Source organism: Rhodococcus sp. 7Tela_A2, from assembly GCF_049311045.1.
In the GTDB taxonomy this organism is placed as follows: Bacteria; Actinomycetota; Actinomycetes; order Mycobacteriales; family Mycobacteriaceae; genus Rhodococcus.
The window spans coordinates 1-45,751 of record NZ_JAXION010000022.1 but is presented as its reverse complement, the minus strand read 5'-3'; the positions used below and the strand labels follow the sequence as shown (position 1 = coordinate 45,751).

Below are 45,751 nucleotides of genomic sequence, written 5' to 3'. Positions count from 1 at the left end.
GGGGGGCGGGGCCCCGCCACCCGCCCCGCCCCGGGGGCCCCCCCCGCGGCGCGGGCCCGCGGACTACCGGCCCGCCGCCGCCGTGTGGGTCCGGTTGATTCCGGCGATCATCGCGCGAAGAGTCGATTCCACGCCGCTCTCCCCCATGCCCATCACCCACGTGCGACGTGCGCCGGACCCGCAGAGCAGGAACGTCACGTGCAGGTCGCCGAGATCGTGCCGGTGGAACGAGTGGATCTCGATGCCGAAACCGAGGTCGTAGAGCATCGCCGTCATCCCCGCGACGGGACCACACGCGAGCGCGGACGCGGAGTGGATCGTATCGCCCACCGCGATCGTCGCTTCGAACGCCGATCGGCCCGCCGGCAACGTGGTGGCCGACCAGTCACCCAATCGAAGGGGACCGCGCTCGGAGGCGTACACCGCGAGGAACTCCGGCCACGACATTCCGGCGGCTTCGGCACGCAGCGGGAGCGGAAGCGGGCGGCCGTACCGCGCAGCGAAAGGATCGAGGGGCGTAGCACTGCCGGGCGCGCACGCCGGTGCGGCACGCAGAGCGGTTCGACGAGAATCCGACGGACGCGCAAAGGCAGCATCGAAATCGGAGGAGAGGAAAGAAGTGAAGGCGTTCATTTCGGGAGGTCTTCCGCGAGAAGGAAGGACCGACGCATAGCTCAACGACCCGCAGCGAGGGGTCGGTCCGAATCAGACCCCGCTACGGCGGTGAACTACGAGTACGCGCTTCATAGGTGCCGACCTTAAAGGGTTTGTGAACGTTCCGCAACAATGAGTTGTGCACGATGTGACGGAAACGTGACCGCAGCAGGTGGAACTCCCCGAAAACACTCGGGTAGCGTGGAACGTGCCATCCCCCCCGATGGTATTGGACCCCAGCCATGACCCCCCATCCAAGGCTGGGGTTCAGCCATTTCCGGGCCCGGAACTTCCCGCCCCGACCACTCGGTGCTTCACTGGATCCATGCCCACGTCGTCGTCACTCGAAGAGTCCGTCTCCGTCGGTCCGGCAGGCATCTGGGATGCCGAAACCATCGCCGGAGTCGCCGCCACCACGTTTCCGCTCGCGTGCCCTCCAGGGGCCGGGTCCGAGGACATCGCGGCGTTCGTCGAGGAAACCCTCAGCGCAGAGAACTTCAGCGAGTACCTGACCGACCCTCGCCGCATCGTGCTGAAAGCCTGCGTCGACGACGAGATCGTCGGCTATCTGATGGCCGTAGATCCGGCGAGTGAGACCACGGTGGACCCCGCGAGTGAGAACTCGGTGGACCCCGCGAGTCAGAACTCGGTGGACCCCGCGAGTGAGAACTCGGCCGCGTACGCCGTACCCGACGTGGTCACCGCACGACCCGCCATCGAGATCAGCAAGCTGTACGTACTTCCGGGACATCACGGCGCCGGAGTATCCGCCGCGCTGATGGACGCGATCGTCGAGCGCGCCGCCGAGCGCAGGCGTGCCGGGCTGTGGCTGGGTGTGAACCAGGAGAACACGCGTGCCCGTCGCTTCTACCAGAAGCACGGCTTCGAGGTCGTCGGTACGCGAACCTTCGTTGTCGGTTCACAGACACACGACGATTTCCTCATGCAACGCGTGCTGTGACCGCCCCGCCGGTCAGCCGGCGGCAACCTCGAAACGGGACAAGGCGAGCAGACGCGACGTGGCACGCAGGTACTTCTTGCGGTACCCGCCCGACAGCATCTCGGGCGTGAAGATCTCGTCGAGCCGTGCGCCGGCGACCGTCACCGGAATGCTCGCGTCGTAGAGGCGATCCGCAAAGACCACGAGACGCAAAGCGACCGACTGATCGCGCGCGGGGTGCACCCCGTTGATGAAGACCGCGGGCACTCCTTCGACGAGCTTGCCGTACCGGGACGGGTGCAGGGTGCTCAGGTGATCGCACAATTCGTCGAAGTCGTCGAGCGTCGCGCCGGAGACCTGGTCCGCACGCTCGATGAGCTCCTCCGACTCGATGGGATCGGGGGCCGGCGGCAGGTCGCGGTGGCGATAGTCGGGTCCGTCCACGCGGATCGTCTCGAAGATCGAGGCGAGCTTCTTGATCTCGCGCAGGAAGTCCTGGGCCGCGAAGCGACCCTCGCCGAGCTGGCCCGGCAGTGTGTTCGACGTGGCCACGATCGACACTCCGCGTGCCGACAATTCGGTGAGCAGCCGGGAGATGAGCATGGTGTCGCCCGGATCGTCGAGTTCGAACTCGTCGATGCACAGGACGCTGTGACTCGACAGTTCCTCGACGGCCTTGTTGAACCCCAGCGCTCCGACGACGTGGGTGAGCTCGACGAAGGTGCCGAAGGCTTTCGGGGACGGTGCGCTGTGGAAGATCGAGGCGAGCAGGTGGGTCTTGCCCACGCCGAAACCGCCGTCGAGGTACAGCCCCGCCCCCTGGGCCGGGGCCTTACGGCCGAACAGGCCGCGCTTGCCGCCCCGGATCTTCTCGACCTTGCCGACGAACTCCTCGGCGGCCTTGACCGCCGCGGCCTGGCTCGGCTCGGCAGGATCGGGGATGTACGACGCGAAACTCACCTCGTCGAACATCGCGGGCGGCACCAGCTGGGCCACCAACTGATCTGCGGGCACCACCGGGTTGCGGTCGACGAGGCGTTCGTGCATTCATCCAGCGTAAGGCCGCAGAGTGAGTGGGTAGCACCGCCCAAGCGGAATGCGACCTACTTCACAGAACGTTCACCATGTGTTCACGAGTCGCGAGGACAATCCACTGCCCCGCGAGGCGGCGCCGATTTCACTCTTACCGGGATCATGTCCGGGCCTCGGGACGGCCGCTCACGTCCACACCTGTGCACTCCCCGATCGGTGACACCTGGCAGGCTGTCCCCATGCGCAGAACCGGTGTGCTCGCGGTGGGATGGATCGCGGTGGCCGCAGTGGCCGCCGCGTGCGGAGCGGGACCATCGGTCCGGCCCGACGTCGCCGTGGTGCGCGAAGGAGTCGATAGCAGCGAACCGACCGTCCAGGAAGACGAGGACGCGGCGCCCGAACTGCCCGTTCCTCAAACGGACCTCACGTGGCGCGACTGCACTTCCGACACCGTGGCGTCCTACTCGCTCCCGTCGGGGCCGACAGGTCTGTCGCTCGAATGCGCCGAAGTGCCGACGCCGATCGACCCCTCCGGTGCTGTTCCCGGCACCTTCCCGCTTGCCGTGCTCCGGGCGCAGCTCCCGGACACCCCGGACGATGTCGCACCTCTGGTCCTCACGACGGGCAGCGACATGCCGTCGACGCGCGCCCTCGCCGCACTCGCAACCGGCCCGCTCTCGGGCGTGCTGACGACGCGTCCGGTGGTCGCGGTGGATCGTCGTGGCATCGGGATGTCGCTGGCCATCGACTGTGTGTTCGGCGCCGACCGTCGCGCCCTCGCCGATCTGGGACAGTTCGGTCGCAGCGGGTCCGCGCCGGAGCGAGTGGCCGAACTCGGCCGCCAGGCCACGATCTCCTGCACCGACTATCTTCAGCCCCAGGAGTTGATGTTCAGCGCGTCCCACGCGGCCGGCGACATCGACCGGCTGCGGCAGGCATGGAACGTCGAGCGCGTGGGCCTCCTCGGCATCGGAAACGGCGCGGCGGTGGGTCTCGCATATGCCGCGGCCTACCCGGGTGCCGTGGGACGGCTCGTGCTGGACTCCCCCGTCGCCGCATCGGGCGACGCAGAACAGATCGCGGAGTCGCGCGCCCGCGGCGCCGAGTCCGCGGTGGACGCGTTCTCGCGGCAGTGCGCAGCGCTCGACTGTTCGCTCGGTGACGACCCCCGGCAGGCTCTCGAAGACCTCCACGCACAGGCCTCGAGCGGCGCTCTGGCACCGGTGTCCTCCAATGCCTTGCTGACGGTGATCAGCGCGTATCTCGGCACACCGCGCGGAGATCTTCCCAGCCGGATCCGCGAACTGTCCGACACGCTGGCTTCCGCGCGGGACGGCGATGTGGTGCCACTGCTCGATCTGGTGGGCACCGCCGAACAGATTCTCGCCTCCGACGGCCAGTTCGTCTCGCGGTGCAGCGACGGCCAGCGATGGCCGACGCCGACCCGCGCGGCCGATCTCCAGCGCAACTGGGCGACGCTCTACCCCCTGTTCGGTGCGGACACGGCCGCGGCTACCACCGCATGCGCGGCCTGGCCCACCCTGCCCGCTCCACCCCTGCCCGCAGCCCTCGACACCCCTGTACTCGTCACCGGCGGCGCTGCGGATCCCATTGTCGGCAGCGTGGGAGTCGAATCGGTGACCGGCGCGCTCACCGCCGGCGCGATCGCATGGTCGACCGTGTCCTGGCAGGGTGCCGGTTATTCCGCCTCGTTGCATTCGACGTGCATTCAGGGCCGCATCGAGCGGTACCTGAGTACGGGAGAGCTGCCGCCGAACGGAAGTCTCTGCCCGGCGTGAGACGCGACGCGCCGTTCCCCTGCGTGCCGGGGGACGTGCGCGGTCCCGATCCCGGACGGGGTACCGTGCCGTAGTGTTCCTCAGCAGTCTCGAACCCCGGACGGCACGAACCACCGCAGACGTGGTCAAGGCCGTGGTGTGGCCATTGGCGGTCCTGACCGTTCTTCACCGGGTGGTGATCAAAGCAGTCAACGGTTTCCGGACCGATGATTTCACCCCGGTCTACAACGCGGCGCTCGCGTTCCTCAACCGGCTTCCGGTCTATACCGCGAACTTCCAATGGGTCGACCCGCACTACCTCTATCCCCCGTCCGGGACGCTGCTGATCTCGCCGATCGCCGTGATCGACCCCGAACGATCCCGGTGGCTGTTCATCATTGCGAACGCCGTCGCCATCCTGATCGCGCTGTACCTGCTGCTGCGCATGTTCGGCTTGCGGCTCGACTCGCCCATCGCTCCCATCCTCGTGCTGGGTGCGTTCGCGTCCGAGACGGTGACCAACACGCTGGTCTTCACCAACATCAACGGACTGGTGCTGCTGGGAGAAGTCGCGTTCCTGGTGCTCCTGCTCAAACGCCGAGACCTCTGGGCGGGCGTGATGCTGGGACTCACGTTCGCGGTCAAACCGATCCTCGCGCCTCTGCTGTTCCTTCCACTCGTACGCGGCCAGTGGAAGGTGTTCCTCACCGCCGCCGGGGTGCCCATCGCACTGAACATCATCGCGTGGCCACTGTCGGTCGACGCGTGGGATTTCGTCGAACTCACGGTGCCGTACCTGCTCGAGTCCCGCGACTACTTCAACAGCGCGATCGTCGGCAACGGGATGTACTACGGGCTGCCCGGCTGGCTGGTCCTGGGCCTGCGCGGTGTGCTCGCCGTGCTCGTGGCGGTGTCGCTCTGGCTGCTCTACCGCTACTGCCGCAACGACGAGGTCTTCTTCGTGTGCACCGCCACCGGTGTGCTCCTGAGTGCGTCGTTCCTGCTGGGATCGCTCGGCCAGATGTACTACTCGATGATGCTGTTCCCGCTGCTCATGACCGTGCTGCTGCCCAATTCCGTGATGCGGAACTGGCCGGCGTGGCTGGCGGTGTACGGATTCATGAGCTACGACTCCTGGTTGTCCGGGCGCTGGGTGGAGGCGGGCCGCGCGGCGGAGTACATGAAGACGACGCTCGGGTGGTCGCTGCTCATCATCGTGATCTTCGCGGTGCTCCTCGACCGTTACCTCGCGGCGCGCCGCGAAGGGCGGCTCGACGACGGTATCGAGCCGTCACACCTGCTCCCCGCCGCGGAGGACACCGATGAGGTCGCCGCACGGGCCTGAGACGTACCGGGCACGGCAGGACGGGACGGGGTGCGTCGTGGCGGCGGTCTCGGAGCGCGACTAGCGTGGGGACATGACTTCCACTCCCCGATCCGAACCCGCTCCCAAGGTTGTGCTGAGCGAGGACGAGTGGCGCGACAAGCTCACTCCCGCCGAGTATGCGGTGCTGCGTCAGGCCGGCACGGAACGGCCCTTCACCGGTGAATACACCGACACCGAGTCCGAGGGTGTCTACGAATGCCGGGCATGTGGCGCCGAACTGTTCCGCAGCAGCGAGAAGTTCCCGTCGCACTGCGGCTGGCCGTCGTTCTTCGATCCCGCCGACTCCGACGCCGTGATCCTGCGGACCGACGATTCGCTGGGGATGCGCCGCGTGGAAGTGCTGTGCGCCTCGTGCCACAGTCACCTCGGCCATGTCTTCGAGGGCGAGGGCTACCCGACCCCCACCGACCAGCGCTACTGCATCAATTCGATTTCCTTGCGCCTGGTTCCGACAACGTAACCCCCGCGTCCTTCAAGGCGCTCCACAGCCCGTCGGGCCGCTCCGTCGTCGGGAGTGGCTCGACGAGGCGGAACGCGCACCCGATCTCTGTAGCGGCGCCGTCCGCTTCCACACTGTCGCCGATCATCAGGGTGCGTTCGGGTTCGACCCCGAGCGCTTCGACGGCATAACGGAAGATCTCGGGCTCCGGTTTGACCGCACCGATCTCGAAGGACAGCGCGAACACGGAGACCAGGTCGTCGATGCCGAGTGCGGCGAAGGCAGGCCGGATGTCGAATGCGATGTTGCTCAGGACCCCCACCGCGATGCCGTCGCCCGCGAGTGCTTCGATCACGGGCACGGTATCCGGGTACACCGTCCAGCTCGTCGGATCGACCACCTTTCCGTACAGCGTCTGAGCCTGCTGCGGGTCCTCGACACCGGATCTGCAGAGCACGGTCAGATACGCCTCCCGATGCCGGCGCGGGTCACGGTCGCGATTGATCCAGGCGTGATGCTCCTCCGCGTCCATCTCCACAGGCTGTCCGGTAGGAGCGGTCAGCCGCCGCATCAGTTCGGCCTGCCGGCTCACGTCGAAGGCCCCACCTCGTGCATCGGTGATGCCGGCCATCCAGCTCTCGTCCTCTTCGAGCCGGAACAGCGTGCCGGAAAAGTCGAACAGAACAGCATCGAACGGTCGCGCGCTCATGGTCCGAGGCTATCGACTCACCGACTGCCCCGCTGTGCGACGCGAACCCGCCGGGTGGCGCCGTCGTGGCTATGGGGCCATGATCGGACCATGGCGACAACGCGCAGCGGGCCCCGGATCGGCACAGCGAAGGTGTCCATCGTCGGCGTCGGCAGCGTCGGAGCGGCGGTGGCATACGCGTGCCTGCTCCGCGGCACCGCGAACACGATCGCGTTGTTCGACACCAACGCGGCTCGGGTGCGCGCCGAGGTTCTCGACCTCAATCACGGCACCCAGTTCACTCCGGCCTGCCGCATCGAGGGCAGCGACGATATTTCCGTGACCGCAAATTCCGACCTCGTTGTCGTGACCGCGGGCGCGAAACAGAAGCCCGGTCAGTCCCGGCTCGATCTCGCAGCGGCCAACGTCGCGATCACACAGTCGGTCACGCCCCGGTTGCTCGCGGAGTCTCCCGACGCGGTGATTCTGTTCGTCAGCAATCCCGTCGATATCGTCACGGCAGCGGCCATCGCGGTGACCGGCGTCGACGACGGCAGGATCTTCGGGTCGGGCACGGTTCTCGACTCGGGTCGTCTGCGCTATCTCATCGCCGAGCGTGCCGGAATGGCGATCGAGAACACCCACGCGTTCGTCGTCGGCGAGCACGGCGATTCCGAACTCGCGCTGTGGTCGGGAGCGTCCGTCGGTGGCATTCCCATCGACTCGTACACGGTCGACGATCGCGTCGTGTTCGATGCCCGGACCCGCGCAGACATCTTCCACGAAGTGGTGCGCAGCGCCTACGAGATCATCCAGGGCAAGGGTGCGACGAACCTCGCGATCGGGCTGTCGACGGCCCGGATCGTCGAGGCAGTGCTGCGCGACCAGCGGCGCGTGCTGCCCGTGTCCTCGTTGCAGACCGGGATCCACGGCATGCGCGACGTGTGCCTGTCGCTGCCGACCATCGTCGACGCGGGCGGCGCGGACAGAGTTCTGGAGGTGCCGCTCTCGGAAGACGAAGCGGCCGGACTGGCCGAATCCGCCGCGACCCTGCACAACGTGCAGAAATCACTCGGGTTGTAGAAATCGCTCGGGTTGTAGACCGCGCGTTTCCTCACGTCACGGTCGGCGGGGCCTGATCGTCGGCGGGTCGTACGCGCGGATGGGCGGCAACTCCCCCTCGAACCGTTCGATCTCGACGAGCACGTGCTGACCCGTGCATCCCTGCGCCAGCGACGACGTGCCCGTGTCGGGAGTGAGAACATTCGGGTTGCCGTGCACGCACATGGACTCCGGATCGGCAGGGTCGAGCGGGTCGTACCACGCTCCCGTCGCGAGTTGGACGACCCCGCGGCGCAGTCCTTCGTCGAGCAGCGCACCGGCCAGGCACGCACCCCGGTCGTTGTACACGCGCACCACGTCGCCGGGGGTGATTCCGCGCTCCGCCGCGTCCTGCGGATGGATCCGGATCGGTTCGCGGCCGTGGACCTTGCTCTTCTGACTGGTCGCACCATGGTCGAGCTGGCTGTGCAATCTGCTCTTGGGCTGGTTCGCGATCAAGTGCAGTGGGAACGTCTGTGCCCGCTCACCGCCGAGCCACTCCTCCGGTTCGTACCACGTCGGGTGGCCCGCGCAGTCGTCGTATCCGAAGCCGTCGATGTCCGCCGAGAAGATCTCGATGCGCCCGCTCGGTGTGCGGAGCGGATTGTGCTCCGGGTCGGCCCGGAACTCCTCGAACAGCGTGAGGTCGTCCTCGGTGCGCATGCGGACGTGGCCGCGACGCCAGAATTCCGCGAACGGTGGCGGGTCCTCGAGCCGGCGCTCGTCGGCGAGGACGTAGCCGCGCCACTGCCCGTACAGGTGCTCGAGCCACTGCGCCGACGTGCGCCCCTCCGTGAACCGCTCCCCGAATCCCAGTCGGTGCGCGAGGGCGGAGAAGGTGTCGTAGTCGTCGCGGGCGTCGGCGAAACGGGGTGCGGCCGCCTGCATTGCGACGAGCAGCGGATCGTTGCGCGTGCACGACAGATCGTCGCGTTCGAGCGCGGTGGTGGACGGCACGACGATGTCCGCGTGCTTGGCCATCTGCGTCCAGTACGGGTCGTGGACGACGATCGTGTCCGGCCGCGTCAATGCGCGGCGCAGGCGGGCGAGATGCTGATGGTGATGGAACGGATTGCCGCCCGCCCAGTAGACGAGACGGGTATCCGGAAATGTCAGCCGTCGGCCGTCGTAGTCGAACTGCTCCCCCGGATGCAGCAGAAGATCGGAGATCGCGGCGACGGGGATGAAGTCCTCGACGTCGTTGTTGCCCTGGAACAGGGTGGGCAGCGGGTAGGGCACGGGCGCACGGCCGGGTTCGTTCATCGATCCGTACCCGTGGCCGAATCCCCCACCGGGAACACCGATTTGACCCAGCATGGCCGCCAGAGTGATACCGGCCCACGGTGCCTGCTCACCGTGTCGTACCCGCTGCAGCGACCACGTCACCGAGATCAGCGTCCGGCCGGAGGCCATCCGGCGAGCGAGATCGACGAGAGTGGAGGCCGGCAGACCCGACAGTTCCGCAGCCCATTCCGGTGTCTTGGGAACACCGTCGGTGCGGCCGAGCAGGTACGCCTCGAACCGGTCGTATCCGGTGCAGTAGCGGTCCAGGAACTTGCGATCGGCCAGACCTTCGGACGCGAGGACGTAGGCGAGCGCCAGCATGATCGCGACATCGGTGCCCGGGCGGGGGGCCAGCCATTCGTGCTCGCCGTGGACGTCGTCGCGCAGCGGGGTGATGGACACGATGCGTCCTCCGCGGGCGCGCATCCGGTCGAGGGCGCCGCGCGTCGGATGGTCGCTGGTGCCGCCGTCGTTGACGCCGGTGTTCTTCAGCGGCACACCACCGAAGCACACGAGCAGGTCGGTCTCACGCGCGATGACGTCCCAGTTGGTGGAGCGCGCGAACAGTTTCCAGTGGGCCCCGACGACTCGCGGCATGATCACGCCGGTCGCGCCCAGCGAGTAGCTGTGCACCGAGCGGGTGTATCCACCGAACATCTTCAGGAAACGGTGCACCTGGCTCTGTGCGTGATGGAAACGTCCGGGCGACGACCATCCGTACGATCCACCGAAGATCGCGCGGTTGCCGTGACGCTCCGCTACTCGCGTCAGTTCCGCGGCGAGCAACTCGGTGAGTTCGTCCCAGGAGACGGCGACGAATTCGTCGCTGCCGCGGTCGGTGCTCGGTCCCGGCCCGTGTTCGAGCCATCCCCGCCGGATCGCGGGACCCGTGATCCGGGAGCGGTGCCGCACCGATCCCGGAATGTTCTGCAGGATCGGCGACGGATCGGCGTCCCCCGCGTAGGGGTGCGCGGCGACGACTTCGCCGTCACGCACCTCCGCGGAGTACATACCCCAGTGCGCCATCTGGGAGAAGCGTGCTCCGGGCAGCGCGGAGCCGTCCGTACCGATCGGGCCGGTCGGGCCGGTCGGGCCGGTCACGGTCAGGGCAGCGACTCGATGAGCGCTTCGACCTCGACGCGCGGACCGGTGAAGAAGGGTGTTTCCTCGCGCACGTGCATCCGGGCTTCGGTCGCACGCAGGTCGCGCATCAGATCGACGATCCGGTCGAGTTCGGGTGCCTCGAAGGCGAGGATCCACTCGTAGTCGCCGAGTGCGAACGAGGGCACGGTGTTCGCGCGGACGTCGGGGTAGCCGCGTCCTGCCTTGCCGTGATCGGCGAGCATGGTCCGGCGCTCGGCGTCGGGCAGCAGGTACCACTCGTAGGAGCGGACGAACGGGTAGACGCAGACGTATGCGCCCGGCTCCTCACCGGCGATGAACGCCGGCACGTGGCTCTTGTTGAACTCTGCGGGGCGGTGCAGCGCGACATTCGACCACACCGGCGCGCTGGCCCGGCCCAGGTCCGTGGTGCGCCGGAAATCGGCGTAGAGCTTCTGGAGGTCTTCGAGCCGCTCGGCGTGCGACCAGATCATGAAGTCGGCATCCGCGCGGGTGCCGGCGACGTTGTAGATGCCGCGGACCGTGACATCGGTGTCGTCGAACTGGGCGAAGAACTCCTTCGCGTTCTTGATCGCCGCTGCGCGGTCGTCGTCGAGAACGCCCGGCTGCACCTGGAAGACGGACCACATGGTGTAGCGGAGGGTGGAATTGAGTTTGTCGTAATCGAGACGTGCCATACCGTTCATCCTGCCATTCGTGCGGCGAGTCGTGCCGCCGCGGTGGTTCCCGACGCGACGCATGCGGGGACGCCGACACCGTGCAGCATCGCGCCGGCGATTTCGAGTCCGTCGACTTCCGCGACTGCGGCGTCGAGCGCGCCGACGACATCGTTGTGCCCGGACCGATACTGCGGAAGCCCCCCGTGCCAGCGCTGCACGTAGGAGGCCACCGGCTCGTCCTCGACTCCGGTCACGGCGGCGAGGTCGGCGCGGGCGAGGGTGACGAGTTGCTCGTCGGAGGCGGAGAGCAGCGCGTCGTCGCCGTAGCGCCCGAACGACGCCCGGGCGAGCGCGACGTCACGCTGCGCGAGATGTGGCCACTTCCGGCTCGACAGGGTGAACGCCTTCGCGGCGAGTTCTTCTCCGGTCGCCACCAGAATCCCGGAGTTCTGCGGCAACGCCGAACCGCCGGGGAGAGCGAGAGCGACGACGACCGACGACGCGAGGGGTATCTCTGCCGCAAGGTCCGCGGCCGTCGGCACCGCCTCGGCCAGAAGCGCGGCGACCTCGGTGGCGGGTACCGCCAGCACAACTCCGTCGACCTCGCCGACGGGATCGAGCGACCATCGTCCGTTGCTGCGGCGCAGCCCGCCCGCGGTGGTCTCCAGGTGGATCTCGGGCGCTGCCGCACGCTCGAGCGCTGCGAGCAGCACCCCGTAGCCGTCGCGCAGAGTGCCGAAGACGGGGCTGTGCGACGGTGCCGGGAGCGCCGCCGCGACCGCGGCGGTCAGGCTCGTCGCACCGGCGTCGAGTGCCGCGGCGAGCGCCGGGACGGTGGCGCGGACACCGGCGGTGTCGGACAGTCCCGAGTAGACCCCGCCCAGGAGCGGGTCGACACTGCGGCGGACGACCTGCTCGCCGAAACGCGAGCCGACGAGCGCGGCAACCGACATGTCGCCGGTCCGATCCCAGTTGAGCGGCACGCCCGGTTCGTCGCTGATGCGCTGCAGCGTCTCGTCGTCGACGAGTCCTTCGACGGAACGGGCGTCGGCGGGGATACCCATGAGCGTCCCGGCGGGCAACGGCCGAAGCCGGCCCCCGGCATAGAGCAGTGGCCGCGCGCCCGACGGATGGACGACCTGGTCGCTCAGGCCCAGTTCGTCGAGCAGGGCGGGAACCTCGGGCCGACGCGCGATGAAGGCTTCGGCGCCCACGTCGACGGGCCCGTTCGCCAGGTCCACGGTGTGCAGTTTGCCGCCGAGTCGCGGGGACCGTTCGAGTACGACGATTCGGGCATCGGGGCCGAGTGCGCCGCGCAAGCGGTAGGCGGCGACGAGGCCGCTGATGCCACCACCGACGACGGCGACGACAGGGTCGGTCACAACGAATGCACCAGCTCGACGACGCGGGTGAGCATGTCGGGATCGGTGTCGGGCAGCACACCGTGGCCGAGGTTGAAGATGTGGCCTGTCGCACCGGCCGCGAGTGCGCGGTCCGCTTCGGCGACCACGCGCCGGACCTCGCGTTCGATGACGTCCCAGCCGGCGAACAGGATGGCGGGATCGAGGTTGCCCTGCAGCGCCTTACCCGGCCCGACCCGCTGCGCCGCCACATCGAGCGGGATGCGCCAATCGACTCCGACGACGTCGGCTCCGGCCTCGCCCATCGCGCCGAGCAATTCGCCTGTGCCCACACCGAAATGGATCCGCGGTACCTGGGCGGCAGCGAGTTCTGCGAACACGCGCTCGGAGTGCGGGAGCACGTATTCGCGGTAGTCGGACAACGGGAGCGCCCCGGCCCACGAGTCGAACAGCTGGATCGCGTCGACGCCGGCTGCCAGCTGGGCGCGCAGGAAGGTGATGGCCATGTCGGTCAGACGCCCGAGCAGCGAGTGCCAGGTTGCCGGATCGGAGTGCATGAGCGCCTTGGTGCGCTCGTGGTTGCGGCTCGGGCCACCTTCGACCAGGTAGGACGCGAGCGTGAAGGGGGCTCCCGCGAAACCGATCAGCGGAGTGGTGCCCAGTTCCTTGGTCAGCAACGTTACGGCGCGAGCGACCGCGCCCACTTCCTCGGCTTCGAGGTGCGGAAGGGCGGCGACATCGGCAGCGGTGCGCACCGGGTCGGCGACGACCGGCCCGGTTCCGGCGACGATGTCGAGATCGATTCCCGCAGCCTTGAGCGGAACCACGATGTCGGAGAACAGAATTGCGGCATCGACCTTGTGCCGGCGTACCGGCTGCATCGTGATCTCGCAGACGAGTTCGGGGTCGAAGCACGATTCGAGCATGCCGACGCCCGCGCGGATCTCCCGGTATTCCGGCAGCGAACGCCCCGCCTGACGCATGAACCACACCGGGCGGTGCGACGGCTGCTTCCCCCGGGCCGCAGCCAGCAACGGAGCCTCCGGCAACGCTCTGCGCGACGGGTACTCCGCGGGCACCGCGGAAGCGACGTTCGTGTTTTCCAAGCCGGTCATCGATCCTCGTTCTTCGGTCTCGTCGGGTTCGGTCGGACCCCGGTTCGAAGCCCATGCTGCCACGCTCACCCGCCCCGCCGGAACCGGCGCGCCTCCCGCGTGCACTGCGTCACCGGCGCTAACGTCCGCTGTCGTGACCACCTCACCCGAGCCGGCCCGCTTCCGCGCGGCCGTCGAATCGATGAAGGCGGCCACCGTCCGCAGCGAGATCGAAGTGGCACCGATCAGACCACCGCAGCGACTGGCACCGCACAGTTTCGCGCTGGGCGCCGAGGTCCTGCACGACGAGTCCGACGGTGTCCCCGAGGAATCCGAAGGCGATGCCTTCGGCCGCCTCATCCTCCTGTACGACCCGAACGGTGACGAAGCCTGGCACGGCACCACTCGGCTCGTCGCGTACATCCAGGCCGACGTCGACGCCTCACTCGCCGCCGACTCGCTGCTTCCGGATGTGGCCTGGAGCTGGCTGGTCGATGCCCTCGAAGCGCACGGCGAGCCGTTGACCGCACTCGGCGGAACCGTGACGGCGACGAGTTCGGTGCGGTTCGGCGACATCGCCGGCCCTCCGCGAGCGCATCAGCTCGAGCTTCGCGCGTCGTGGACTCCTCGCTCCGACGTGCTCGCCCCGCACGTCGAAGCCTTCTGCGATGTCCTCGCATACGCCGCGGGTCTTCCGCCTACCGGCGTAGCGCAACTGCGGTCCTGACGGATACGCCCGATTCGGGCCTCTCGGGAGACGGTCGAGTTCTAGCCTGAGGGGCATGCAGCGCCTCAGTGGTCTCGACGCCGGCTTCCTCTACCTCGAAACCCCCAGCCAGCACCTGCACATCTGCGGGTTGCTCGTCCTCGATCCCTCCACGGTGCCGGACGGATACGACTACCGGGCCGTCCGCCGGGAGTTGGACGCACGCCTCGACGCGGTCCCCGCCTTCCGCATGAAGCTCGCCGACAGCCGCTTCAATCTCGACCATCCGGTCTGGGTCGACGACAAGGACTTCGACCTCGACCGCCATCTGCATCATGTCGCGGTACCGTCTCCGGGCTCGCGGACCGAACTCGCCGACCTGTGCGGCCACATCGCCGCGCAGCCGCTCGACCGTGCGAAGCCCCTGTGGGAGATGTGGGTGGTCGAAGGACTCGACGACGGTTCGATCGCGGTGATCCTCAAGATGCACCACGCGGGCGTGGACGGGGTGTCGGGTGCGGCGATGATCGCTCAGCTGTGCAGCCTCGACCCGGCGGCACCGCGCCCCGACACGATCGCCCCCGGCGTCGGCGGCGGAAACGAGATCTACATGGCGGTCGCCGGCGCGGTGAACGTCGCCCTGCGTCCCCTGCACCTGGCCCGGATACTTCCGTCCGCCGTGACCTCGGTGGCGTCCTGGGTGGCACGAGCGCGCCGTGGAGACGCCATGCCGGCCCCCTTCACCGCGCCGCGGACCCCGTTCAACTCGACGATCACCGGCCACCGGGCCGTGGCGTTCGCCCAACTCGACCTCGCGGATGTCAAAGCCGTGAAGAACGCGTTCGGCGTCAAGGTCAACGACGTGGTGATGACCCTCGTGGCGAGTGCGCTGCGCAGTTACCTCGCAGGCCGGGGCGAACTCCCCGACAGTCCGCTCGTCGGGATGGTGCCGGTCTCGGTCCACGAGGAGTCCGACCGGCCGGGACGTAACCAGGTGTCGGCGATGTTCGCGGGCCTGCACACCCACATCGAAGATCCGGTCGAGCGCCTGCGCGCACTCGCCGACGCGAACGAGGTGGCCAAGGACCACAACGCCGAGCTGGGCGCGAACATGCTGCAGGACTGGTCGCAGTTCATGGGAGCTGCGGTGTTCGGCGCAGCCATGCGCACGTACGCCGCATTGCGGCTCGCCGACAAACACCCCGCGATCCACAACCTGGTCATCTCCAACGTGCCCGGTCCCCCGCAGGCGCTCTACTTCCTCGGAGCGCACGTGACCGCGCTGTACCCGTTCGGCCCGCTCTTCCACGGAGCCGGACTCAACATCACGGTGATCTCGCTCGAAGACAAACTCGACGTCGGCCTCATCACCTGCCCGGAACTGGTCCCGGACCTGTGGGTACTGACCGACTGTCTGGCGCCGGCGCTCGACGAGTTGCTGGCCGCCGCGGAGCAGGCCCGGTCATCGGACGACGAGGACTCGAGCATCGACGGCGTGAGCCGATGAGCGCCCGTTCTGCGCGCGGCACAATCTCGCTTTCCCAGGACAGCCGCTAGAGTCACGCCCATGTCTGCAGGCCAGGACCACGAGACGGTAGTGCCCGAGCACAGCTCTCCCACTGGCGGTGATTCCCCGAACGAGCACCCGCCCGCGGCGACGGTGCCGCTCCTCGAGCCGCGGGAGGGCGTACCCGAGGTGGTCACCACCGCCGCGGGTGTCGCCGAGGCGGCTGCGCTGCTCGCCCGCGGGCACGGACCGCTGGCCGTCGACGCGGAACGGGCCTCCGGCTACCGCTACTCCGCCCGGGCCTATCTCGTCCAGTTGCGGCGCAACGGCGCCGGCACCGTGCTTCTCGACCCGATCCCCACGGCAGCCGACCTCGCGCCGCTCGCGGAAGTGATCAACGACCTCGAGTGGGTGCTGCATTCGGCCGACCAGGATCTTCCGGGCCTGGCAGAACTGGGCCTGCACCCCGCTGTGCTGTACGACACCGAACTGGCGGGCCGGCTCGCCGGGTTCCCGCGGGTCGGGCTCGCTGCGATCGTCGCCGACACGCTGGGGTTCGAACTGAGGAAGGGGCACGGGGCCGCGGACTGGTCGACGCGTCCGCTGCCCGACTCCTGGCTGAACTACGCGGCGCTCGACGTGGAAATCCTCGTCGAACTCCGCGACGCGATGGCCGAGGAACTCGAACGGCAGAACAAGACGGAGTGGGCCGCGCAGGAGTTCGAACACATCCGGCTGGCCGGACCACCCGCACCGAAGCCCGAACGCTGGCGGCGAACGTCGAAGATCCACACGCTCAAAGACCCGCGCCGTCTCGCGATCGTGCGCGAGTTGTGGATCACCCGGGACGAGATCGCCGCGAACCGCGATATCGCGCCGGGCCGCATCCTTCCGGATTCGGCGATCATTGCGGCGGCGGAGGCCGCGCCGGCCACCCTCACCGACCTGCGCGCCCTCCCGGTCTTCGGTGGACCTCGTCAGCGGCGGTCGTCGCGGCTGTGGTTGTCGGCGATCGATCGTGCCCGCGCCCTGCCCACGTCGGAACTGCCTCCGGTCACCCCGCCGTTCACCGGTCCTCCGCCCGTGGGCCGGTGGGCCCGGCACCATCCCGAGGCTGCCGCACGACTGACGGCCGCGCGCGCCGAACTCGCAGCGCTGAGCGAGGAGGTGTCGGTTCCCGTCGAGAATCTGGTGAGCCCCGAACTCGTTCGGCGCCTGTGCTGGGACTGGGACGTCACGCCCGGGTCGGATGCCGAGGCCTACATCGAGGAGAAGTTCGCGGCCGGAGGTGCCCGGCCGTGGCAGCGGGCGCTGACGGCACCGCGGCTGGCGAAAGCTCTCGCGCCGGCGGAGTAGCGACCGGTCAGGACGGATCTGCTCCTCGTGCGAGAGCGTCGCGCACGAAGTGTCCGAGGTGCCGGGCCGCAGCGGCCGCCTCGGGGACGAGCGGGTGGAATGCGTGCCACACGTGTACCTGTCCGGGCCAGATCTGCAGTTCGTGGGGCACGCCCGCCGCGGCGAGAGCCTCCTCGAGGGCCTGCGTGTCGCCGGTGATCGCTTCGGTTTCCCCGCCCTGAACGAAAAACGGCGGCCAGTGCGACCCGGGAGTCGCGGCGAGCAGATCGAGGCGAGGATCGGCCGGGTCACCGTCCGGGGCGTAGGCGCGCCGCGCACGGTCTGCGAACTTCACCGACAGGAACGGATCACGCCGGGCCGCTTCACGTTCCCAGCCGGTGCGGAGCCACAGGTCCAGCCACGGAGAGACGAGTGCGACCCCGGCGGGCAGATCTGCGCCTTCCCGGTCGAGTTCGACGACGAGTCCGTAGGCGAGGTGGCCGCCGGCGGAATCTCCGGCGATCACGATGTCGCGGGCAGCGTAGCCACGTATCCGGAGGTGGTCGAACCCGGCGCGGACGTCGTCGGGCGCTGCCGGGAACGGTGCTTCCGGTGCGCGACGGTAATCGGGCAGGAATGCGGGGACTCCTGCGGCACGGGCGATTCGGGCGGCGACGCCGATGTGCGACGCGGACGACCCCATCACGAAGCCTCCCCCGTGCAGGTAGTAGAGAACGTGCGGCGAGTCGCCGGTCCCGGGCGGGACCACCCATCGGCCGGGGATCGGTCCGGTGCGGTCGCGCGCGACGCGTGTGCCCCGCGCGAGGTCGAGGCGACCGGCGACCGACAATCCGAGACGCAGACCGCCGAGCGGCACCGGGCCGAGCGGGACGACGTCCGCGAGGATCCGGGCGCTCACGGCGAGGACCGCCGCGAGGGCCCGGCTACGGCGGCTCCCGCGCCCGGGAGGCACTACGGCGACGGTGGCGTGCCCCTCGTCGCCACGGCCGCTTACCGGTCCGACGGGCACACGGCTCACGCCGGCGCCCCGTCCGTCGTGGCCGAACGTGCCCCGAACCGGCGACGCGCGTCACGCAGGACGAGCGACGCGGGAAGGTGGCGCACCCGGAGCGGAAGTGCCCGGTACAGCGGCGCGGCGACCCGCATGGCGCGGTCGAACCTGCGCTGCTGAGGGTCCGTCCAGAGGAGGCCGTAGGCGTCGCGGATGCGGGCATCGAGAAGACCGACGGTGAGGAAGCGGGCGGGTGACATACCCGCGCGGATGTACCACGGCGCGTGCCCGCCGCGTAGCAGTGCGTGCGCGTAGGCACGGACGGTGTCGTCGACGACGAGATCTGCGACGACGCTGTCCCAGTAGTCCTCGAATCCCGCGAGGTCGGCCGGCCACAACTCGGCCGGAACCTGGAGCGCGGTGCCGTAGACCGCGAACTCCCGGTACATCCGCTCGGCCTCCGACCGGGCGAGAGGCCCGAAGAAGCGTTCGTAGATGTCGCGGCCACCGTGGAACATGACCGCCGCGATCCACAACTGCAACTTCGGGTCGAAGGCGTTGTATCCCTCTGCCCGGACGGGCGCATGAGCACGGTTGACGAACCGGACCACCGCGCGCCGCTCCTCGTCGCTGCCGAACGCCACAAGATAGATGTACGCGCTCGTGTTCCGGAAACGAGCAATCGGGTGCGTGAGGGCCTTGCTGTGCTCGGCTACTCCGCGCCCGACCGGGGCAAGTGCAATCTCCGTGAGGAAGCGTCGAGGGGAACTGAGCAGGAACACTGCCTCACCTACCACGCCCTGCACCGTGGGGTCGGGCCGACGTCGCATCATGGAGTGCAATGTATCCGCAGATCAAGCGGTGTCAAGAGGAACGAGCCCGATGGCGATGCCCGTGCGCCGTGTCGCCGCTTGGTGGGAATGCTCGTTAACTTGCTGAGGGGTGACGCGTGCATCCGGCGGCACCACGCCAGTCGGCGCGTACGGGCACCGCGAGGAGCGAGAACACACTGCTCACAGGCGTGCGCCGGGGTGACCCGCATGCCGGCGCGAAATCGCAGGTATTAAGTTACTCACCGGTAATGACAATGTAGGCTTGTCCGCGAGGCCGGTCGCCGTCTGGCGATCGAGCACTCCTCGCCACGGCACGTGTCGGCGAGTAATCGCTCCATCAGGAGGAATCCGCGTGGCTCCCACCACCTCAACACAACGCAACGTCGTCTTCGTCGACGGAATCCGGACTCCGTTCGGTAAGGCCGGCCCCAAGGGCATGTACGCCGAGACCCGTGCCGACGACCTCGTCGTGAAGGCGATCCGTGAACTGCTGCGCCGCAATCCGCAGCTCGACCCCTCCCGTGTCGACGAGGTCGCAGTCGCGGCCACCACACAGACCGGCGACCAGGGCCTGACCATCGGCCGGACATCCGCGATTCTCGCGGGCCTGCCGGAAACCGTGCCCGGCTTCGCCATCGACCGCATGTGCGCAGGCGCCATGACGGCCGTGACCACCACGGCATCCGGGATCGGCTTCGGTCAGTACGACGTCGTCATCGCCGGTGGTGTCGAGCACATGGGCCGCCACCCGATGGGTGAGGGCGCCGACCCCAACCCGCGTTTCCTCGCCGACAAGCTGGTCGATCCGAGCGCGCTCGTCATGGGCAACACCGCCGAGAACCTGCACGACCGGTTCCCGAGCATCACCAAGGACCGCACCGACGCCTACGCGGTCAACAGCCAGAACAAGTACGACGCCGCCAAGAAGGCCGGCTGGATCGCCGACACGCTGGTTCCCGTCGCGACCCGCTCCGCCACCGGCTGGGGCCTCGCCACCGAGGACGAGCCGCCCCGCCCGGGCACCACGATCGAAGATCTCGCAAAGCTCAAGACGCCGTTCCGCCCCGCCGGCCGTATCACCGCGGGCAACGCAGCGGGTCTCAACGACGGCGCGACCGCCGCGATTCTCGCGGGCGAGGACACCGCGCGTGAGCTCGGTCTGCCCGTCGGCATGCGCATGGTCGGCTTCTCCTTCCAGGGCGTCGATCCCGCGGTCATGGGCATCGGCCCAGTCCCGGCGACCGAGAAGCTGCTCGCCCGCACCGGCCTGAGCATCGAGGACATCGGTCTGTTCGAGATCAACGAGGCGTTCGCCGTGCAGGTGCTCGCGTTCCTCGAGCACTTCGGCATCGACGACGACGACCCGCGCGTCAACCAGTGGGGCGGTGCGATCGCGTGCGGCCACCCGCTCGCCTCGTCGGGCGTCCGCCTGATGACCCAGCTGTCGCACCAGTTCGCGCAGCATCCCGAGGTCCGCTACGGCCTGACGACCATGTGCATCGGTCTCGGCATGGGCGGCACCGTGATCTGGGAGAACCCGAACCACGCCGATTACGAATCCGGAGCCGCATAACCATGACATCGGACACCGCACACGGGGCGACCGACGCGACGGGGATCGCGTCTGCGTTCGCCGACGAGGTCGTCACCCACGCGTACACCAAGCTGCTTTCCGTCCCCGGCATCGAGGGACCGGTAGCCCTGATCACGCTGGACAACGGCTTCGACCACACCAAGCCGAACTCGTTCGGTCCCGCGGGACTGCTCGCCTTCGACAAGGCGCTGGACGAGGCGTTCGCCGCCAACCCGGCCGCGATCGCCGTCACCGGCAAGCCGTTCATCTTCGCAGCGGGCGCCGATCTCAAGGGCGTTCCCGCCGTCACGCGCCGTGAACAGGGCGTGGAGCTCGGAACCCTGGGACACAACGTGTTCCGCCGTCTGCGCGACACGACGATCCCGACCTTCGCCTTCGTCAACGGTCTGGCGCTCGGCGGCGGACTCGAGGTCGGACTGCACACGCACTACCGCACGGTCGCCGACAACGTTCCGGCGCTCGGCCTGCCCGAGACGATGCTCGGCCTGGTCCCCGGTTGGGGTGGCACACAGCTTCTCCCGAACATCGTCGGCCCCGACAACGCCGTCACCCTGATTCTCGAGAATCCGCTGAACAACGGCCGCACCATCAAGGCCAAGCAGGCCGAGGCGCTCGGTTACGCCGACGTCGTGCTGGCATCGGCCGATTTCCTCGAGCAGTCGCTCGCGTGGGCGTCGAAGGTGCTCGCGGGCGAGATCGTGCCGGCGCGTCCGGAGATCGACCGCGGGGCCGGCTGGGATGCCGCCATGGCACGCGCCAAGGCCCTCGTCGCCGGAAAGACCCGCGGCTTCTCCCCCGCCGCCGAGCGTGCGATCGAGCTCCTCGAACTCGCCCGCACCACCGACATCTCCGATCCCGAGTCGCTGAGCAAGGGCTTCGACGCCGAGACCGAGGCGCTCGCCGACCTGCTGATGTCCGACGAACTGCGTGCGGGTCTGTACGCATTCGATCTGGTCAACAAGCGCGCCAAGCGCCCCGCCGGCGCTCCGGACAAGTCCCTCGCCCGCAAGATCAGCGGCGTCGGCATCGTGGGCGCGGGCCTGATGGCCAGCCAGCTCGCGTTGCTGTTCGTCCGTCAGCTCAAGGTGCCGGTGATCCTGACCGACATCGACCAGGATCGCATCGACAAGGGTGTCGGCTACGTCCACACCGAGATCGACAAGCTGCAGGGCAAGGGCCGGTTGTCGCCCGACGCCGCGAACCGCCTCAAGGCGCTCGTCACCGGTTCGCTCGACAAGGCCGCGTTCGCGAAGACCGACTTCGTGATCGAAGCCGTGTTCGAGAACATGGACGTCAAGAAGCAGGTGTTCAGCGAGCTCGAGCAGCACGTCACGCCCGAGACGATCCTCGCCACGAACACCTCGTCGCTGTCGATCACCGAGATGGCGTCGGGCCTGCAGCATCCCGAGCGGGTCGTGGGATTCCACTTCTTCAACCCGGTCGCCGTGCTGCCGCTGCTCGAGGTCATCCGGGGCGAGAAGACCGACGACGCCACGCTGGCAACGGCATTCGCGACGGCCAAGTCGCTGAAGAAGTCCGCCGTGCTGTGTGGCGACAAGCCCGGCTTCGTCTTCAACCGCCTGGTCACCCGCACCCTCGGTGAGGTCATGACCGCTGTGGACGAAGGCACCCCGTTCGAGGTGGCGGACAACGCCGTCGGCGCGCTCGGCATGCCGATGTCGCCGTTCACGTTGCTCGCGCTGGTCGGGCCCGCCGTCGCCCTGCACACCGGGGAGACCCTGCAGGCCGCGTACCCCGACCGCTTCGTGTCGTCGCCCGGTCTCGAGGCGCTGGTGGAAGCCCGTAAGCCCGGCGTGTGGTCGTACGCCGACGGGCAGCAGGTCGTCGATCCCGAGGTCGCCGCACTGTGGCCGCAGGGTGACTCCCCGTCCACCGCGGAGGAGGTGCTCGAGCGCACCCGCCGGGCATTCGCAGAGGAGATCGCGATCATGCTCGACGAAGGTGTCGTCGCAGCACCCGAGGACATCGACCTGTGCCTGATCCTCGGCGGCGGCTTCGCGTTCTGGAACGGCGGCATCACGCCGTACCTGGATCGCACCGGAACGTCGGAGGCCGTCAACGGCAAGCGTTTCCTGGCCCCGGGCGTCGCCGACGTCGCGTAGCACCGGTTGCGCTCGGCGCACCTGAAAAGAAGGCGTGTCGCCCCCTGGGGCGGCACGCCTTTCTTCGTGTGAAGATCGTCCCCCGCAACCTGTCGCGGCGTAGTGTCCCCGATGAGCAATTGCCGTAGCTTTCCGACCGAGCAGCGCCCCCGGGTGGTGCACGACGTCAGCAGGAGCTTTCATGACGCAACCGTCGTCCGCACACGCTGCCAAGGTCATCGCGGTTACCGTCGCCGCTGCAGTGGGCGGATTCCTGTTCGGGTTCGACAGCTCCGTCATCAACGGCGCTGTGGACTCGATCGAGCAGAATTTCGCGCTCAGTTCGTTCGTCACCGGGTTCGCGGTCGCGATCGCGCTGCTCGGCTGCGCGGTAGGTGCCTGGTTCGCGGGCAGGCTCGCCGATCGCTGGGGCCGCAAGCGAGTCATGGTGCTCGGCTCGATCCTGTTCCTGGTCTCGTCGACCGGTTCCGGCCTCGCGTTCAGCGTCCCCGACCTCATGCTCTGGCGGGTTCTGGGCGGACTGGGCATCGGCATCGCGTCGGTCATCGCGCCGACCTACATCTCCGAGATCGCACCGGCCCGGTACCGCGGCGGTCTCGCCTCGCTGCAGCAACTCGCCATCACCCTCGGCATCTTCGCGGCCCTGCTGTCCGACGCGGTGTTGCAGAACGCCGCAGGCGGTGCGTCGAACGACCTGTGGTGGGGACTCGAGGCCTGGCGGTGGATGTTCCTCGTCGGAGTCGTCCCCGCTGCGGTCTACGGCATACTCGCGGTGCTGATCCCCGAGTCGCCGCGATACCTGGTGGGGCAGGATCTCGACGAGGAAGCCGCCGAGGTCCTCGCCAACGTGACCGGTGAACTGGAACCGGAAGAACGGGTACGCGAGATCCGGCTGACACTGCGGCGCGATACGAAGGCGTCGTTCGGAGATATCCGGGGCCCGGTCTTCGGGTTGCAATCGATCGTCTGGGTCGGCATCACGATGGCGATCTTCCAGCAGTTCGTCGGCATCAACGCGATCTTCTACTACTCGACGACACTGTGGCAGTCGGTGGGGTTCACCGAGAACGAGTCGTTCACGACCTCGGTGATCACCGCCCTGATCAACGTGGTGATGACCTTCGTGGCGATCCTGTTCGTGGACAAGATCGGCCGGCGACCGCTGCTGATGACCGGTTCCCTCGGGATGTTCGTCAGCCTGTTGCTGGCCGCGATCGCGTTCTCCCAAGCCGAGGGCGGAGGCGACGACGTGTCGCTGCCGGCACCGTGGGGTGCCGTGGCACTCGTCGGCGCGAACGCGTTCGTCATCTTCTTCGCCGCCACCTGGGGACCCATCATGTGGGTCATGCTGGGCGAGATGTTCCCGAACCGAATGCGGGCTGTCGCGCTCGGTATCAGTACGGCCGCGAACTGGATCGCGAATTTCACCGTGACCCTGGCCTTCCCGCCGTTGACATCAGCTGTGGGCCTGTGGTTCCTCTACGGATTGTTCGCGTTCTTCGCGTTGCTGTCGTTCTTCTTCGTCAAGTCGAAGATTCGGGAGACCAAGGGAATGGAACTCGAGGACATGCAGACCTGATCCCCGGGGGGATCAGCCGACCTCCCGCTCGAGTTCCGCTTCCGTGCCCTTCTTCGGGGCAACACCGTTGCCGTTTCCGGCCGACGCAGTGCCGTGTGCGGCCGCCTTGGGAGACGCGACGGTGTGCGGGGTGGCAGCCCATCCCGTCACACGGCGCACGACGTCCTCGACGGTGAGCCCGAGTTCCTGATGGATCTCGGAGCGCGACGCGTGATCGAGGAACCGCTGCGGCACCCCGAGGGCGCGCAGGGGTACGTCGATGTCGCGGTCGCGGAGCGCAGCGGCCACCGCCGACCCCACACCGCCGTGTGTACCGCTGTCCTCGATCGTCACGACGAGCCGGAATGCGCGCGCCAGTTCGGTGATCGATTCGGGGACGGGGAGCACCCACCGCGGATCGACGACCGCGACGCTGATCCCCTGCTCCGCGAGAACCTCGGCGGCGTCGAGTGCGAGTCGCACGAATGCACCCACCGCGACGACGAGCACGTCGCCGGAGCGTTCCTCGGGCATCCGCAGCACGTCGACGATTCCGTCGATGCGTTCGACGGCCGGGATGTCTTTCCCGACCGAGCCTTTCGGAAAGCGCAGCACGGTGGGGCCGTCGGAGACGTCGAGTGCTTCGGCAAGCTCTTCTCTCAAGGTCGCCGCGTCGCGCGGCGCAGCCACGCGAATGCCGGGGACGATGCCCAGGAGGGAGAAGTCCCACATGCCGTTGTGGCTCGCGCCGTCCGATCCGGTCACGCCCGCTCGGTCGAGCACCATCGTGACGGGCTGCTTCAGCAACGCGACATCCATCAGCAACTGGTCGAAGGCGCGGTTGAGGAACGTCGAATACACCGCGACGACGGGATGCAGGCCACCGAGCGCGAGGCCGGCGGCGGACGTCACGGCGTGTTGCTCGGCGATACCGACGTCGAAGGTGCGGTCGGGGAACCGCTCGGCGAATTTCGAGAGTCCGGTCGGGCCGGGCATCGCCGCGGTGATGGCGACGACCTCGTTGCGTCCTTCCGCCTGGGCGATCAGTTCCTCGGAGAACACCGACGTCCAGTCGGGTGAGGACGACGACGATGTGGCCACACCGGTGCGCGGGTCCATGATTCCGGTCGCGTGCATCAGATCGGCCAGATGATTCTCGGCCGGTGCGTACCCGGCGCCCTTACGGGTCACGGCATGGACGATCACGGGGCCGCCGTAGGCCTTGGCGCGACGCAGAGCCGCCTCCATGGCCGGCTCGTCGTGGCCGTCGACCGGTCCGAGGTACTTGATCCCGAGATCGGTGAACAGCACCTGCGGGCTGACCGCGTCTTTGACGCCGGCCTTCATGCCGTGGAGCACCGAGTACGCCGTGGGACCGACCACCGGAAGCCGCTTGACGATCCGGCGGCTGTTGTCGAGGGCACGTTCGTATCCGGGCTTGAGGCGCAGCACCGCGAGATGGTCGGCGAGTCCGCCGATCGTCGGTGCGTAGGAACGGCCGTTGTCGTTGACGACGATCACCAGTGATCGGTCGGCGCCGGCGGCGATGTTGTTCAGCGCTTCCCAGCACATTCCGCCGGTGAGCGCTCCGTCGCCGACGACCGCGACGACCGTGCGGTCGGGTTCCTCGGTCAGCGCGAAAGCTTTGGCGAGGCCGTCGGCGTACGACAGCGCCGCCGACGCATGCGACGACTCGATCCAGTCGTGCTCGCTCTCGGACCGGGACGGGTAGCCGGACAACCCCCCGCGCTGGCGCAGGGTGTCGAACCGATCTCTGCGTCCGGTGAGGATCTTGTGGACGTAGGCCTGGTGGCCCGTGTCGAAGAGGATCGGGTCGCGCGGCGAGTCGAAGACCCGATGCAACGCGATGGTCAGTTCCACGACGCCGAGATTGGGCCCGAGGTGTCCCCCGGTCGCAGCCACCTTCTCGACCAGAAAATTGCGGATTTCCCCGGCGAGCTGCGTGATCTCGGTGGGGGTCAACCGACGAAGATCGTCGGGGGACTGTATGCGGGACAAGACACCCACCTGGAGAAGCTCCCTCCGGCTCGGGATTCGCGCGTGGCCGCGCGAGCAAGTGATCACCAGTCTACGGAGCGATTGCAACAAGGGGGTGAGCGCACTCCGCAGAGACGGGGCCCGATGTCGTGATGCACACGACATCGGGCCCCGTCCGCAACGTGCGTCACACGTCGGTCGTGTCCTTGGTGCGCTCGTCACCGGTCGGCTCCTCGACGAGGTCGATGGTGGTGCGCAGTTCCCGGTTGGGGATGACAGCGACTGCGAGCAACGTGATCACTGCGAAGCCTGCGGCCACGAGGAAGAGCGTGCCGGTAGCGTCACCGTAGGCGTGCTGCACGATCTCGACGACGGGCGCGGGCAGCACACTCAGGTCGAGGCTGCCTCCGCCGCCGGCCCCGGCATCGATGCCGAGCTTCGCGAATCCTTCGGCCGAGATCGTGGCGACTCGCGACGCCAGGATCGAGCCCAGGACGGAGACGCCGATCGCGCCACCGAAGGTGCGGAAGAACGCGACGGAGCTACTGGCCGCCCCGATGTTGCGCACGCTGACGGTGTTCTGGACGGCGAGCACGAGGTTCTGCATCAGCATGCCGGTGCCGAGACCCACGATCGCAATGTATCCGCTGATGGCGAGCAGCGACGTGGTGTGGTCGATGGTCCCGAGCAGCGCGAAGCCGACGAGTTGCAGGACCGCACCCCCGATGAGGAAGCCCTTCCACTTACCGAAACGCGTGATGAGCTGACCGGACAGCATCGAGGAGACCAGGGTTCCCGCCACCATCGGAATGGTGAGCAGACCCGCCTCGGTGGGGCTGTATCCGCGAGCGGTCTGGAAGTACTGGCCGAGGAACGTGGTGGCACCGAACAGGCCGACACCGACGGCGATGGACGCGATGATCGCGAGCGCCGTGGTGCGCTCGGAGACGATCTTCGGCGGGATGATCGGGTCGGCAACCTTCGTCTCGACGATGATCGTCGCGATGAGCAGCGCCAATCCCACGCCGACGTAGAGCGCCGATTCGGCGGAGATCCACTCGTAGTAGCCGGCCTTCCCGGCGAAGGACACCCAGACGAGCAGGACGCTCACCGCAGCGGTGATGAGGGTCGCGCCGAGCCAGTCGATGTTGACGTTCTGCTTGCGCACGGTCTCGATGTGCAGGGTGCGCTGGAGCAGGACGAGGGCCACGACGGCGATCGGTACACAGACGTAGAAGCACCAGCGCCAGCCGAGGGTGTCGACGATGACGCCGCCGAGGACGGGACCGCCCGACATCGCGACGGCCATGACCGCGCCCATGTATCCGGAGTAGCGACCGCGCTCGCGGGGCGGGATGATGCTGCCGATGATCGCCACCACGAGGGCGGTCAGACCACCCATGCCGATGCCCTGCACCACACGAGCAGCCAGCAGGATCGGCACGTTGTGCGCGACGCCGGCGAGCACCGACCCGACCACGAAGACCAGGATCGACAGCTGTACCAGGAGCTTCTTGTTGAACAGGTCGGCGAACTTGCCCCAGATCGGGGTGGATGCCGCGTTCGCGAGCAGGGCAGTGGTGATCACCCAGGCGTACTGGGTCTGGGTCCCGTTCAGGTCGGCGATGATCGTGGGCAGCGCCGTCGACACGATCGTGCTGCTCAGCAGCGCGGTGAAGAGCGCGGCGAGCAGACCGGAAAGAACGACGAGGATCTCGCGGTGCGTCATCGGCGCATCGGCCTCTGCCTCAGGACCTGGCGGAAAAGCGCCGTGCCTGGAGTCGGTGGTGGTCATGAAGAAGTCCTTTGGGCGGTGGCGGTAGCTATCGGAAGCAATGAAGCGTTGAGCCGGCGGAGAACTGCGATCGCGTCGTCGACCTGCTGCTGATCCCAGTCGGCGAGTTCGGCGGACAATCGCTCGGTGCGCAGTTCGCGAACCGACTCGAGAACGTCCAGTCCCTTCCGCGTACATCGGAGGGTGTGTGCTCGCCGGTCACCGGGGTCCGGGCGTCTTTCGACGAGCCCCCGTTCGACGAGTTCACCGATCTGCCGGCTCAGCGAGGACTGACTGACGCACATCTCCGCGGCGAGTTCGCTGGGTCGGCACTCCCCCGTTCTCGCGAGGAGGATCAGCACCCCGACGAGCGTGTTGGGAAGCACTGCGGTCTCGTTGTGCGCGAGCGCCGAGCGCATCGTTCTACCCAGCAGAAAGATGGCGTCCACGAGTTCGTGCGCCGTCTCGGTCCGAACCGGCACGAAAACCTCCGAAGACAAGTATTTGGTTACGACATGCAACTATAACATATAGTTGCTTGCTGTAACCAAATACTTCACGAAACGGACGAACCTCCCAGCGGCGTCACCGGCCGCTCAGGAGACCCCGCTCACCGGGTGAACAGCGCGAGGCACTCCACGTGATGAGTCGACGGGAACGCCGCGAACGCGCGGACTTCGGCGAGCTCGAAACCCTGTGCGCGGTACAGGCCCACGTCACGGCCGAATGCCGCGGGGTCGCATCCGAGGTGGATGACCCGGCGGGGCCCCGCCTCCGCGATGGCACTCACGACCTCCTTGCCCGCACCGGCGCGCGGCGGGTCGAGCACGACGACCTCCGGAGCCGGAAGCTCGCCGACGAGGCGCTCCACGCGTCCGTGCCGGAACGAGATCTGGTCCAGGTCCGCCAGCGCAGCCGTACCGTCCTCCACAGCGGTCCGCGACGACTCCACGGAGATCACACTCCCCCGGCTTCCCACCTGTCCGGCGAGCGAGGCGGCGAAGACACCGACTCCGCCGTACAGGTCCCAGACGGTGCTTCCCTCCGATGCCTGCGCCCACTCCGCGACGACCCCCGAGTACGTGGTCGGCGCCCCTCGATGGGCCTGCCAGAAACCGGTTGCCGCGACGGTCCACTCGCGATCGCCGACCCGTTCGACGGGTCGTCCCGACCCCTCGACGACCTTCTCCGCGCGAGGCGCACTCGTCGCAGCCCGGCGCGCGGCGGCGCCGCGGCGGCCGGGGCTGCTCTTATGACCGGTACCCGAAATCACGGGAGGTGCGATCTCGACGATGTGCCGGTCGCCGTTCGCATCCAGCACCACCTGCAGTTCGGCGCCGGGACGCCACACCTGGTCCGGCAAACCCCGGTAGGCGGCGGCGTCTATCTGTGGGCACGCAAGCTCGGGAACGACGTCGTTGCTGTGGTACCGCCGGTACCCGGGGCTGCCCGCGGCGTCGACCGCGAGCCTGACACGGGTCCGCCACAAGGTGCCGTTCGGCGACCCGCCCGGGATTTCTTCGACGGTGATGTCGCGCTCGACACCGCCGAGTCTCCGCAGCTGTTCGCTCACCACCGCGGCGGCAAAGCGCCGCTGCGCGGGCACGGAAGCGTGTGACATGTCGCAGCAGCCCGCACCGCCCGGCCCGGACACCGGGCACAGCGGATCGACCCGATCCTCGGAGGCTTTCAGGATCTCCACCGCGTCGGCGAAACAGAACGAGCCGCCGCGGTCCTCGGTGATCGACGCGAACACCCGCTCCCCCGGAAGGCCGTGGCGGACGAAGATCACCCGGCCTTCGAACCGGGCGACGCAGAAACCGCCGTGCGCGGGGTTGCCCAAGATCACCTCTACCCGGCGTCCGGACCAATCCGTGCGCGTGCCCTGTCGTTCCTGCCGACTCACTGCTGTTCCTCCTTGTCGAGACCCCGGCGCACCGCTCCGGGCGCCGAATCGATCCGTTCTCGTCCCACCGCTGCCGACGAGCGCAGCTGCCAGGGCACGCTCGTGACCATCACCCCGGGTTGGAAGAGGAGACGGCTCTTGAGACGTAGCGCACTCTGGTTGTGCAGGATCTGCTCCCACCAGTGACCCACCACGTACTCCGGGATGAACACCGTCACGACGTCACGCGGCGAGTCACGCCGGACACGCCGGACGTAGTCGAGCACGGGCCTGGTGATCTCACGATACGGCGACTCGACGACCTTCAGCGGAATGGTGAGGTCGCTGCGCTCCCATTCCCGGACCAGCTTGCGGGTGTCCTCCTCGTCGACGTTCACGGTAATCGCTTCGAGAGTGTCGGGCCGGGTCGCCCGCGCGTACGCCAGGGCGCGCAATGTCGGCAGGTGGAGCGTCGACACAAGCACGATCGAGTGGGTGCGACTGGGCAGAACCCCGTCCCACTCCGCACCTTCGAGTTCGGCCGAGATGGTGTCGTAATGACGACGTATCGCCTTCATCACACCGAAGATCGCCACCATCGTCGCGACCGCGATCCACGCACCCGCGGTGAACTTCGTGACGAGCACGATCAGCAGCACGGCCGTGGTCGCCACGAACCCGATCACGTTGACCGACCGTGAACGCTGCATCCGGCCACGGCTCGCCGGGTCCGTCTCGGTGGCAAGGAATCGGGTCCAGTGCCGGACCATTCCGGCCTGTCCGAGACTGAAGGCGACGAACACGCCGACGATGTAGAGCTGGATGAGCTTGGTCACTTCGGCGTCGAAGACCCACACGAACACGATGGCCAGACCCGACAGGAACACAATGCCGTTGCTGAACGCGAGGCGATCGCCGCGGGTGTGCAGCTGCCGCGGGAGGTACCGGTTCTGGGCGAGCACCGAGGCGAGCACGGGGAACCCGTTGTAGGCGGTGTTCGCGGCGAGCACGAGGATCACCGCCGTCACCACCGCCATCAGGAAGAACGCCACCGGAACGTCGCTGAAGATCGTCTGGGCCAGCTGCGCGACGAGCGTTTTCTGCTCGTACCCCTCGGGGGCACCCCGGAGCTGGGTCGCCGGATTCTCCGCCACCACCACGCCCAGACGCTGGGCGAGGAACACCACCCCGAGGAAGAGCGTCACGGCGATCGCTCCGAGCATGAGCAGTGTGGTCGCCGCGTTCCGTGCCCTGGGCTTGCGGAAGGCCGGAACCCCGGTGCTGATCGCCTCGACACCCGTGAGCGCCGCACAGCCCGACGAGAAGGCCCGTGCGAGAAGGAAGATGAAGGCGATCGCGGTGAGGTCGGTCTGCTCGGCGACGAGCTCGAACTCCGCCGATTCCGCTCGCAGGTCCTCCCCCAGGACGAAGATCTGGAACAGCCCCCACCCGAGCATCGCGAGCATGCAGGCCACGAACGCGTACGTCGGGAAGGCAATGGCCTTGCCCGCCTCCCGGAGCCCACGCAGGTTCACCGCGGCGAGTATCGCGATGGCGGCGATGGCGAAGAGCACCTTGTGCTGCGCGACGAAGGGCACCGCCGAACCGATGTTCGCCGCTGCCGACGACAACGAGACCGCGACGGTGAGCACGTAGTCGACCATGAGGGCGCTGCCGACCGTCAGACCGGCGGTGGCCCCGAGATTCTTCGTCGCGATCTCGTAATCGCCGCCGCCCGACGGGTAGGCGCGCACATTCTGCCGGTAACTCGCCACGACGATCACGAGGACGGCGGCGACTGCGAGGCCGATCCACGGCGAGAACGCGTATGCGGACAAGCCGGCGATGGACAGGACGAGGAAGATCTCCTCCGGCGCGTATGCCACCGAGGACAATGCGTCGGAGGCGAATACGGGCAGGGCTATCCGCTTGGGCAGCAGATCGTGCCCGAGAGTATCGCTGCGGAACGGGCGACCCAGCAGGAGCCGTTTCGTGGCGGTGGAAAGCTTGGACACCTGCAAAGCCTAAGCCGTCCGCCTGGTGGAACACTGCATCGGATGCCGGTGTCCGTTTCCGCACGCCACCGACGCTTCGCCGAGTCCGACCGCGCGCCCGACCGCCGGGCGGTACGGTTCCGTTCGGCGACCACCGACCGTGGTCGCCTCCTCGACGATCGACGAAACGGAGTGTCCACGGTGTACGTGGTGGTGATGGGGTGTGGCCGGGTGGGTTCGTCCGTGGCCACCGCGCTCGCGCGACTCGGCAACGAGGTGGCGGTCGTCGACCGGGACCCGAGCGCATTCCTGCGGCTGGGACCGGATTTTCCCGGCCACACGGTCGTGGGGATGGGATTCGATCGGGACGTGCTGATCCGTGCCGGCATCGAGCAGGCCGACGCGTTCGCCGCGGTGTCGTCGGGTGACAACTCGAACATCATCTCGGCGCGTGTGGCCCGCGAGATCTTCGGGGTCGAGCGGGTGGTCGCGCGGATCTACGACGCGAAGCGCGCGGCCGCCTACGAGCGCCTCGGCATCCCCACCGTCGCCACCGTGCCGTGGACCACGGACCGGTTCCTGCACGCGCTCACCCACGACAGCGAGGCGACGCGGTGGCGGGATCCGACCGGCTCGGTCGCAGTGGCCGGCGTCGACGTCCACGAAGGCTGGGTAGGACGGCGCGTGACCGAACTCGAGGAAGCAACCGGTTCCCGCGTCGCGTTCCTCATCAGGTTCGGCACCGGCCTGCTGCCGGATCGCAGGACCGTGATCCAGGCAGACGATCTGGTCTACATCGCTGCCGTTTCCGGTTCCGCGGCCGAGGCGATCACACTGGCCGAGAACCCTCCGGCGGAGGACAACTGAGCACGATGACCCCGTCAACCGAGAGGATCCGTCGATGAAGGTCGCCATCGCAGGCGCGGGAGCCGTGGGACGGTCGATCGCCCGCGAACTCGTGCGCAACAACCACGAGGTCATGCTGCTCGAGCGCAAACTCGACCACGTCGAACCCGCTGCCGTGCCGGAGGCCGAGTGGGTGCACGCCGACGCGTGCGAGCTCAGTCTGCTCGAGGCTGCCGGTCTCGAAAACTACGATGTGGTGATCGCAGCGACCGGCGACGACAAGGTCAACCTCGTGCTGAGCCTTCTCGCCACCACCGAGTTCGGGGTGCCGCGCGTCGTGGCCCGCGTCAACGACCCCCGCAACGAATGGCTGTTCGACGAGTCGTGGGGGGTCGACGTGGCGGTGTCGACCCCTCGCATGCTCGCGGCGCTGGTCGAGGAGGCCGTCACCGTGGGCGATCTGGTGCGATTGATGAAATTGCGAAGGGGTGCGAACCTCGTCGAAATCACCTTGCCCGACACCACCGCGCTCGCGGGCAAGCCGGTGCGCAAGCTGCAGTTGCCGCGGGACGTCGCGCTGGTGACGATTCTTCGCGGTGAACGAGTCATCGTGCCGCAACCCGACGACCCCCTCGAGGGGGGAGACGAACTGCTGTTCGTCGCTGCGCAGGATGTCGAAGACGAGTTGCGCGCGGCCGTCGGCGTCTAGCCTCCCACTCCGCCGGGACCTGGGGAAGAGTCCCGGTTCCGGCCCTCACCCGACCGGCGCTGCACGGCGCACCTCGGTACGCTGTGCCGACCATGCCGCCGAGGCGTGACCGAGGGACTTCGGAGGTGACCGAACCATGACCGTGTATCGGCAGCAGATCGCCGGTGTCACATACGAATTCCAGGGTCTCGTGGATCTCCTGGCGAAAGCGTCGCCGCGGCGGTCGGGAGACGAACTCGCCGGGTGCGCCGCGCATTCCGACGCCGAGCGTGCGGCGGCTCAGTGGGCGCTCGCGGACGTGCCGCTGTCGGCATTTCTCACCGAGGCGATCGTTCCGTACGACACCGACGAGGTAACCCGTCTGATCATCGACTCCCACGACGCCGACGCGTGTGCGCCCGTCGCGCATCTGACGGTCGGCGGCTTCCGCGACCACCTGCTCACCGTCGCGGCGCAGCCGGACCCTGCCCCCGCGCTGCGGGCACTCGCGCCGGGGCTGACCCCGGAGATGGTCGCGGCGGTCAGCAAGATCATGCGCAACCAGGATCTGATCGCGGTCTCGCGGGCAGCGACCGTCACAAGTGCCTTCCGCACCACCATCGGCCTCCCGGGCCGATTGTCGACCCGGTTGCAACCGAACCATCCGCTCGACGACCCGCACGGTGTCGCGGCGGCGGTGCTCGACGGCCTCCTGATGGGATGCGGCGACGCGGTGGTCGGCATCAACCCCGCGAGCGACTCCCCGCACGCGGTGGCCGACCTCCTGCGGTTGCTCGACGACATCCGGCAGCGGTTCTCCATCCCGGTCCAGTCGTGTGTACTCACCCACATCACGACGACCATCGACCTGGTGGCGCAGGGCGCGCCGGTCGATCTGGTCTTCCAGTCGGTCGCGGGCACCGAAGGCGCCAACCGCGGATTCGGAGTCGATCTCGCCCTCCTGCGTGAAGGCAACGAGGCGGCGCGGGCGCTGCGCCGCGGAACGGTCGGCGAGAACGTGATGTATCTGGAGACCGGTCAGGGCTCGGCGCTCTCGTCGGGCACACACCTGGGCGCCGGTGGACGCCCAGTGGATCAGCAGACCTTGGAGGCCCGCGCGTACGCGGTGGCGCGTGAGCTCGATCCTCTCCTGGTCAACACCGTCGTCGGTTTCATCGGACCCGAGTACCTCTACGACGGCAAACAGATCATCAGGGCAGGGCTCGAGGACCAGTTCTGCGGCAAGCTCCTCGGCCTGCCCATGGGAGTCGACGTCTGCTACACCAATCACGCCGAGGCCGACCAGGACGACATGGACACCCTGCTCACGTTGCTGGGCGTCGCGGGCACCGCGTTCGTCATCACGGTGCCGGGAGCGGATGACGTCATGCTCGGTTACCAGTCGCTCTCGTTCCACGACGCGCTGTATGCGCGGGAGGTCATGGGTCTGCGGCCCAGCCCCGAATTCGAGGAATGGCTGCGGGCACAGGGCTTGGCCGACGATTCCGGGCGCATCCTGCCCGTCGATATGGCGGCCTCGCCGCTGCGAGCACTCGGAGGGGCGCTGTGACGGACGCGTGGGAGGCACTCCGGCGCCACACGCAGGCCCGCATCGGACTGGGACGGGCCGGCAACGGCTTGCCCACGCGGCGGCACCTCGAGTTCGTCGCGGCGCATGCGGCGGCCCGCGATGCCGTTCATGCACCTCTCGACGTGGAGTCCCTCGCACAGCAGCTGGAGGCGCTCGAATTCGATGATCTGCCCGGACGCCCGCGTCTCGGTGCGCCTCTGACGGTGCGCAGCGCGGCCGCCACCCGGGACGTCTATCTCCGCCGCCCCGACCTGGGACGCCGGCCAGAGGACGGGACCGCACTTCCCCACAGCGGTGCCGACGTGGGGATCGCTCTGTGCGACGGCCTGTCGTCGACCGCGCTCCTGGCCCACGGCCCCGCGCTCGTCGCAGCGATCGTGCGTGCGCTTCCCGGGTCGACTTTCGCGCCGCCGGTCATCGCCACGCAGGCGCGGGTCGCACTTGGCGACCACATCGGCGCACAGCTCGGCGTCACGACCATGCTGGTGCTCATCGGTGAGCGCCCCGGACTGTCGAGCGCCGACAGTATCGGCGTCTACCTCACGCATCACCCCGAGCCGGGGCGCCGCGACTCCGAGCGGAACTGTGTGTCGAACATCCATCCGCCCGGCGGGATGACATGTGAGGGGGCCGCGCGGGTGATTGCTGCACTCGTGGACGGTGCGCGGCGGCTCGGCGCCTCGGGCGTCATGCTCAAGGACGGTTCCCGCGGTCCGGCGTTGCCCGACGGAGAACACCGCGCGTTGTAGCGCTGTCTCGTCCGGGCGACGTCACACCTCGCGGTGGCGGCCCGAGGGAGGAATCGGGGTCTCCCCCGGTTCCTCGGCTTCGGGAGCCGGCTCGACGAGACGGTCGGCTTTGCGTACCGCCCACAAGGTCACCAGCAACACCAGGCCGGTGAGCGGCCAGCCCATTCCGATGCGGGCCACGGCCAGCCAGCCGGTTTCGTCGGCGTCGTAGAGGTGGTTCTGGACCAGATAGCGCGCGAGGAACACCAGTGCCCATGCGACGGTCGCGATGTCGTACGCACGGACGGCGTCCTTGTGCGACCGCCACCGTGAGCCCTGCCCGTTCAGCATCCCCCAGACCACGCCCACGAGCGGCCTGCGGACCAGCACCGATACGACGAATGCTCCGCCGTAGATCAGGCTGGCGTAGATCCCGAAGAGGAAGTACCCCTTGGCATCACCGGTGCGATACGCGATGAACGCGCACACCGCGACGCCGATGAAACCCGAGATCGCGGGCTGAATAGGGGTGCCTCGAATCAGCCGCCACGCCAGGACACCGCAGGCGACAGCCACGGCCGCCCAGATCGCGGCCGTCAGGCCCCACCAACTGTTCACCGGCACGAACACCAGGACGGGCAGCGTCGAATACACCAACCCGCTGATGCCACCGAGTTGTTCCAGCATCGTCTGCTGCCTGATGTCGCTCACTCCTACGAGAGTGCCATATTCCCGGGGCTACCCCGGTCGCGGACGTGCGGAGTCCCTTCGCGCCTCACGGTCCGCGCCCGGTCAGGCCGGGCCGCGCAATTCGTAGTAGGGGTTGTAGATCACCCGTCGCCCGTCGCGTTCACCGACTCGTCCCCGTACGAGCAGGGTCTTGCCGGTTTCTATACCCGGGATACGGCGGCGTCCGATCCAGACCAGAAGGATGGAGTCGGTGCCGTCGAACAACTCCGCCTGCACTGTCGGGGCGGCTGCTTTCGAGCACGACTCCACGCTGCGGAGCCGGCCGAACATGGTCACTTCCTGGCCGCGGGTGCACTTGACGACAGGAAGCGCGCCGGTCGAATGAGACGACTCGGCCATCTCTTCTGCGTCGAGTTCCTCGAGATCCTCGGTCAACCGACGAGTGAGCCGGCGTAGGTAACCGGCCGCGGCGGGTGGCATGGCGCGCTCCTGTACACGGTGGGCACATGTGCGTGCCCGAAGTTGTCGTTCGACCGCCACTGTAGACCGATTCCGGGCAAGCACAAGCACACCGAGTTGTGGTCCGGTTTCGAGCATTCGGCAGGATTGTGACATGCCCCGCACTGTGCCCTCCACCCTCGATCTCAGCACTGTCACCGTCGCCGTCGTTCTGCCCGGCACCGGCTCGGATGCGAACTTCGTCGACCGCGTCTTCCGGGGCGCGCTGCGTTCCCGGGGAATCGACGTCGTGGCGGTCGATCCCGACCCTCGGGGAGTCGTGCGCAGCTACGTCCGCGCCATGGATGCTGCCGCGCGCAGCGGCCCGATCCTGGTCGGTGGAGTGTCGATCGGGGCCGCGGTCGCACTGCAGTGGGCGGCGGAGCATCCGGATCTCGCTGCGGGAGTGCTCGCGGCCCTGCCTGCGTGGACCGGCGATCCCGCCGCGGCGCCTGCCGCGGCGAGCGCGCGATGGACTGCGTCGGAACTCCGTGCTCACGGTTTGGACGCGGTGACGGCCGCGATGGCGGCGTCGAGTCCTTCCTGGCTTGCCATAGAGCTGACCCGATCCTGGAAGGCTCAGTGGCCCGACCTGCCGTCGGCGCTCGAGGAAGCCGCCGGTGTGCACGCCCTCGACGTGGACAGGCTGCGCGCTCTCGAGGTGCCGGTCGGGATCGCTGCGGCCGTCGACGATGCGGTGCATCCGGTCGAGACGGCGGAGCAATGGGCGCGGGAGATTCCGCGTGCCGCGCTGGGGAGCCTCCGACTGGCAGACATCGGCGCGGATCCGGGCCGGCTCGGCACGATGTGCCTGACGGCGCTCGACCAGGCGTGCGCCGGCCCGGCCCCGCGTGAGGACCGGACCGGCGGTACGGGCTAGAAGCCCAGCTGCTGCATAGCGGAGCCGGACTCGCCGCGGCGAGGCGGCTGCGGCTGCCGCGTGCTCGGCGGCGGCGGGTTCGTTCCCGCGCGCGCCTGCGGTGCGGGTCCACCCTGACGCGGCGCCGGAGGCGCAGCCGGGGCGCCTTGCGGACCGCGTTGCTGCTGTGGGGCGGCTCCCTGCTGAGCGGGTTGCTGCTGAGCGGGTTGCTGTCGTGCCGCGGCTTGTTGCTGCGCTGCCGCAGCGAGCTGCTGCGCGAGTGCTTCGGGAAGGACGACGGGCAACGGCGTGCGCACCGGATACGGCTCTGCTCCTCGTCGCACCACAGTCCCCGCGACGACGGATCGCGCGAGCGCTACCAGTTCCGAATCCCCTCCGGCGTTTCCGGCCGGACCGGCGACAACACACCGAATCATCCAGCGAGGGCCGTCCACACCGATGAACCGGAGGTCCGCGTTCGGCGTCACACCGTGCAGTTCCCTGCCCCACGGACCGGATTCCATACTCACGGACGCGTTGTCGTTGCGCAGGGTCTCGGACAGTTCAGCAGCGACCTCGCGCCACTGACCCGGCGACTTCGGCGCCGCGTACGCCGAGACGGTGATCCGCCCGTACCGGGTGACGAGGTGAACATTCTGCGGCGCACCGTTCTGCGCCATCTCGACCTGGATCTGGCTTCCCTGCGGGAGGGGCACCAGCACGGAGCCGAGATCGAGACGGGAACCGGTGAGGTCCTCTTCGTCGATCTCGGTGATGTCGAAGGGCCCTTCGTCGCCGGCGGCACCGGTCGCGTGGTCGTATCCCGCCTCGTCGTACGCGCCAGTGCCGTAACCGCCCTCGTCGTAACCGGCCTCGTGGTAACCGGCCTCGTCGTACCCGGCATCATCGAAGCTGCCGTCGTCCGCGTAGGACTGCTCAGCGCGATCGGCACCGGTATCCGGTCCACGATTCTTGCGACGTCCGAACATGTCAGGAACCTTCCTTCACGAGACCGGCGTGTCCGCCGCTCGATCCGTATCCGCCGCTTCCGCGTGCGGTGTCGTCGAGTTCGTCGACCTCCACGAACTCGGCGAGTTCGACGCGTTGGACCAGCAACTGGGCGATCCGGTCACCGCGGCGCAGCTCGACGGCGTTTTCGGTGTCGTGGTTGATCAGGCACACCTTGATCTCTCCACGGTATCCGGCGTCGACCGTCCCGGGGGTGTTCACCACCGACAGACCGAACTTCGCTGCGAGTCCGGACCGCGGATGGATGAGCCCGACGGTACCGATCGGCAGGGCAACAGAGATGCCGGTCCCCACGAGAGCTCGCTGGCCCGGTTGGAGAGTCAGGTCGGCGGTCGTGCACAGGTCGACACCTGCGTCACCGGGGTGAGCACGGGTGGGCACAGGGATCCCGGGGTCGAGGCGACGCAGCGGGATGCGCGGAAGGTCGGTCACGTGGACCGAGGTTACTCTGCGGATGCCTGTCCCCCGCTGCGGGCGCGAGGCCGTCCGATACGGGCGACTATCCTGGGCCTGTGTCTCGATCCTCTCGCTCCGGAGCGACCCCCGGCCGGACCACCGGCACCCCGACCTTCTCCGAACAGATGTGGGTGCCGTGGTGGTGGTGGCCCATCGGGCTCGGCATCGCTGCGTTGCTCGCGGCGGAACTCCATATGGGAGCGCCGGGCCTCTACGCGTGGCTGCCGTACGTGCTGCTGCTGCCCTTCCCGATCTGGGCTCTGATCTGGCTCTCTCGCAGCAAGGTCGAAGTGGTCGACGGGGAGCTGGTCGTGGGACGCGCACATCTACCGGTGGAGGTCATCTCACGCGGTGTGGTGGTTCCGGCGTCGGCGAAGAGCGCTGCGCTCGGCCGCCAGCTCGATCCGGCCGCATTCGTCCAGCACCGGCCGTGGGTCGGGACGATGGCGATGGTTGTACTCGACGATCCCGACGACCCGACGCCCTACTGGCTGATCAGTACCCGGCGTCCCGCCGAGTTGCTCGAAGCGTTGGGCTGCGACGTTTCCACAGGAAAGTAGCCACAGGGAGCACCCGCGGGAAGCAACCATCAGGTCGCAACCACCCGGTCGCCGCAGCGCCCTGAGGTCGTCACACGGAGCGGCCGCCCCGGCAGGGGAAGCCGCGCCGCCGCGGGGCGACCTCAGGCTGCGCAGTCGCGGGGCGATCTCATGCTGCGCAGTCGCGGCAGATCAGGACGCCGTTCTCCTCGGTTGCCAGTCGGCTGCGGTGGTGCACCAGGAAGCAGCTCGAGCACGTGAACTCGTCGGCCTGCTTGGGCACGACGCGCACCGACAGCTCTTCGCCGGACAGATCGGCACCGGGCAACTCGAAAGACTCGGCGGTATCCGATTCGTCGACGTCCACCACAGCGGACTGCGCTTCGTTGCGCCGCGCCTTCAGTTCCTCCAGTGAATCCTCCGACACCTCGTCACTTTCGGTCCGCCGCGGTGCGTCGTAGTCAGTCGCCATGTCCTCTTACCTTCTAATCTTCGTGCGGGCGCTCAGCAGAAGCACCGAAGGTGCTCCCGGCCAAGGCAACGCTCGACGGTGTCATGAAGTTCCCTGGGATAAGTCCGGAACCCCGGACATACCCGAATACGTGCATTCGAACCCGCGTCGTGCAACTCCTACGACTCGGGCCGCCGAACAATAGCCGACGCGGACCCGAAATATGCAATCAATTTCGCCCCCCGCCCGGAATTGTCGAGCAATTGTCACCAACACCACAGAAACCCGTGGCATTCCCTCCCCGCGAAGGCAGACACCTCCGGAGGCCTCCACCTTCCGAAGGCGCCGCCCTCTAGAGTGAGTGCGCACCATCACCGGCACGAACACGAGAGGCAGGGCGGCGTGGTTTCCCTGATCACCCAAGGCACCGCTACCGACAAGCGCGGCCGGCCGTTCCGTCACCGCCGGACACTCCCGGCAGCGATCGCCGCGGCGGTCCTTGCGGTCGCGACCATCGTCGTCTGGACCTCGGTGTTCAGTTCGGTCGAACCGGTGACCACCACCGTCGCATGCAACGCTCCGGCCCTCGGCGCATCAGGTCCGGACGGCGCCGAGCCCGCCCCGCTCGGAGACGTCGTCGATCGGTCCACTCTGCTCGACGTCGAGCCCGCGCCCCTCGCTGCCACCCGTGTTCGCGTGTTCAACGCCAACGGCGAGCGTGGCCAGGCGACACACGTCGCTGCGCAGCTGAGCGACTACGGCTTCGCCAGCGCGCCTGATGTTCAGGCCGGCAACGACCCCGTGTACCTGGATCAGAACATGCAGTGCCAGGGACAGATCCGGTTCGGCGAGTCCGGTAAGGCCGCCGCGAGCGCGGTCTGGCTGCTCGCACCGTGCGCCGAGCTGGTCCTGGACGAGCGCGGGGACGACACCGTCGACTTCGCCCTCGGGACGTACTTCAAGGACCTCTCCCCCTCGGCGGACGCGGAAGAGGTCCTGCGGACCCTCCGCGAGGTCCCGGCCGGAGAGGGTTCGGCGCCCCTCGACATCGACCTTCTCACCGCCGCGCGCGACGCCCGTTGCTGATTACTTTTTCACTTCGAGTGCAAAAGGGGACGCCGCTCACTATTTCGACGTGACGCGACACAAAGCATATTCGGGTGAACCGGGCGGAATACTCAATTCGGCGCGGCGTCATTTGCGCCTAATTCGGCGAGTAACTCGTTGAAAGCGACCGCAATACCCGGCGCCGCCGCGACGGTGATCTCTCCGGCGTCGCCGAAACCCTCGGGCACCCGTACCGTCGCGCCCGCCTCGGCCGCGACGAGCGCACCCGCCGCCCAGTCCCACGGATTGAGGCCGTGCTCGTAGTGCGCGTCCACGCGACCCGCGGCCACCATGCACAGGTCGAGCGCTGCGGCGCCGATCCGCCGGATGTCGCGTACCCGCGGCAGGAGCGCTGCGACTATCGCGCCCTGATGGGCGCGCCGGCCCGGAGTGTAGGAGAAGCCCGTCGCCACGAGCGACATCCCCAGGTCGGTCACCGGGTTGCATCGCAGCGGCGTCTCCGTGCCGCGCGCGTCCGTGAGGGTCGCGCCCGCGCCCAGGGCAGCCGAGTACGTGTCGCCGGACGTGATGTCGACGACCGCCCCCGCGATCGATCGGCCGTCCACCTGCGCGGCGACCGAGACGGCGGACGCCGGGATGCCGTAGACGAAGTTGACGGTGCCGTCGATCGGATCGACCACCCAGCACACTCCGGTCTCCCCCGTGCCGGTCGCCTCGCTGCTCCCGCTCTCCTCGCCGAGAAACGCGTCCCCGGGTCGCAGCTCGCGCAAGCGGGCACGGATCAGGTCCTCGCTCTCGGTGTCCGCCACGGTGACGGGATCGGTATGCGTGGATTTCGTGCGGACCGAATCGGTGCCGTCGGATCCGGGCGGGCCGAAGAGTTCACCACGACGGGCGCGGACATGGTCGGCGGCCTCTCGGGCAACTGTGACGGCCACCTCGCGCAGGGCGGACAATTCCGATGGGCTGGCATTTCGCTCGGCAGGCATCTCCTCATCCGAACACACCCGCACGCAGGACACCAGCGCACCACTCGCGGCCCCGCAGAAACGGAGATGCACCGGTTCGCGACCCCGCGCCGCGACGGACCACACTATCGTTGCGACACAGGCGCAGTCCGGATTCCCCCGGGCCGATCCGAGCGAGAGGAACACGTAATGACCCAGGACACCCCGACGATTTCGTCGAAATCGGTGCAGTCGTCGAATCTGGGGTTCGGGGTCGACGTCGGAGGCAGTGGCATCAAGGGTGCGGTGGTGGACCTCGACACCGGGGAACTCGTCGGTGAACGCATCAAGATCCTCACTCCGCAGCCGTCGACACCGGATTCGGTCGCCGCGACGGTTGCCGAAATCGCGGACCAGGCCGGATGGTCCGGTCCGGTGGGTGTCACCCTGCCGTCGGTCCTGATGGGGGGAGTCGTGCGCACCGCCGCCAACATCGACTCGTCCTGGATCGGCACCGATGCGCACGAACTGTTCACGGGCGCACTCGGACGGCAGGACGTGTCCATCCTCAACGACGCCGATGCTGCCGGGATCGCCGAAGATCGCTTCGGCGCGGCGAAGGACACCGACGGAGTGGTCATCCTGCTCACCTTCGGTACGGGCATCGGCTCGGCCGTGCTGCACAACGGCGTCCTTCTCCCCAACACCGAATTCGGCCACATGGAGATCGGCGGGCGCGAGGCCGAACACATCGCGGCGTCCTCGGTCAAGGACAAGCTCGGTCTGTCGTACAAGCAGTGGGCCAAGGAAGTCTCCCGCGTTCTCGAGCACTACGAAGCGCTGCTGTGGCCGGACCTGTTCATCGCGGGAGGCGGGATCAGCCGTAAGCATCACAAGTGGATCCCGCTCCTGACCAACCGAACTCCGGTCGTTCCCGCCGAACTGCGCAACGCGGCGGGGATCGTCGGAGCCGCATACGCAGCGAAAACCGGCGTAACACCCTGAGTCGCGCTCATCCTCCCCGGACGGAATCGTTACAATGGTCCTCAGCCGGCCGGAACCGGCCTGATCCCGACAGACCTCTCCGCCGGAACACCTCTGGCGCGACGCCGCACTACCTCGTCACGAAAGGGCGTACGTGGCAGCCACCGACATCCACACCGCTGATTCAGAGAACGAATCCGCACCCGTTGCAGGCGCCTCGGGCGCCGCCGCCGACGCTGACGGCACCGCCGCGGATACCGCGCCGAGCGCCAAGTCGCCAGCGAAGAAGGCCGCAGCAAAGAAGGCTCCCGCCAAGAAGGCCGCAGCGAAGAAAGCTCCTGCCAAGAAGGCCGCAGCCAAAAAGGCTCCCGCCAAGAAGGCCGCAGCGAAGAAGGCCGCCGGAGCAGCCGGCGAGGAAGAGTTCGACGCGACCAGCGTCGCCGATCTCGCCGACCTCGAGATCTCCGAGGGAGAACTCGCCACCACCGAGGATGTCGTGGTGGAAGAGGAAGAGCCCACCGAGAAGGACAAGGCGTCCGGTGACTTCGTCTGGGACGAGGAGGAGTCCGAGGCGCTTCGTCAGGCCCGTAAGGATGCCGAACTCACCGCTTCTGCCGACTCGGTGCGCGCGTACCTGAAGCAGATCGGCAAGGTCGCCCTGCTCAACGCCGAGGAAGAAGTCGAGCTCGCCAAGCGGATCGAGGCAGGCCTCTACGCCGTCTACCGTCTGCAACAGCTCGCCGAGAAGGGCGAGAAGCTGCCTGTCGCGCAGCGGCGCGACATGAACTGGATCTGCCGCGACGGCAACCGCGCGAAGAACCACCTCCTCGAGGCGAACCTGCGACTCGTGGTCTCGCTCGCCAAGCGCTACACCGGCCGCGGAATGGCGTTCCTGGACCTGATCCAGGAAGGCAACCTCGGTCTCATCCGCGCGGTCGAGAAGTTCGACTACACCAAGGGTTACAAGTTCTCCACGTACGCCACGTGGTGGATCCGGCAGGCGATCACGCGTGCGATGGCCGACCAGGCCCGCACCATCCGTATCCCGGTGCACATGGTCGAGGTCATCAACAAGCTCGGCCGCATCCAGCGCGAACTCCTCCAGGATCTGGGACGCGAACCCACGCCGGAAGAGCTGGCGAAGGAAATGGACATCACGCCCGAGAAGGTGCTGGAGATCCAGCAGTACGCGCGTGAGCCCATTTCGCTCGACCAGACGATCGGCGACGAGGGCGACAGCCAGCTCGGCGACTTCATCGAGGACTCCGAAGCGGTCGTCGCCGTCGACGCGGTGTCGTTCACGCTGCTTCAGGACCAGCTGCAGTCTGTCCTCGAGACCCTCTCCGAGCGCGAGGCCGGCGTCGTCCGGCTGCGCTTCGGCCTCACGGACGGGCAGCCGCGCACGCTCGACGAGATCGGGCAGGTGTACGGCGTGACCCGCGAGCGTATCCGCCAGATCGAGTCGAAGACGATGTCGAAGCTGCGGCATCCGTCCCGGTCGCAGGTACTGCGCGACTACCTCGACTGACAGAACAACGAGAACGAGGGCCACCCCGCGGGGTGGCCCTCGTTCTCGTTGTTCACTCCGGCACGCCCCTCGCTGCAGTCCGATGACGACGCCGGACGCTCACAGTCGCGCGAACCGGCCGTCGGCACCGGGCAGGTATTCGGTGACGGCGACGACCGCACCGACCGGCAGCGGGCCGTACAGGTGCGGGAACCGCATCGACTCGGGGTCTTCGGGCACACCCGGCTCGTAGCGCACCGGGTCGGTGAGCGCCGAGGGGTCCACGTGCAACAGCAGCAGGTCGGTCCGGCCGGCGAACAACCGGTTGGCGGGCAGATGCACCTGCGCGGGCGTCGACAGGTGCACGAATCCGGTCTCGCTCAGTGACAGCGGCGTCAGGGCGCCTGCGTCCCGAGCCCGGTCCCACTCGTCGCGTGGGCAGAGGTGGAGGAGAGTGTCGGTCATCGGCTCATTGTCCTCGTAGCGGTGTCGAATCTCTCGCCGCAGCCCAGCGCTGCCGGGACTCGCTGGTTCGACGCTGCGCTGTCAGCGAACACACCCTGGGACAAAGCTCCACGTCGGGGCCTTTTCGCTGGTCCATGCGTGAACCGCGCCACCATTGGGCACCCCGGGGAACAACGCATCGAACCGAAACGTCTGTCAGAGTAGATCCACCGCGCTACCCCCGGCGCGGCGGACCAGACCCCAGGCACCCGATTTCAGCGGTAGCCAGTTTGGAGGAGTCATGCCCGGTACGTTGACCAGCCCGAAGTTGACCGCTGCAGATCGCTGCGATCGGTGTAATGCTGCCGCTCGCGTGCGCGCCGTCCTTCCGACCGGTGGTGAATTGCTGTTCTGTGGCCACCACGCCAGCGAGCACACCGATCGTCTCCGTGAACTCGGAGCGACGATTGCCACCGAAGAGGAATCCGACGCGACCGTCTGATCCGCCGTCGAGAGCCACACGGCTCCGACATCCGACCCGAAGCGGGCGACCACAGCAGATGTGGTC

General features: G+C 68.1%; 41 protein-coding genes and 1 pseudogene. 21 read left to right on the top strand and 21 right to left on the bottom strand.

What is annotated here, in order from left to right:
• Positions 1-63 precede the first annotated feature (63 nt).
• Positions 64-633, bottom strand: coding sequence for a 2-isopropylmalate synthase (locus TVH25_RS06560; protein WP_296551129.1), 570 nt, complete (start codon positions 631-633; stop codon positions 64-66).
• Between the two features lie 346 nt (positions 634-979).
• Here TVH25_RS06560 and TVH25_RS06555 point away from each other — a divergent pair, with 346 nt between their 5' ends.
• Positions 980-1,615 (top strand): GNAT family N-acetyltransferase, encoded by a 636-nt coding sequence (locus TVH25_RS06555; RefSeq protein ID WP_378528497.1) that lies wholly within the window; start codon positions 980-982, stop codon positions 1,613-1,615.
• A 12-nt stretch (positions 1,616-1,627) separates the two neighbouring features.
• On the opposite strand, the gene zapE is transcribed toward TVH25_RS06555, so the two are convergent.
• On the bottom strand, positions 1,628-2,641 hold the full coding sequence (gene zapE, locus TVH25_RS06550; protein ID WP_169652362.1) for a cell division protein ZapE: 1,014 nt from the start codon (positions 2,639-2,641) through the stop codon (positions 1,628-1,630).
• A 224-nt stretch (positions 2,642-2,865) separates the two neighbouring features.
• On the opposite strand from zapE, the gene TVH25_RS06545 reads away from it, so the two are divergent.
• The 3 genes from TVH25_RS06545 (at position 2,866) to msrB (ending at position 6,251) form a co-directional block, all read left to right on the top strand.
• Positions 2,866-4,425, top strand: coding sequence for an alpha/beta hydrolase (locus TVH25_RS06545; protein ID WP_422423624.1), 1,560 nt, complete (start codon positions 2,866-2,868; stop codon positions 4,423-4,425).
• Positions 4,426-4,498: 73 nt separating this feature from the next.
• A complete protein-coding gene (locus tag TVH25_RS06540) occupies positions 4,499-5,749 on the top strand; it encodes a glycosyltransferase family 87 protein (RefSeq protein WP_296551136.1) in 1,251 nt (416 codons plus the stop codon).
• 73 nt (positions 5,750-5,822) lie between these two features.
• Entirely contained in the window at positions 5,823-6,251 is a 429-nt protein-coding gene (msrB, locus tag TVH25_RS06535; protein WP_169620703.1) for a peptide-methionine (R)-S-oxide reductase MsrB, read from the top strand.
• Here msrB and TVH25_RS06530 read toward each other — a convergent pair.
• Complete coding sequence (locus tag TVH25_RS06530) at positions 6,214-6,939, bottom strand: HAD family hydrolase (protein WP_169620702.1); 726 nt, start codon at positions 6,937-6,939, stop codon at positions 6,214-6,216. The two genes, msrB and TVH25_RS06530, sit on opposite strands and share 38 nt — an antisense overlap.
• A gap of 90 nt (positions 6,940-7,029) precedes the next feature.
• Between TVH25_RS06530 and TVH25_RS06525 the strand changes: the two genes are divergently transcribed.
• The gene (locus tag TVH25_RS06525) at positions 7,030-8,001 is read left to right on the top strand and encodes an L-lactate dehydrogenase (protein ID WP_422423623.1); all 972 of its coding nucleotides are present in this window, start codon (positions 7,030-7,032) and stop codon (positions 7,999-8,001) included.
• Between the two features lie 36 nt (positions 8,002-8,037).
• Here the strand turns inward: TVH25_RS06525 and TVH25_RS06520 are convergent, their stop codons facing one another.
• The 4 genes from TVH25_RS06520 to hemE form a co-directional block, all read right to left on the bottom strand.
• Positions 8,038-10,329 (bottom strand): molybdopterin-dependent oxidoreductase, encoded by a 2,292-nt coding sequence (locus TVH25_RS06520; RefSeq protein WP_296551225.1) that lies wholly within the window; start codon positions 10,327-10,329, stop codon positions 8,038-8,040.
• A gap of 77 nt (positions 10,330-10,406) precedes the next feature.
• Positions 10,407-11,102: a hydrogen peroxide-dependent heme synthase gene (gene hemQ, locus TVH25_RS06515; RefSeq protein ID WP_169620700.1), complete on the bottom strand. Its 696-nt coding sequence runs from the start codon at positions 11,100-11,102 to the stop codon at positions 10,407-10,409.
• Positions 11,103-11,107: 5 nt separating this feature from the next.
• Complete coding sequence (locus TVH25_RS06510; RefSeq protein WP_422423622.1) at positions 11,108-12,466, bottom strand: protoporphyrinogen oxidase; 1,359 nt, start codon at positions 12,464-12,466, stop codon at positions 11,108-11,110.
• On the bottom strand, positions 12,463-13,560 hold the full coding sequence (gene hemE, locus TVH25_RS06505; protein WP_296551140.1) for a uroporphyrinogen decarboxylase: 1,098 nt from the start codon (positions 13,558-13,560) through the stop codon (positions 12,463-12,465). Before hemE ends, TVH25_RS06510 begins: the two co-directional genes overlap by 4 nt.
• A gap of 133 nt (positions 13,561-13,693) precedes the next feature.
• Between hemE and TVH25_RS06500 the strand changes: the two genes are divergently transcribed.
• From TVH25_RS06500 to TVH25_RS06490, 3 genes are read left to right on the top strand one after another with little or no spacing between them, the layout of a single operon-like run.
• Positions 13,694-14,266: a DUF3000 domain-containing protein gene (locus tag TVH25_RS06500; RefSeq protein ID WP_169620697.1), complete on the top strand. Its 573-nt coding sequence runs from the start codon at positions 13,694-13,696 to the stop codon at positions 14,264-14,266.
• A 55-nt stretch (positions 14,267-14,321) separates the two neighbouring features.
• Positions 14,322-15,752: a WS/DGAT/MGAT family O-acyltransferase gene (locus TVH25_RS06495; protein WP_296551141.1), complete on the top strand. Its 1,431-nt coding sequence runs from the start codon at positions 14,322-14,324 to the stop codon at positions 15,750-15,752.
• A gap of 60 nt (positions 15,753-15,812) precedes the next feature.
• Positions 15,813-17,108 carry a ribonuclease D gene (locus tag TVH25_RS06490; RefSeq protein WP_296551142.1) on the top strand — a complete coding sequence of 432 codons (1,296 nt, stop codon included), beginning with the start codon at positions 15,813-15,815 and terminating at the stop codon, positions 17,106-17,108.
• A gap of 7 nt (positions 17,109-17,115) precedes the next feature.
• On the opposite strand, the gene TVH25_RS06485 is transcribed toward TVH25_RS06490, so the two are convergent.
• Positions 17,116-18,126 carry an alpha/beta hydrolase gene (locus TVH25_RS06485; RefSeq protein ID WP_422423621.1) on the bottom strand — a complete coding sequence of 337 codons (1,011 nt, stop codon included), beginning with the start codon at positions 18,124-18,126 and terminating at the stop codon, positions 17,116-17,118.
• Entirely contained in the window at positions 18,123-18,932 is an 810-nt protein-coding gene (locus tag TVH25_RS06480; RefSeq protein WP_422423620.1) for an oxygenase MpaB family protein, read from the bottom strand. Before TVH25_RS06480 ends, TVH25_RS06485 begins: the two co-directional genes overlap by 4 nt.
• Before the next feature lie 352 nt (positions 18,933-19,284).
• Here TVH25_RS06480 and TVH25_RS06475 point away from each other — a divergent pair, with 352 nt between their 5' ends.
• From TVH25_RS06475 to TVH25_RS06465, 3 genes are all read left to right on the top strand, one after another.
• Positions 19,285-20,505: a thiolase family protein gene (locus TVH25_RS06475; RefSeq protein ID WP_169620693.1), complete on the top strand. Its 1,221-nt coding sequence runs from the start codon at positions 19,285-19,287 to the stop codon at positions 20,503-20,505.
• 2 nt (positions 20,506-20,507) lie between these two features.
• Positions 20,508-22,649 carry a 3-hydroxyacyl-CoA dehydrogenase NAD-binding domain-containing protein gene (locus TVH25_RS06470; RefSeq protein WP_296551147.1) on the top strand — a complete coding sequence of 714 codons (2,142 nt, stop codon included), beginning with the start codon at positions 20,508-20,510 and terminating at the stop codon, positions 22,647-22,649.
• A gap of 181 nt (positions 22,650-22,830) precedes the next feature.
• Positions 22,831-24,228 (top strand): sugar porter family MFS transporter, encoded by a 1,398-nt coding sequence (locus tag TVH25_RS06465; RefSeq protein ID WP_169620691.1) that lies wholly within the window; start codon positions 22,831-22,833, stop codon positions 24,226-24,228.
• Between the two features lie 132 nt (positions 24,229-24,360).
• Here TVH25_RS06465 and dxs read toward each other — a convergent pair.
• The 5 genes and pseudogenes from dxs to TVH25_RS06440 all read right to left on the bottom strand — a co-directional run.
• Positions 24,361-26,235, bottom strand: a pseudogene (gene dxs, locus TVH25_RS06460) (1-deoxy-D-xylulose-5-phosphate synthase); the annotation flags it as partial.
• A 157-nt stretch (positions 26,236-26,392) separates the two neighbouring features.
• Complete coding sequence (locus tag TVH25_RS06455) at positions 26,393-28,000, bottom strand: MDR family MFS transporter (protein ID WP_206038721.1); 1,608 nt, start codon at positions 27,998-28,000, stop codon at positions 26,393-26,395.
• Positions 27,997-28,461, bottom strand: coding sequence for a MarR family winged helix-turn-helix transcriptional regulator (locus TVH25_RS06450; protein WP_422423619.1), 465 nt, complete (start codon positions 28,459-28,461; stop codon positions 27,997-27,999). Before TVH25_RS06450 ends, TVH25_RS06455 begins: the two co-directional genes overlap by 4 nt.
• Positions 28,462-28,589: 128 nt before the next feature.
• On the bottom strand, positions 28,590-29,885 hold the full coding sequence (locus tag TVH25_RS06445) for a class I SAM-dependent RNA methyltransferase (RefSeq protein ID WP_422423618.1): 1,296 nt from the start codon (positions 29,883-29,885) through the stop codon (positions 28,590-28,592).
• Positions 29,882-31,879 carry an APC family permease gene (locus tag TVH25_RS06440; RefSeq protein ID WP_169652369.1) on the bottom strand — a complete coding sequence of 666 codons (1,998 nt, stop codon included), beginning with the start codon at positions 31,877-31,879 and terminating at the stop codon, positions 29,882-29,884. The genes TVH25_RS06445 and TVH25_RS06440 overlap by 4 nt, the downstream gene beginning before the upstream one ends.
• A gap of 180 nt (positions 31,880-32,059) precedes the next feature.
• Between TVH25_RS06440 and TVH25_RS06435 the strand changes: the two genes are divergently transcribed.
• The 4 genes from TVH25_RS06435 to eutC all read left to right on the top strand — a co-directional run bounded on the left by TVH25_RS06435 (position 32,060) and on the right by eutC (position 35,732).
• Entirely contained in the window at positions 32,060-32,725 is a 666-nt protein-coding gene (locus TVH25_RS06435) for a potassium channel family protein (protein ID WP_296551227.1), read from the top strand.
• Positions 32,726-32,759: 34 nt separating this feature from the next.
• Positions 32,760-33,413, top strand: a complete 654-nt coding sequence (locus TVH25_RS06430) for a potassium channel family protein (RefSeq protein ID WP_296551157.1) — start codon at positions 32,760-32,762, stop codon at positions 33,411-33,413.
• A 136-nt stretch (positions 33,414-33,549) separates the two neighbouring features.
• A complete protein-coding gene (locus TVH25_RS06425; protein WP_296551158.1) occupies positions 33,550-34,962 on the top strand; it encodes an ethanolamine ammonia-lyase subunit EutB in 1,413 nt (470 codons plus the stop codon).
• Positions 34,959-35,732, top strand: a complete 774-nt coding sequence (gene eutC / locus TVH25_RS06420; RefSeq protein ID WP_296551160.1) for an ethanolamine ammonia-lyase subunit EutC — start codon at positions 34,959-34,961, stop codon at positions 35,730-35,732. The genes TVH25_RS06425 and eutC overlap by 4 nt, the downstream gene beginning before the upstream one ends.
• Positions 35,733-35,753: 21 nt before the next feature.
• Here eutC and TVH25_RS06415 read toward each other — a convergent pair whose 3' ends face one another.
• Both TVH25_RS06415 and TVH25_RS06410 read right to left on the bottom strand, forming a co-directional pair.
• Positions 35,754-36,422, bottom strand: a complete 669-nt coding sequence (locus tag TVH25_RS06415; protein ID WP_169620684.1) for a DUF3159 domain-containing protein — start codon at positions 36,420-36,422, stop codon at positions 35,754-35,756.
• 81 nt (positions 36,423-36,503) lie between these two features.
• Positions 36,504-36,881: an OB-fold nucleic acid binding domain-containing protein gene (locus tag TVH25_RS06410; protein ID WP_169620683.1), complete on the bottom strand. Its 378-nt coding sequence runs from the start codon at positions 36,879-36,881 to the stop codon at positions 36,504-36,506.
• Between the two features lie 133 nt (positions 36,882-37,014).
• On the opposite strand from TVH25_RS06410, the gene TVH25_RS06405 reads away from it, so the two are divergent.
• On the top strand, positions 37,015-37,779 hold the full coding sequence (locus tag TVH25_RS06405; protein WP_422423617.1) for an alpha/beta hydrolase: 765 nt from the start codon (positions 37,015-37,017) through the stop codon (positions 37,777-37,779).
• On the opposite strand, the gene TVH25_RS06400 is transcribed toward TVH25_RS06405, so the two are convergent.
• Positions 37,776-38,747, bottom strand: coding sequence for a DUF3710 domain-containing protein (locus TVH25_RS06400; protein WP_422423615.1), 972 nt, complete (start codon positions 38,745-38,747; stop codon positions 37,776-37,778). The two genes, TVH25_RS06405 and TVH25_RS06400, sit on opposite strands and share 4 nt — an antisense overlap.
• Before the next feature lies 1 nt (position 38,748).
• Positions 38,749-39,219: a dUTP diphosphatase gene (gene dut / locus TVH25_RS06395; protein WP_169620680.1), complete on the bottom strand. Its 471-nt coding sequence runs from the start codon at positions 39,217-39,219 to the stop codon at positions 38,749-38,751.
• A gap of 149 nt (positions 39,220-39,368) precedes the next feature.
• On the opposite strand from dut, the gene TVH25_RS06390 reads away from it, so the two are divergent.
• Positions 39,369-39,803, top strand: coding sequence for a DUF3093 domain-containing protein (locus TVH25_RS06390; protein ID WP_169620734.1), 435 nt, complete (start codon positions 39,369-39,371; stop codon positions 39,801-39,803).
• Between the two features lie 148 nt (positions 39,804-39,951).
• On the opposite strand, the gene TVH25_RS06385 is transcribed toward TVH25_RS06390, so the two are convergent.
• Positions 39,952-40,254 carry a DUF4193 domain-containing protein gene (locus TVH25_RS06385; RefSeq protein ID WP_169620679.1) on the bottom strand — a complete coding sequence of 101 codons (303 nt, stop codon included), beginning with the start codon at positions 40,252-40,254 and terminating at the stop codon, positions 39,952-39,954.
• A 381-nt stretch (positions 40,255-40,635) separates the two neighbouring features.
• Between TVH25_RS06385 and cei the strand changes: the two genes are divergently transcribed.
• The gene (gene cei / locus TVH25_RS06380) at positions 40,636-41,319 is read left to right on the top strand and encodes an envelope integrity protein Cei (protein ID WP_296551167.1); all 684 of its coding nucleotides are present in this window, start codon (positions 40,636-40,638) and stop codon (positions 41,317-41,319) included.
• A gap of 92 nt (positions 41,320-41,411) precedes the next feature.
• Here the strand turns inward: cei and TVH25_RS06375 are convergent, their stop codons facing one another.
• Entirely contained in the window at positions 41,412-42,290 is an 879-nt protein-coding gene (locus TVH25_RS06375) for an inositol monophosphatase family protein (protein WP_422423614.1), read from the bottom strand.
• A gap of 168 nt (positions 42,291-42,458) precedes the next feature.
• Between TVH25_RS06375 and ppgK the strand changes: the two genes are divergently transcribed.
• Together ppgK and TVH25_RS06365 are read left to right on the top strand one after the other, a co-directional pair.
• Positions 42,459-43,253: a polyphosphate--glucose phosphotransferase gene (gene ppgK, locus TVH25_RS06370; RefSeq protein ID WP_296551171.1), complete on the top strand. Its 795-nt coding sequence runs from the start codon at positions 42,459-42,461 to the stop codon at positions 43,251-43,253.
• Between the two features lie 133 nt (positions 43,254-43,386).
• Complete coding sequence (locus TVH25_RS06365; RefSeq protein ID WP_169620675.1) at positions 43,387-44,760, top strand: RNA polymerase sigma factor; 1,374 nt, start codon at positions 43,387-43,389, stop codon at positions 44,758-44,760.
• Positions 44,761-44,859: 99 nt separating this feature from the next.
• Here the strand turns inward: TVH25_RS06365 and TVH25_RS06360 are convergent, their stop codons facing one another.
• Complete coding sequence (locus TVH25_RS06360) at positions 44,860-45,204, bottom strand: DUF952 domain-containing protein (RefSeq protein WP_296551173.1); 345 nt, start codon at positions 45,202-45,204, stop codon at positions 44,860-44,862.
• Positions 45,205-45,484: 280 nt separating this feature from the next.
• Between TVH25_RS06360 and TVH25_RS06355 the strand changes: the two genes are divergently transcribed.
• The gene (locus TVH25_RS06355) at positions 45,485-45,685 is read left to right on the top strand and encodes a DUF7455 domain-containing protein (protein WP_169620673.1); all 201 of its coding nucleotides are present in this window, start codon (positions 45,485-45,487) and stop codon (positions 45,683-45,685) included.
• The last annotated feature ends 66 nt before the right edge of the window (positions 45,686-45,751 follow it).

Bases quoted from the DNA above. Each gene is read 5' to 3' on its own strand.
- TVH25_RS06495 (WP_296551141.1), top strand. From the start codon at position 14,322: ATGCAGCGCCTCAGTGGTCTCGACGCCGGCTTCCTCTACCTCGAAACC.
- TVH25_RS06520 (WP_296551225.1), bottom strand. From the start codon at position 10,329: ATGGCGCACTGGGGTATGTACTCCGCGGAGGTGCGTGACGGCGAAGTC.
- TVH25_RS06525 (WP_422423623.1), top strand. From the start codon at position 7,030: ATGGCGACAACGCGCAGCGGGCCCCGGATCGGCACAGCGAAGGTGTCC.
- hemE (WP_296551140.1), bottom strand. From the start codon at position 13,560: ATGACCGGCTTGGAAAACACGAACGTCGCTTCCGCGGTGCCCGCGGAG.
- TVH25_RS06560 (WP_296551129.1), bottom strand. From the start codon at position 633: ATGAACGCCTTCACTTCTTTCCTCTCCTCCGATTTCGATGCTGCCTTT.
- zapE (WP_169652362.1), bottom strand. From the start codon at position 2,641: ATGCACGAACGCCTCGTCGACCGCAACCCGGTGGTGCCCGCAGATCAG.
- TVH25_RS06410 (WP_169620683.1), bottom strand. From the start codon at position 36,881: ATGCCACCCGCCGCGGCCGGTTACCTACGCCGGCTCACTCGTCGGTTG.
- msrB (WP_169620703.1), top strand. From the start codon at position 5,823: ATGACTTCCACTCCCCGATCCGAACCCGCTCCCAAGGTTGTGCTGAGC.
- TVH25_RS06465 (WP_169620691.1), top strand. From the start codon at position 22,831: ATGACGCAACCGTCGTCCGCACACGCTGCCAAGGTCATCGCGGTTACC.
- TVH25_RS06355 (WP_169620673.1), top strand. From the start codon at position 45,485: ATGCCCGGTACGTTGACCAGCCCGAAGTTGACCGCTGCAGATCGCTGC.
- TVH25_RS06530 (WP_169620702.1), bottom strand. From the start codon at position 6,939: ATGAGCGCGCGACCGTTCGATGCTGTTCTGTTCGACTTTTCCGGCACG.
- TVH25_RS06470 (WP_296551147.1), top strand. From the start codon at position 20,508: ATGACATCGGACACCGCACACGGGGCGACCGACGCGACGGGGATCGCG.
- TVH25_RS06455 (WP_206038721.1), bottom strand. From the start codon at position 28,000: ATGACCACCACCGACTCCAGGCACGGCGCTTTTCCGCCAGGTCCTGAG.
- TVH25_RS06480 (WP_422423620.1), bottom strand. From the start codon at position 18,932: ATGATGCGACGTCGGCCCGACCCCACGGTGCAGGGCGTGGTAGGTGAG.
- TVH25_RS06545 (WP_422423624.1), top strand. From the start codon at position 2,866: ATGCGCAGAACCGGTGTGCTCGCGGTGGGATGGATCGCGGTGGCCGCA.
- ppgK (WP_296551171.1), top strand. From the start codon at position 42,459: ATGACCCAGGACACCCCGACGATTTCGTCGAAATCGGTGCAGTCGTCG.
- TVH25_RS06360 (WP_296551173.1), bottom strand. From the start codon at position 45,204: ATGACCGACACTCTCCTCCACCTCTGCCCACGCGACGAGTGGGACCGG.
- TVH25_RS06425 (WP_296551158.1), top strand. From the start codon at position 33,550: ATGACCGTGTATCGGCAGCAGATCGCCGGTGTCACATACGAATTCCAG.
- TVH25_RS06400 (WP_422423615.1), bottom strand. From the start codon at position 38,747: ATGTTCGGACGTCGCAAGAATCGTGGACCGGATACCGGTGCCGATCGC.
- TVH25_RS06555 (WP_378528497.1), top strand. From the start codon at position 980: ATGCCCACGTCGTCGTCACTCGAAGAGTCCGTCTCCGTCGGTCCGGCA.
- TVH25_RS06405 (WP_422423617.1), top strand. From the start codon at position 37,015: ATGCCCCGCACTGTGCCCTCCACCCTCGATCTCAGCACTGTCACCGTC.
- hemQ (WP_169620700.1), bottom strand. From the start codon at position 11,102: ATGGCACGTCTCGATTACGACAAACTCAATTCCACCCTCCGCTACACC.
- TVH25_RS06430 (WP_296551157.1), top strand. From the start codon at position 32,760: ATGAAGGTCGCCATCGCAGGCGCGGGAGCCGTGGGACGGTCGATCGCC.
- TVH25_RS06490 (WP_296551142.1), top strand. From the start codon at position 15,813: ATGTCTGCAGGCCAGGACCACGAGACGGTAGTGCCCGAGCACAGCTCT.
- TVH25_RS06375 (WP_422423614.1), bottom strand. From the start codon at position 42,290: ATGCCTGCCGAGCGAAATGCCAGCCCATCGGAATTGTCCGCCCTGCGC.
- TVH25_RS06385 (WP_169620679.1), bottom strand. From the start codon at position 40,254: ATGGCGACTGACTACGACGCACCGCGGCGGACCGAAAGTGACGAGGTG.
- TVH25_RS06390 (WP_169620734.1), top strand. From the start codon at position 39,369: ATGTGGGTGCCGTGGTGGTGGTGGCCCATCGGGCTCGGCATCGCTGCG.